The organism is Cellulomonas sp. C5510, assembly GCF_019797765.1.
Taxonomy (GTDB): domain Bacteria; phylum Actinomycetota; class Actinomycetes; order Actinomycetales; family Cellulomonadaceae; genus Cellulomonas.
This window is the reverse complement of record NZ_CP081862.1, coordinates 3031824-3089494: the sequence shown is the minus strand read 5'-3', so window position 1 is coordinate 3089494 and position 57671 is coordinate 3031824. Positions and strand designations below refer to the sequence as shown.

At 72.1% G+C, this 57671-nt stretch carries 49 protein-coding genes and 1 tRNA gene (1 of these 50 only partly in view); 14 read left to right on the top strand and 36 right to left on the bottom strand.

The window, feature by feature from the left end:
* A protein-coding gene (locus K5O09_RS14205; RefSeq protein ID WP_222170132.1) for an ATP-dependent DNA helicase crosses the window boundary here: on the top strand, positions 1–303 show its final stretch. The gene continues 3180 nt to the left of window position 1, outside the view; the window shows 303 of its 3483 coding nt (coding positions 3181–3483); the start codon falls outside the window, past its left edge; it ends in the stop codon at positions 301–303.
* Between the two features lie 70 nt (positions 304–373).
* On the opposite strand, the gene K5O09_RS14200 is transcribed toward K5O09_RS14205, so the two are convergent.
* Positions 374–1309, bottom strand: coding sequence for a phosphotransferase (locus tag K5O09_RS14200; protein WP_222170131.1), 936 nt, complete (start codon positions 1307–1309; stop codon positions 374–376).
* Positions 1310–1470: 161 nt separating this feature from the next.
* On the opposite strand from K5O09_RS14200, the gene nudC reads away from it, so the two are divergent.
* Positions 1471–2616 (top strand): NAD(+) diphosphatase, encoded by a 1146-nt coding sequence (gene nudC, locus K5O09_RS14195; protein ID WP_222170130.1) that lies wholly within the window; start codon positions 1471–1473, stop codon positions 2614–2616.
* 45 nt (positions 2617–2661) lie between these two features.
* On the opposite strand, the gene K5O09_RS14190 is transcribed toward nudC, so the two are convergent.
* Complete coding sequence (locus K5O09_RS14190; protein ID WP_222170129.1) at positions 2662–2928, bottom strand: mycoredoxin; 267 nt, start codon at positions 2926–2928, stop codon at positions 2662–2664.
* A 120-nt stretch (positions 2929–3048) separates the two neighbouring features.
* Here K5O09_RS14190 and K5O09_RS14185 point away from each other — a divergent pair, with 120 nt between their 5' ends.
* From K5O09_RS14185 to K5O09_RS14175, 3 genes are all read left to right on the top strand, one after another.
* A complete protein-coding gene (locus K5O09_RS14185; protein WP_222170128.1) occupies positions 3049–5118 on the top strand; it encodes an ATP-dependent helicase in 2070 nt (689 codons plus the stop codon).
* Positions 5119–5272: 154 nt separating this feature from the next.
* Positions 5273–5476: a hypothetical protein gene (locus K5O09_RS14180; RefSeq protein ID WP_222170127.1), complete on the top strand. Its 204-nt coding sequence runs from the start codon at positions 5273–5275 to the stop codon at positions 5474–5476.
* Between the two features lie 134 nt (positions 5477–5610).
* Positions 5611–5958, top strand: a complete 348-nt coding sequence (locus tag K5O09_RS14175; protein ID WP_222170126.1) for a WhiB family transcriptional regulator — start codon at positions 5611–5613, stop codon at positions 5956–5958.
* Between the two features lie 19 nt (positions 5959–5977).
* Here the strand turns inward: K5O09_RS14175 and K5O09_RS14170 are convergent, their stop codons facing one another.
* A complete protein-coding gene (locus K5O09_RS14170; protein ID WP_222170125.1) occupies positions 5978–6958 on the bottom strand; it encodes a ThiF family adenylyltransferase in 981 nt (326 codons plus the stop codon).
* An 83-nt stretch (positions 6959–7041) separates the two neighbouring features.
* A complete protein-coding gene (locus tag K5O09_RS14165; protein WP_147794224.1) occupies positions 7042–7200 on the bottom strand; it encodes a DUF5679 domain-containing protein in 159 nt (52 codons plus the stop codon).
* Positions 7201–7438: 238 nt separating this feature from the next.
* Between K5O09_RS14165 and K5O09_RS14160 the strand changes: the two genes are divergently transcribed.
* Positions 7439–8017, top strand: a complete 579-nt coding sequence (locus tag K5O09_RS14160) for a YgjP-like metallopeptidase domain-containing protein (RefSeq protein ID WP_222172813.1) — start codon at positions 7439–7441, stop codon at positions 8015–8017.
* A 40-nt stretch (positions 8018–8057) separates the two neighbouring features.
* On the opposite strand, the gene K5O09_RS14155 is transcribed toward K5O09_RS14160, so the two are convergent.
* Positions 8058–9533, bottom strand: a complete 1476-nt coding sequence (locus tag K5O09_RS14155) for a zinc-dependent metalloprotease (RefSeq protein WP_222170124.1) — start codon at positions 9531–9533, stop codon at positions 8058–8060.
* Positions 9534–9671: 138 nt separating this feature from the next.
* Between K5O09_RS14155 and K5O09_RS14150 the strand changes: the two genes are divergently transcribed.
* Positions 9672–10841 carry a PDZ domain-containing protein gene (locus tag K5O09_RS14150; protein ID WP_222170123.1) on the top strand — a complete coding sequence of 390 codons (1170 nt, stop codon included), beginning with the start codon at positions 9672–9674 and terminating at the stop codon, positions 10839–10841.
* Between the two features lie 13 nt (positions 10842–10854).
* Here K5O09_RS14150 and K5O09_RS14145 read toward each other — a convergent pair whose 3' ends face one another.
* Positions 10855–11475: a PPA1309 family protein gene (locus K5O09_RS14145; protein ID WP_370635458.1), complete on the bottom strand. Its 621-nt coding sequence runs from the start codon at positions 11473–11475 to the stop codon at positions 10855–10857.
* A 236-nt stretch (positions 11476–11711) separates the two neighbouring features.
* Between K5O09_RS14145 and K5O09_RS14140 the strand changes: the two genes are divergently transcribed.
* Both K5O09_RS14140 and K5O09_RS14135 read left to right on the top strand, forming a co-directional pair.
* Positions 11712–14744 carry a UPF0182 family protein gene (locus K5O09_RS14140; protein WP_222170122.1) on the top strand — a complete coding sequence of 1011 codons (3033 nt, stop codon included), beginning with the start codon at positions 11712–11714 and terminating at the stop codon, positions 14742–14744.
* A 159-nt stretch (positions 14745–14903) separates the two neighbouring features.
* A tRNA-Met gene (locus K5O09_RS14135) sits at positions 14904–14977 on the top strand.
* A 262-nt stretch (positions 14978–15239) separates the two neighbouring features.
* On the opposite strand, the gene K5O09_RS14130 is transcribed toward K5O09_RS14135, so the two are convergent.
* The 3 genes from K5O09_RS14130 to K5O09_RS14120 form a co-directional block, all read right to left on the bottom strand.
* Positions 15240–20576 carry a sacsin N-terminal ATP-binding-like domain-containing protein gene (locus K5O09_RS14130; protein WP_222170121.1) on the bottom strand — a complete coding sequence of 1779 codons (5337 nt, stop codon included), beginning with the start codon at positions 20574–20576 and terminating at the stop codon, positions 15240–15242.
* A 216-nt stretch (positions 20577–20792) separates the two neighbouring features.
* Positions 20793–22148, bottom strand: a complete 1356-nt coding sequence (locus tag K5O09_RS14125) for a hypothetical protein (protein ID WP_222170120.1) — start codon at positions 22146–22148, stop codon at positions 20793–20795.
* Complete coding sequence (locus K5O09_RS14120) at positions 22145–22567, bottom strand: hypothetical protein (RefSeq protein WP_222170119.1); 423 nt, start codon at positions 22565–22567, stop codon at positions 22145–22147. The genes K5O09_RS14125 and K5O09_RS14120 overlap by 4 nt, the downstream gene beginning before the upstream one ends.
* Before the next feature lie 160 nt (positions 22568–22727).
* Here K5O09_RS14120 and K5O09_RS14115 point away from each other — a divergent pair, with 160 nt between their 5' ends.
* On the top strand, positions 22728–23051 hold the full coding sequence (locus K5O09_RS14115; protein WP_222170118.1) for a hypothetical protein: 324 nt from the start codon (positions 22728–22730) through the stop codon (positions 23049–23051).
* Between the two features lie 76 nt (positions 23052–23127).
* On the opposite strand, the gene K5O09_RS19585 is transcribed toward K5O09_RS14115, so the two are convergent.
* The gene (locus K5O09_RS19585) at positions 23128–23772 is read right to left on the bottom strand and encodes an HNH endonuclease (protein ID WP_370635457.1); all 645 of its coding nucleotides are present in this window, start codon (positions 23770–23772) and stop codon (positions 23128–23130) included.
* 392 nt (positions 23773–24164) lie between these two features.
* On the opposite strand from K5O09_RS19585, the gene mobF reads away from it, so the two are divergent.
* Positions 24165–27665 (top strand): MobF family relaxase, encoded by a 3501-nt coding sequence (gene mobF, locus K5O09_RS14105; RefSeq protein ID WP_255596379.1) that lies wholly within the window; start codon positions 24165–24167, stop codon positions 27663–27665.
* Positions 27662–28075 carry a hypothetical protein gene (locus tag K5O09_RS14100; protein ID WP_222170115.1) on the top strand — a complete coding sequence of 138 codons (414 nt, stop codon included), beginning with the start codon at positions 27662–27664 and terminating at the stop codon, positions 28073–28075. Before mobF ends, K5O09_RS14100 begins: the two co-directional genes overlap by 4 nt.
* A 30-nt stretch (positions 28076–28105) precedes the next feature.
* On the opposite strand, the gene K5O09_RS14095 is transcribed toward K5O09_RS14100, so the two are convergent.
* A complete protein-coding gene (locus tag K5O09_RS14095) occupies positions 28106–28291 on the bottom strand; it encodes a hypothetical protein (protein WP_222170114.1) in 186 nt (61 codons plus the stop codon).
* A gap of 107 nt (positions 28292–28398) precedes the next feature.
* Here K5O09_RS14095 and K5O09_RS14090 point away from each other — a divergent pair, with 107 nt between their 5' ends.
* Positions 28399–29127: a hypothetical protein gene (locus tag K5O09_RS14090; protein WP_222170113.1), complete on the top strand. Its 729-nt coding sequence runs from the start codon at positions 28399–28401 to the stop codon at positions 29125–29127.
* 162 nt (positions 29128–29289) lie between these two features.
* Here K5O09_RS14090 and K5O09_RS14085 read toward each other — a convergent pair whose 3' ends face one another.
* The 8 genes from K5O09_RS14085 to K5O09_RS14050 all read right to left on the bottom strand — a co-directional run bounded on the left by K5O09_RS14085 (position 29290) and on the right by K5O09_RS14050 (position 39015).
* On the bottom strand, positions 29290–30276 hold the full coding sequence (locus K5O09_RS14085) for an ArdC-like ssDNA-binding domain-containing protein (protein WP_255596378.1): 987 nt from the start codon (positions 30274–30276) through the stop codon (positions 29290–29292).
* Positions 30276–31517, bottom strand: coding sequence for a lytic transglycosylase domain-containing protein (locus K5O09_RS14080; RefSeq protein WP_222170111.1), 1242 nt, complete (start codon positions 31515–31517; stop codon positions 30276–30278). Before K5O09_RS14080 ends, K5O09_RS14085 begins: the two co-directional genes overlap by 1 nt.
* Positions 31514–33286, bottom strand: a complete 1773-nt coding sequence (locus K5O09_RS14075; protein WP_255595566.1) for a type IV secretory system conjugative DNA transfer family protein — start codon at positions 33284–33286, stop codon at positions 31514–31516. The genes K5O09_RS14080 and K5O09_RS14075 overlap by 4 nt, the downstream gene beginning before the upstream one ends.
* A 44-nt stretch (positions 33287–33330) precedes the next feature.
* Positions 33331–34449, bottom strand: a complete 1119-nt coding sequence (locus K5O09_RS14070; protein WP_222170109.1) for a DnaB-like helicase N-terminal domain-containing protein — start codon at positions 34447–34449, stop codon at positions 33331–33333.
* Positions 34450–34897: 448 nt separating this feature from the next.
* Positions 34898–35983 (bottom strand): ATP-binding protein, encoded by a 1086-nt coding sequence (locus tag K5O09_RS14065; RefSeq protein WP_255595564.1) that lies wholly within the window; start codon positions 35981–35983, stop codon positions 34898–34900.
* Between the two features lie 164 nt (positions 35984–36147).
* Positions 36148–37566 (bottom strand): SCO6880 family protein, encoded by a 1419-nt coding sequence (locus K5O09_RS14060; RefSeq protein WP_222170108.1) that lies wholly within the window; start codon positions 37564–37566, stop codon positions 36148–36150.
* Positions 37563–38702, bottom strand: coding sequence for a type IV secretion system protein (locus tag K5O09_RS14055; RefSeq protein ID WP_222170107.1), 1140 nt, complete (start codon positions 38700–38702; stop codon positions 37563–37565). The genes K5O09_RS14060 and K5O09_RS14055 overlap by 4 nt, the downstream gene beginning before the upstream one ends.
* A 1-nt stretch (position 38703) precedes the next feature.
* On the bottom strand, positions 38704–39015 hold the full coding sequence (locus K5O09_RS14050) for a DUF6112 family protein (protein WP_222170106.1): 312 nt from the start codon (positions 39013–39015) through the stop codon (positions 38704–38706).
* A 420-nt stretch (positions 39016–39435) separates the two neighbouring features.
* Between K5O09_RS14050 and K5O09_RS14045 the strand changes: the two genes are divergently transcribed.
* Entirely contained in the window at positions 39436–40578 is a 1143-nt protein-coding gene (locus K5O09_RS14045; protein ID WP_222170105.1) for a site-specific DNA-methyltransferase, read from the top strand.
* Here K5O09_RS14045 and K5O09_RS14040 read toward each other — a convergent pair.
* From K5O09_RS14040 to K5O09_RS13960, 17 genes are all read right to left on the bottom strand, one after another.
* Positions 40557–41948 (bottom strand): McrC family protein, encoded by a 1392-nt coding sequence (locus K5O09_RS14040; RefSeq protein WP_222170104.1) that lies wholly within the window; start codon positions 41946–41948, stop codon positions 40557–40559. The genes K5O09_RS14045 and K5O09_RS14040 overlap by 22 nt on opposite strands.
* A 2-nt stretch (positions 41949–41950) precedes the next feature.
* Positions 41951–42913 carry an McrB family protein gene (locus tag K5O09_RS14035; protein ID WP_222170103.1) on the bottom strand — a complete coding sequence of 321 codons (963 nt, stop codon included), beginning with the start codon at positions 42911–42913 and terminating at the stop codon, positions 41951–41953.
* On the bottom strand, positions 42906–43571 hold the full coding sequence (locus K5O09_RS14030; protein WP_222170102.1) for a hypothetical protein: 666 nt from the start codon (positions 43569–43571) through the stop codon (positions 42906–42908). The genes K5O09_RS14035 and K5O09_RS14030 overlap by 8 nt, the downstream gene beginning before the upstream one ends.
* A gap of 174 nt (positions 43572–43745) precedes the next feature.
* Positions 43746–46817, bottom strand: a complete 3072-nt coding sequence (locus K5O09_RS14025) for a LysM peptidoglycan-binding domain-containing protein (RefSeq protein ID WP_222170101.1) — start codon at positions 46815–46817, stop codon at positions 43746–43748.
* Entirely contained in the window at positions 46814–47266 is a 453-nt protein-coding gene (locus tag K5O09_RS14020; protein ID WP_222170100.1) for a pilus assembly protein, read from the bottom strand. The genes K5O09_RS14025 and K5O09_RS14020 overlap by 4 nt, the downstream gene beginning before the upstream one ends.
* On the bottom strand, positions 47263–47694 hold the full coding sequence (locus K5O09_RS14015) for a TadE/TadG family type IV pilus assembly protein (protein ID WP_222170099.1): 432 nt from the start codon (positions 47692–47694) through the stop codon (positions 47263–47265). The genes K5O09_RS14020 and K5O09_RS14015 overlap by 4 nt, the downstream gene beginning before the upstream one ends.
* Positions 47691–48137, bottom strand: a complete 447-nt coding sequence (locus K5O09_RS14010) for a TadE/TadG family type IV pilus assembly protein (protein WP_222170098.1) — start codon at positions 48135–48137, stop codon at positions 47691–47693. Before K5O09_RS14010 ends, K5O09_RS14015 begins: the two co-directional genes overlap by 4 nt.
* A gap of 7 nt (positions 48138–48144) precedes the next feature.
* Positions 48145–48381, bottom strand: coding sequence for a hypothetical protein (locus K5O09_RS14005; protein WP_222170097.1), 237 nt, complete (start codon positions 48379–48381; stop codon positions 48145–48147).
* Positions 48378–49265 (bottom strand): hypothetical protein, encoded by an 888-nt coding sequence (locus K5O09_RS14000; RefSeq protein ID WP_222170096.1) that lies wholly within the window; start codon positions 49263–49265, stop codon positions 48378–48380. Before K5O09_RS14000 ends, K5O09_RS14005 begins: the two co-directional genes overlap by 4 nt.
* Positions 49262–50143 carry a type II secretion system F family protein gene (locus K5O09_RS13995; protein ID WP_222170095.1) on the bottom strand — a complete coding sequence of 294 codons (882 nt, stop codon included), beginning with the start codon at positions 50141–50143 and terminating at the stop codon, positions 49262–49264. Before K5O09_RS13995 ends, K5O09_RS14000 begins: the two co-directional genes overlap by 4 nt.
* Positions 50140–51570 carry a CpaF family protein gene (locus K5O09_RS13990; protein WP_222170094.1) on the bottom strand — a complete coding sequence of 477 codons (1431 nt, stop codon included), beginning with the start codon at positions 51568–51570 and terminating at the stop codon, positions 50140–50142. The genes K5O09_RS13995 and K5O09_RS13990 overlap by 4 nt, the downstream gene beginning before the upstream one ends.
* Positions 51567–52340 (bottom strand): hypothetical protein, encoded by a 774-nt coding sequence (locus tag K5O09_RS13985; RefSeq protein WP_222170093.1) that lies wholly within the window; start codon positions 52338–52340, stop codon positions 51567–51569. Before K5O09_RS13985 ends, K5O09_RS13990 begins: the two co-directional genes overlap by 4 nt.
* Positions 52340–52867, bottom strand: a complete 528-nt coding sequence (locus K5O09_RS13980) for an SAF domain-containing protein (protein WP_222170092.1) — start codon at positions 52865–52867, stop codon at positions 52340–52342. Before K5O09_RS13980 ends, K5O09_RS13985 begins: the two co-directional genes overlap by 1 nt.
* A gap of 176 nt (positions 52868–53043) precedes the next feature.
* Positions 53044–53952 carry a hypothetical protein gene (locus tag K5O09_RS13975; protein WP_222170091.1) on the bottom strand — a complete coding sequence of 303 codons (909 nt, stop codon included), beginning with the start codon at positions 53950–53952 and terminating at the stop codon, positions 53044–53046.
* Entirely contained in the window at positions 53946–54602 is a 657-nt protein-coding gene (locus K5O09_RS13970) for a hypothetical protein (protein ID WP_222170090.1), read from the bottom strand. The genes K5O09_RS13975 and K5O09_RS13970 overlap by 7 nt, the downstream gene beginning before the upstream one ends.
* A gap of 161 nt (positions 54603–54763) precedes the next feature.
* Positions 54764–55645 carry a hypothetical protein gene (locus K5O09_RS13965; protein WP_222170089.1) on the bottom strand — a complete coding sequence of 294 codons (882 nt, stop codon included), beginning with the start codon at positions 55643–55645 and terminating at the stop codon, positions 54764–54766.
* 237 nt (positions 55646–55882) lie between these two features.
* Complete coding sequence (locus K5O09_RS13960; protein ID WP_222170088.1) at positions 55883–56941, bottom strand: TnsA endonuclease N-terminal domain-containing protein; 1059 nt, start codon at positions 56939–56941, stop codon at positions 55883–55885.
* Positions 56942–57671 lie beyond the last annotated feature (730 nt).

Genomic DNA, 57671 nt, shown 5'->3' with positions numbered 1-57671 from the left:
GTGCTGCGCTCCCGGATCGACGCGGTGTTCCCCGACCCGGACCGGCCCGGCGTCCCCGGGGCGGTCGTCGTCGTGGACTGGAAGACCGGCGCGCCGCCGACCGACCCCGCCGCGACCGCCGTCCGCGAGCTGCAGCTCGCGGTGTACCGGCTCGCGTGGTCCCGCTGGACGGGCACGCCGCTCGACCGGGTGGACGCGGCGTTCTGCTACGTCGGCGCGCGGCGGACCGTGCGCCCGGAGCGGTTGCTGGGCGCGGACGAGATCGAGGGCCTGCTGCTGGCCGCGACGGCCCCGCCCGCCTGAGCAGGCCCCGCCCGCCGCGGCCGGACCTGCGGCTGCAGCCTGCCCGAGCCGCTGCCGTCCGCCCGTCGGCTCAGCTCGAGGCGGTGCCCGGCTCGGCCACGTCGCGGGTCTGCTCGTCGAGCTCGTCGAGCATCTGCACGGCGTCCGCGACCACCTCGTCGTCGCCGGACCGCACGCCGTACAGCAGCCACCGTGCCAGCGCCAGCTCCCCGGCGAGCAGCGCGCGCTCCGCGAGGTGCGGGTCCTTCAGCTCGGTGCGCCGCAGCTGGTAGGCCTCCATGACGGAGTCCACCGCCTCCTGTGGGGCGGCGACGAGCAGCCACGCCAGGTCGTCCGCGGGGTCCGCCACCTTCGCCTCGCCCCACGCGACCACGCCGGTGACGGCACCGTCCGCCACCAGCACGTGGTCCGCCGACAGGTCGCCGTGCACGACGGTCGGGATGAACTTCCACAGGGAGACGTCCTCGAGGCGCTCCTCCCACCGGCGCAGCAGCGTGGCGGGCACCCGCCCGGTGCGGGCGGCCTCGTCGACCTCGGCCTGGCGGCGCTCGCGGTAGGCGGCCGCGTCGTACACCGGCAGCCCGGCGTCCTCGACGACCGAGACGGGCAGCTCGTGGAGCGCGGCGATCGACCGGCCGAGGGACGCGGCGACGCCCGGCCCCGGCTGCAGCCGCTCGAGCGCGATCTCACGGCCGGGCAGCTCGCGGTGCACGACCACGCGGCCGCCCTCCTCGAGGGGGGCCGCGCCCACCACCCGCGGCACGTCGAACGGCAGGCGACCGGCGTCGACCTGCTCGGCGAGCGCGCCCAGCAGCACCAGCTCGGCCTCGAGCGCCGCCCCGGCCGCCGCCGAGCGGGGTGCACGGACGACCCAGTGCCGTCGCTGGGTGTCGGTCACGAGCGCGACGTCGTCGTCCCCGGAGCCGCCTCCGGGTCGCACCTCGCGCGCGTCGAAGCCGGGGACGGCGACGGTCGCGAGGGCGGCGAGGGCGAGGGGTGAACGCACCGTCCCAGGGTAGGACCCGCGCCCGCCCGCGGCCGCCCGGCTCGGATCCTGGGCGTGTCCTGCGGTGTCGTCGGCGTGCCCCGCGGTCGTCGGCCGGGCGCCGCCCGGGAGCGGCGCGGGCGCGCTGCGCAGCCCCCGCGCGCGACGCGTACGGTGGCGGCGTGTTCGCCTCCGACCTCCCCCTGTCCCGCACGGTCACGGACCGCGCGGCCGACCTCCGCGGCGACGAGGACCTGCTGGGCCGGCTGCTCGACGACCCGTCGACCCGGGTGCTGCTCGTCTCCGGGGGCCGTGTCGTGACCAGGTCGCGGCCCGGTCGCCGCCGCGCGCTCGCCCTGTACCCGCCGCAGGAGGCGGCCCTGCGCGCGCCCAGCGGGTCGCTGGCGGAGCGCTGGGCGTTCCTCGGCTACGACGACGCGGACCAGGTGCCCGGCGTGGCGCCCGGCGAGCGCCGGCCCACCGGGCCGGCGTACCTCGCGCACCACGTCCCCGAGGGGGTCGCGGCGGCGCTGCCCGCCGGCGACGGGTGGACCGCCCTCCGTGAGGTCGGCGGCGAGCTGTCGGCGCGGGACGCCGGCCTCGCGACCGCGGCTGTCGCGCTGTACGAGTGGCACGTGCGGCACCCGCGCTGCCCGCGGTGCGGCGCGGTGACGTACACGGTGCAGAGCGGGTGGGTCCGGCGCTGCGTCGCGGACGGCTCCGACCACTACCCGCGCACGGACCCCGCGGTGATCATGGCGGTGGTCGACGACGACGACCGCCTGCTGCTCGCGAACTCGGCGGCGTGGCCCACGCACCGGTTCTCGACGCTGGCGGGGTTCGTGGAACCGGGCGAGTCCGTCGAGCACGCGATCCGGCGCGAGGTGCGCGAGGAGTCGGCGGTGGTGGTCGGGGAGGTCGAGTACCGGGGCAGCCAGCCCTGGCCGTTCCCCGCGTCGCTGATGCTCGGCTTCCGGGCGCGTGCGCTGACCACGCAGATCACGGTGGACGGCGACGAGCTGCGGGCCGCGCGCTGGTTCGACCGGGACACGCTGCGGGCCGAGGTCGGGCGGGGCACGGTGGTGCTGCCGCCGGGGACGTCGATCGCCCGGGCCCTCATCGAGGACTGGTTCGGCGGCCCGCTGCCGGGCGACCCCCTGCGGGACGGGTGGAACCGCGGCGCCGTGCCGCCCGAGGGCGCAGGCGCGGCGGCGGGTGGCCCGCCCGCGACCGCCGACGAGTCCGCGGTCCCGGGCGGCGGGACGTCCCGGGACCCGGCCGCCCCGGCGCCGGCCGTCGGGCGGCGGGCCCGGGGTGCGGCGCGCTGAGCCGCTCGCCCCGGCCGGGACCCCGGACGGGCCCGCGCGGCGGCGTCACGCGCCGAGGCGCTCCTTGACCTGCACCAGGGACGGGTTCGTCGCCGCGCTGCCGTCCGGGAACAGCACGGTGGGCACGGTCTGGTTGCCGCCGTTGACCTGCTCGACGAACGCCGCGGCGTCCGGCTGCTGCTCGATGTCGACCTCGCTGTACGCGATGCCCGCGGAGTCGAGCTGCGTCTTGAGCCGGCGGCAGTAGCCGCACCAGGTCGTCGAGTACATCGTCACGGTGCCCGCGGCGGGCAGGTCCTGCGTGGTGGTCATCGTCAGCCTTCGTCGCTCGGTCGGTCGTGCCACCCGGGGCAACGCCGGGGGACCGCCCCATCTTCCCGGGCCTGGGGACGACGACGCGACCTGTCGGTGCGGGGTGCGAGGATCGGTGCGATGCCTGCCGACGACCTGCTCGACGCCCTCGACCCCGACCAGCGCGAGGTCGCCCGTGCGCTGACAGGGCCGGTGTGCGTGCTCGCGGGTGCCGGGACGGGCAAGACGCGCGCCATCACCCACCGCATCGCGTACGGCGTGCGGACGGGTGCGTACGCGCCGACGAGCGTGCTCGCGGTGACGTTCACCGCCCGCGCGGCGGGCGAGATGCGCACCCGGCTGCGGGACCTCGGCGTGGCGGGCGTCCAGGCGCGGACGTTCCACTCCGCCGCGCTGCGCCAGCTCCGGTACTTCTGGCCGAAGGTCGTCGGCGGGGCGGTGCCGTCGGTGCTCGCGCAGAAGGCGCCCGTGGTCGCCGACGCCTGCCACCGGCTGGGCCTGGCGGTGGACCGCGTGTCGGTGCGGGACCTCGCGTCGGAGATCGAGTGGGCGAAGGTCTCGCGCATCACGGCCGAGGACTACGTGCGCGCGGCCGCCGCCGCGGACCGTCCGGCGCCGGCGGGGCACGACCACCACGCCGTCGCGCGGCTCATCACGGCGTACGAGGACGCCAAGGACGCGCGCGGCGTCATGGACATGGAGGACATCCTCTGGCTGCTCGCCGGGATGCTCGTCGAGAACGGGGCCGTCGCCGACGAGGTGCGGCGCCAGTACCGCCGGTTCGTCGTCGACGAGTACCAGGACATCTCCCCGCTGCAGAAGTTCCTGCTCGAGCAGTGGCTCGGCGGGCGTGACGAGCTGTGCGTGGTCGGCGACCCGAGCCAGACGATCTACTCGTTCGCCGGCGCGACGCCGCACTACCTGACGCGCTTCACCGCCGAGCACCCGCAGGCGCAGGTCGTGCGCCTCGTGCGCGACTACCGGTCGACGCCGCAGGTGGTCGGGCTCGCGAACGAGGTGCTGCGCCGGGCCCCGAAGGACCGTTCGGCGCGCTGGGAGCCGCTCGAGCTCGTCGCGCAGCGGCCGTCGGCGGGGCCGGTCCGGTTCGCCGTGTACGACGACGACGAGGCGGAGGCCGCCGGCGTCGCGACGCGCATCGGCCGGCTGGTCGCCGCCGGGACGCGACCGAGCGAGATCGCGGTGCTGTACCGCACCAACGCGCAGTCCGAGGCGTTCGAGCAGGCGCTCGCCGCGGTGGGCATCGGGTACGTGCTGCGCGGCGGCGAGCGGTTCTTCGCCCGGCAGGAGGTCCGCGACGCGATCGTGCGGCTGCGCGGCGCGGCGCTCGCGGCGGACCCGGAGACCCCGATGCCGGAGACCGTCCGCGACGCGCTGCGGTCCGCCGGCTGGACCGACGAGCCGCCCGCGGCGCGCGGTGCCGCGCGGGAGCGGTGGGACACGCTGCACGCGCTGGTGGCGCTCGCGGACGACCTCGCGGCGGCGGCCGGTCGCACCGGTGGCACCGCGACCGTCGCCGACCTCGTCGCGGACCTCGACGAGCGCGCCGCCGCGCAGCACGCCCCCACCGTCGAGGGCGTGACGCTCGCCTCGCTGCACGCCGCCAAGGGACTCGAGTGGGACGCGGTGTTCCTCACGGGCCTGTCCGAGGGCCTGGTGCCGTGGGCGTCGGCCGACACGGCGGGCGACGTCGCGGAGGAGCGGCGGCTGCTCTACGTCGGGATCACCCGCGCCCGCGCGCACCTGGAGCTCTCGTACGCGCGGTCGCGCACGCCGGGCGGCCGGGCCACGCGCCGCCGTTCCCGGTTCCTCGACGGGCTGTGGCCGCAGGAGGGCCGCGCGAGGTTCGGTGACGGACGCGCCCGGTCGGCCCCGCGCCTCACCGGGGACGCGGACCCCGAGCTGCTCGCCGCGCTGCACGCGTGGCGCGCCGACCTCGCCCGCCGCACGTCGAAGCCGTCGTACACGGTGCTCGGGGACGCGACCCTCGCGGCGATCGCGGAGCTGCGCCCGTCGAGCGTGCCCGAGCTCGCGCGCGTGCAGGGCATCGGACCGGCGAAGATCGACCGGTACGGGCCGGAGCTGCTCGCGCTCGTCGCCGGGCGCGGTCGCGGGGCGGGCGCCGCCGGGGCGACCGGCACCCCGGCGGACGGCGTGACGACGCCCCGGTGAGAGGGGCCGGACGGGGGACCTGCGGGACCCGTCGGAAGTTTCTCCGGTAATTCGGTTGTGCGCCCCGGGCGGGCCCCTCTACGGTGATCGAGTCCTGATGGAAGGCCGTGCTGTGCGAGCAGCCGGCCCGCGAACCCGGAGGAGGTGAGGTGCGGTGAAGATCATGATCAACGAGATCGGCGTGGGCGCGTTCGCGCTGCCGTACCTGGCACCGACCCCCGGCACGCACCAGGGGACCACTGTGTCCGCCGCCGTCCGCGGCACCGGCTTCGGCCCGGCGCTCGGCGGCGCTCCCCGGCTGCGCAAGCGCGATCTGTCGCTCGCCCCCGACTCCCTCCCTGGAGGTCCGGTCATCTGAGTCGATGACCGAACCGACCAGGCCGTGGAGTCCACCGGATTCCACGGCCTTCGTCCTTCTCCCGCTGCGGGAGGGGCGAGACGCGGGATCCACCCGCTCCCTCGTCTCACCTCGTCAGTCATCAGGAGGACACCGTGCGGCTCACCACGCTGCTCGACACGGTCAACCAGGGCGGTTCCGGACCCTGGCCCCCCGCCGAGAACGCCAGCGCCGCCGACGTGCAGTTCGACGCCCTCGTCGCCGGGCTCATCCCGTGCCGGTCGAACGACCCGGAGCTCTGGTTCGCCGAGCGCACCGCCGAGGTCGAGCAGGCGAAGGCGCTCTGCCGGACCTGCCCGCTGCTGGAGGGCTGCCTCGCCGGCGCCGTCGAGCGCCAGGAGCCGTGGGGCGTCTGGGGCGGGGAGGTCTTCGTCGGGGGGCAGGTCGTCGCCGTGAAGCGCGGTCGTGGCCGGCCCCGCAAGGACGCCAGCCCGGCTGCCTGACCCGCAGGCACCGACCGTGTCACGGCACGAGGGCGGCGCACCCGCAGTCCGGGTGCGCCGCCCACCGGCGCACCCGGGGTTCCACCGCGGGCAGGGCGATCTCGTAGCGTCCGCCCGCGGTGCGCGGGGTCCCGCCGTCGAGGCGCGTCAGCACCTCCGCCGCGGCGAGCCCGGCGGCGACGGTCGCCAGCGCGGCCGGCACTCCCGTGCGGTCGGGCCGCTCCCGGTGGGCGAGCTGCGCGAGCACCACCGGCCACGCGGGGTCCGCGCGGGCCTGGTGCAGGTCGAGGCAGCGCAGGCAGGGCAGGCCGGGCGCGCCGGGCTGCACGAACGGTCCGACGAGCGCGTCGGCCTCCCGCAGCACGACCGGCAGGTGCGGCACGCCCGCGGTCAGCAGGCCCAGCGCCGTGCCGGGGTCGGCGACGTCCGCCGACACGGTGACGGCGACGTCGGGCACCGCCCGACCGGGCGTCCGCAGCCGCACGTGCGGGGCGAGCGCGTGCAGCACCTCGGCGGCGGTCTCGGCGCGTGGCCGGCCGACGTGCGCCGGGGACGCCCCCGTGCCGACGTCGGACGGCCGCACCGGGCTGTCGTCGGCGAGCTCGAGCGCGCCGACCCCTGCCGTCGCCAGCGCGCTCACCAGCGCGAGGCCCGTGCGCCCCAGCCCCGTGACGGCGACCGTCGCCCGGGCGCGAGCCCGCAGCACGTCCGTGCCGTCGTCGGCCGCGCGGGTGAGGGCGTACGCGTACGCGTCCGGCGCGGCGGCCGGGGGTACGCGCGGTGGGCGCCGGCGGCTGGGCCGGAGGACGCCCGCCGTGGCGAGGTCGTCGATCAGAGAGGCCGGCAGCCACGGGTCGAGCGGCCGGTCACCGGTGCGGACCAGCCGGTCGGCCTGCTCCGGGGTGAGCCCGCGCACGCGCACCGCCCAGCGGCTGTCCGTGCCGAGCTGCACCTCGTCGGGCGCCCGTCGGACCACGCGGAGCCCCGCTCTGAGCTGCACGGCGTCCCACCCCCGTCCCGTCGGCCACCACCACGGTGGCACGCCGGACGAGGGCGGGAGCCGTCGTCCACAGGTCGGGTCGGTCAGGCCTTGCCGAGGATGCGGTTCAGCTTGGTGCTGCACACCGGGCAGGTCGCCTTGGCCATGCGGCGCCCGGACTCGGACACGACGACCTCGCCCTCCGCCTGGCGCTTCTCCTTGCACTTCACGCAGTAGAACTCGCCGGCGTAGGTCTCGGCCATGTCGCACTCCTCGTGTCGTGGTGGCACGCCGGGACCCCGGCGCCCGGGCCAGTATCCACGCACGAGGGGTGGTCCGGCAGGTGTTCGGAGCCGCCGGCGTCCGGGACGTCGCTCGATCGCCGGACCGCGACCGGCTACCGTGCTGGTCGTGCAGCCGTCGAGGGAGCACCACCCGGCGCCGGGCGTCCCGGCTGCCTCGGCTGCGCCCGGGGTCGTCCCGGTGACAGCTCCAGCGGCGGTGCCCGCGGACGACCCGGACCCCCGGCTCGGCCCCGTCGAGGTGCGCCGCTCGCGCCGGCGCTCGCGGACGGTGACCGCCTACCGCGAGGGCGGCCGGACGGTCGTCGCGATCCCCGCCCGGTTCACCCGGGCGCAGGAGCGCGAGTGGGTGCGCCGCATGCTCGACCGGCTCGCCACCCAGGAGCAGCGCCGCCGGCCGTCCGACGACCAGCTGGTGCGGCGCGCGTCCGAGCTGTCCGCCCGTTACCTGGGCGGGCGCGCGGTCCCCTCGAGCGTCCGGTGGTCCGGGAACCAGGGCCGGCGCTGGGGGTCCTGCACCGTGGCGGACGGCAGCATCCGGCTGTCCGACCGGCTGCGCGGGATGCCGTCGTGGGTGACCGACTACGTGCTGCTGCACGAGCTCGCGCACCTGCTGCACGCGGGGCACGGGCCGGAGTTCTGGGCGGAGCTGACGACGTACCCGCGCACCGAGCGGGCGCGGGGGTTCCTCGAGGGCTACTCGTTCGCCGAGCGCGCGCCCGGCGACCCGGTCGACGGCGCGGGCACCGACCCCGAACCGGCCCCCGAGGCGGACTGAGCCTCGGCGTGCGGCCGGGGCCGCGCGGCCACGTCGCGGTTCAGCGCGTGGTGCCGTCCCCGTCCCCGTCCGCGCCGGTCTCGCCGCCTGTCGCCTCACCGCCGCCCGGCCCGCCCGTGCCGGTCGTGTCCTCGTCGAGGATCTCCGCCAGCGCCCGGTCCAGGTCGGCGTGCTCGTCCTGGGCGGCGGACCGGCGCTCGGCGTAGCCGGTGGGGTCGTCCAGGTCCTCGGCCGTCGGCAGCAGGTCCGGGTGGTCCCACACGGCGTCGCGCGCGCCCGGGCCCTGCTCGCGGGCGATGTGCGCCCACAGCGCGGCGGCGTCGCGCGAGCGGCGGGGGCGCAGCTCGAGGCCGACGAGCGTGGCGAACGTCTGCTCGGCGGGCCCTCCGGCGGCGCGGCGGCGGCGGATCATCTCCCGGAGCGCGACGCTGTGCGGCAGGTGCGGGAGCGCCGCGGTCGCGACGACCTCGTCCACCCAGCCCTCGACGAGGGCCAGCGCGGTCTCCAGCCGGGCCAGCACGGCCTGCTGCTCGGGCGTGGTCTGCGGTGCGAACACACCGGACGACAGCGCGCCCTGCAGCGCGGCCGGGTCCGTGGGGTCGATCGAGCGGACCGACTCCTCGAGGCTCTCCAGGTCGATGCTGATGCCGCGCGCGTAGGCGTCGACCGCGGCCAGCAGGTGCCCGCGCAGCCAGGTGACGTGCGTGAACAGCCGGGCGTGCGCGGCCTCGCGCAGCGCGAGGAAGAGCCGGACCTCCTCGAGCGGCACGTCCAGCCCGTCGGCGAACTCCGCGACGTTGCGCGGCACCAGGGCGGTCGCGGGCTCGGCGACCAGCGGCAGACCGACGTCGGTGAGGCCGAACACCTCGCGGGACAGCGAGCCGGCCGCCTGCCCGACCTGCATGCCGAACACCAGCGCACCGAGCTGCCGCATCATCGCGGCGGGGTCGAGGGCGCCGCCGCCCGGGCCCGCCGGCAGCGCGAGGCCCTCGGGGAGCTGGCCCGGGAGCTGGTCGGCGAGCGTGGTGGCCAGGGCGGTGGACATCGACGTCGCGACCGGCTCGGTGAGGGTGCGCCACGTCGGCAGCGTCTGCTCGACCCACTCGGAGCGGGAGAGGGCGTGCACCCGGCCGCCCGCGGGCGGCAGGTCGGTCGCGGCGTCCAGCCACAGCTCGGCGACGCCCAGCGCGTCCGCCGCCTGCCGGGCCTCGGCGGGGGTCACGGTCGGGTCGCCGCCCTGCACCGCGACCTGCCGCGCCAGGTCGTGCGCGACGTCCCAGTTCACCGGGTCGTCACCGCTGCCCGCGAGCATCCGCTGCACCTGGGCGACCACCTGGTCCACCAGCGCCGGGTCGTCCGGCAGGCCGGAGGCCCGTGCCATCTCGGCAGGATCGAGGCCCTGCTCCCGCATCTGGCGCAGCGCCTCGTCCGCGTCGGGGCCGAACATCTGGCGCAGCATCTGCTCCCAGGCGGATCCGCCGGTGGGCTCGGGCTGGCGCGGGTCGTCGGAGGTCATGCGGTGCTCCCGGGGCTCGTGGTGGTGCCACCGTAACCACCGCCTCCCGCGCCGTGACCAGGAGGCCGCCGCGGTTCGCTCAGGGCGCACGGCCCCCGCCGCCGACCCCCGCACAGCGGGGTGGGGCATGATCGTCCGGTGCACGCCCAGCCCGACCTGCCGCCGGAGCCGCCCGCCGCGGGGGACGACGCCCTGACCGCCCCCGGCACGGACCCCGCCGCCGACGCGCTCGCGGTGCCGCCGGTGACACGGCGCGCGGTGCTGCTGTCCGGGGGCTCGCTGGCTGCGGCTGTGCTGCTCGTGGTCCTGCTGCTCATGCCGGTGCCCTACGCGGTCAACTCGCCGGGCCCGACGCTCGACACGCTCGGCTCGCACGACGGCACCGAGCTCATCACGATCGACGGGGCGCCGACGTACGACGCGACCGGGGAGCTGCGGCTCACGACGGTCTCGACGACCGGCGGCCCGGGGTACCCCTCGAGCGTGCTCGGGGTGCTCGCGGGCTGGGTCAGCCCGTCGCAGCTCGTGGTGCCGGTCGAGTCGGTGTTCCCGCAGGACGCCACGCAGGAGCAGCTCGACCAGCAGAACGAGGCGCAGATGGTGTCCTCGCAGGAGAACGCGACGGTGGCCGCGCTGGAGGAGCTCGGGTACGACGTGCCCGTCACCCTGACCGTGCACGACGCCGTCCCGGGATCGGGCGCCGAGGGCGTCGTCGAACCCGGCGACGTGCTGCTCGACTACGACGGCACGGCGCTCACGTCGTACGGCCAGCTCATCGACCTGCTCGCCGCCACCGCGCCCGGGGCCACCGTGACGCTCGGCGTCCGGCGCGACGGCGCGGACGTCGACCTGGACGTCGTGACCGGCGAGCGCGAGGACGGCGACGGCAGCCAGCTGGGCGTCTACATCGACCCGGAGTTCGACCCGCCGGTGGACGTCACCATCCAGATCGACCGGATCGGGGGGTCCAGCGCGGGCACCATGTTCGCCCTCGGGATCATCGACCGCCTGACGCCCGAGGACGAGGCGGCGGGGCAGGTCATCGCCGGCACCGGGACGATGGACCTCAACGGCGACGTCGGCCCGATCGGCGGGATCCGGCAGAAGATGGCCGGCGCGCTGCGGGACGGGGCGCGCTGGTTCCTCGCGCCGGCGGACAACTGCGACGAGGTCGTCGGGCACGTGCCGGACGGGCTGGACGTCGTGCGCATCAGCACCCTGCACGAGGCACGGGAGGCCGTCGCGGCGATCGGCGCCGGGGAGACCGGCGACCTGCCGTCCTGCACGACCGGCGACGCCGAGGGCTGACCCCCGGCCCCCGTCAGGCGAACGTCGCCCGCAGCGCCTCGACCAGCCCGGGCACCACGTCGGCTCCCTGACCCACGGCGTCGTCCCGGTCGGCGGCCCGCTGCCGCACCGCGCACCACGACGGCCCGTCGCGCAGCACGCCGACGGCCAGCCGCACGTCCTGCCGCTGCGGGTGCGCGAGGAGGGCGGACAGCGCCTGGTCCGGGTCGGGGGGCAGGTCCTGCTCGGCCTCGGGCGGCAGCACGATCCGCTCGACCGTCAGCGCCGCGCCGTCCACGCCGGCGGGCCACGCGATCGCGCCGAGCAGCCCCTCCAGGTCGTCGCTCGCCGGCAGGCCCTCCTGCTCGATCGACGTCAGGTGGTGGGCGTCCGACGCGGCGGCGGACAGCACCGCCGGCGGGAGCTGCGACGCGAGCGCGGGCTCGGCGTCGAGCGCGGCCTGCGTGCGCACCAGGGCGAACACCCGCACCGGCCCGTCCCAGCCGCCGGTCGCCACGTGCCGCTCGACCTCGGCCACCGCCTCGGCGAGCGCGCGCTGCGCCGCGCCCTCGGGACCCGCGGCGGGTCCCGGTGCGGGTGTCGCGTCGTGCTGCGGGGCGTCGGGGGTCTGCGGTGCGTCGCTCACGGCCGCCATCCTCCCACCCCGCGGGTCCCGCGCCCGGCCGGCGGGGCGCGGAGGGGCGAGGGGGACGGCCACAGGGCCGCCCGTGCCGACGGCCGTGCCCCGGGGCGGGCCGGGGACCACCGGCGCGGGCCGTCCTGCGTGTGGGAACCTGGGTGACACCTGGCGCGTTGTGCTCAGCGTGTGCGCCGGGTGTGCCCGGTGCGTGCGCGCTCCACCCCGTACCCGACGACGAGGACCTCAAGGCCGTGACCTTCGCCAACCCGTCCGCCCGACCACCGCGGGGACCGCGCCCGCCCCGGCCGCCCCGAGGGGCCGGCCGCCGCCGCCCGAGCCCCATCGCCATCACGGTCGTCGTGCTCGCCCTCGTGGTGCTCGCGGTGCTCGTCCTCGCCCAGGTGTGGACCGAGGTGCTGTGGTTCGACCAGCTCGGGTTCGCCGAGGTGCTGTGGACCCAGTGGCTGACCCGCGCCGCACTGTTCGTCGCCGGCTTCCTCGTCATGGGTGGGGCGGTGTTCGCGAGCCTCGCGGTCGGCTACCGCACGCGGCCCGTCTACGCGCCGTCCAACCAGGAGCAGATCAGCCTCGACTCCTACCGCGAGGCGATCGAGCCGCTGCGTCGGGTGGTGCTGGTCGCCGGGCCGGCCGTCCTCGGGCTGTTCGCCGGCATCGCCGCGTCCCAGCAGTGGAGCACCATCCAGCTCTGGCTGCACAGCACCGAGGTCGGCACGGACGACCCCCAGTGGGGGATGGACCTCTCGTTCTACATGTTCGAGCTGCCCGGCATGCGGTTCGTCGTCAGCTTCCTCATGGCCGTCACCGTCCTCGCCGGGATCGCCGGCGTCGCGACGCAGTACCTGTACGGCGGCTTCCGGGTCGGCGGCTCCAGCGCGGCGCCCCGCATGACGCGCGCCGCCCGGGTGCACCTGTCGTCCGTCGCGGCGGTGCTCATGGTGCTCATCGCGGCCAACTACTTCCTCGACCGGTACTCGATCCTCACGCGCGAGGGCGACCGGTTCGAGGGTGCGTCCTACACCGACGTGAACGCCGTGATCCCGTCCAAGGGCATCCTGGCGGTCGTGGCGCTGCTCGTGGCCGTCATGTTCGTGATCACGGCGGTGCGCGGCACGTGGCGGATCCCCGCGCTGGGCGTGGGCGTCATGGTGGTGTCGGCCATCGCGATCGGCGGCATCTACCCGGCGGTCGTCCAGCGGTTCCAGGTGAACCCGAACCAGCAGGACGCCGAGGCGCCGTACATCCAGCGCAACATCGACGCGACCCTCGCGGCGTACGACCTCGAGGACGTGGAGACCACCGACTACGACGCGAGCGTCACCGCCGAGCCGGGCGCGCTGCGCGAGGACGCCGAGACCACCGCGTCGATCCGGCTGCTGGACCCGCAGGTCGTCTCCGACTCGTTCCGGCAGCTCGAGCAGATCCGCGGGTTCTACTCGTTCCCCGACACGCTGTCGGTCGACCGGTACGACATCGAGGACGAGAGCCGCGACACGGTCATCGCGGTGCGCGAGCTCGACCTGGACGGCCTGGACCAGCAGCGCCGCAACTGGACCAACGACACCACCGTGTACACGCACGGCTTCGGCGTCGTCGCCGCCTACGGCAACACCACGACCTCGACCGGGGCGCCCGAGTTCTGGGAGGGCGGCATCCCGTCGTCCGGTCAGATGGGGGAGTACGAGCCGCGCATCTACTTCGGCCAGAGCTCGCCCACGTACTCGATCGTCGGCGCGCCCGACGGCCAGGAGTGGGAGCTCGACTACCCGGACGACGAGTCCGGTGGCGCCGTGAACACCTCGTTCCCGACGGACGAGGTCTCGGCCGGCCCGTCCATCGGCTCCCTGTGGAACAAGCTGCTCTACGCGATCAAGTTCGGCTCGGAGCAGATCCTGTTCTCCGAGCGCGTCACGCCCGAGTCGCAGATCCTCTACGACCGCACCCCGGTGGACCGCGTGCAGAAGGTGGCGCCGTACCTGACGCTCGACGGCCGCGTGTACCCCGCGGTGGTCGACGGCCGGGTCAAGTGGATCGTGGACGGGTACACCACGTCGGACCAGTACCCGTACGCCGCCGCGCAGTCCCTCGAGGACGCGACGACCGACTCCCTCACGCAGGCGTCCGCGACCATCGAGGCCCTGCAGCCCGAGACGGTGAACTACATCCGCAACTCGGTGAAGGCCACGGTCGACGCCTACGACGGCTCGGTCACCCTCTACGCGTGGGACGCCGAGGACCCGGTGCTCCAGGCGTGGAGCAAGGTGTTCGACACGTCGCTCTCCCCGGTGTCGGAGATCAGCTCCGAGCTCATGAACCACATCCGGTACCCCGAGGACCTGTTCAAGGTGCAGCGCACGCTGCTCGGCACGTACCACGTGACCGACCCCGGTCAGTTCTTCTCCGGCAACGACGCGTGGCGCACGCCGAACGACCCGACCGCCGGGGACCAGAACGTCGCGCAGCCGCCGTACTACCTGACGCTCGAGATGCCCGGGCAGGACGCCGCGGCGTTCTCGCTCATGTCGTCGTACGTGCCGGCCGGTGCGAACGCCCGCGACGTGCTCACCGGGTACGTCGCGGTCGACGCCGAGGCGGGGTCCGCAGCCGGGGAACCCGCGGAGGGCTACGGGAAGATCCGGCTGCTCGAGCTGCCGCGTGACTCCACGGTGCCCGGGCCCAACCAGATGAACAACAACTTCACGTCGAACCCCGAGGTCTCCCAGCAGCTCAACCTGCTGCGGCAGGGCGACTCCGAGGTCATCCAGGGCAACCTGCTCACGCTGCCCGTCGGCGGCGGCCTGCTGTACGTGCAGCCCGTGTACGTCCAGGCGGCCACCGGCACGCAGTTCCCGCTGCTGCAGCGCGTGCTCGTGGCGTTCGGCGACGAGATCGGGTTCGCCAGCACCCTCGACGAGGCGCTGGACCAGGTGTTCGGCGGGGACGACGGCACCCAGGCGGGCGACGCCGGCAACGAGATCGCCCCGCCGCCCACCGACGGCGACACCGGTGGGGACGCGGGCGGCGACACGGGTGACGGCAGCGCCACCCCGGCGCCGACGCCGACCGCACCGGCGGACGGCGGCGACAGCGCGGACGCGCAGACCCGGCTCAGCCAGGCGCTCGAGGACGCCAACCAGGCGATCCTCGACGGCCAGCGGGCGCTCGCGGACGGCGACTTCGCCGCCTACGGCGAGGCCCAGGACCGGCTGCAGGCGGCGCTGGACGCGGCCGTGGCCGCCGACAACGACCTGAACGCCGGGGGCTGACCGGCGGCAGGCGCACGACGTCGGGCCGGCTCCTGCGGGGGCCGGCCCGACGTCGTCCCGCCCGGTGGTGGGACGGCCGGCCACGGGGGAGCTGTGACCGAGCGCACCACGCCCCGATTTGGCCCTGGCGACACGCTGGCGTAACGTAGACATCACCGACGCGGGGTGGAGCAGCTCGGTAGCTCGCTGGGCTCATAACCCAGAGGTCGCAGGTTCAAATCCTGCCCCCGCTACAAGTGAAGTACCAGGTCAGAGGCCCTCCCGATCGAGAGATCGGGAGGGCCTCTGGCGTTGATGTGGGCAAGATGTGGGCGGCGGCCTCAGGCGAACAGCCGCGCACGTAGGCGCACGGAGGCGGCAGGTGCTGCCTTGGGCCGCGGCCACCGCTGCGCCTGGCCTGTCTGGCGACCTCGATAGCCCGCCGGTCTCCCGCAGCCGTGGGCGGTTCGTCCTTACCGCAGGGCCGTCGAGCCGTCGCATCGCCGACCTGTCGGGTCACTCGCCGAGGTCCAGCGCAAACCGAAGACGAAGAGCTCGGCCGAGTACTCGGTACCGCTGGAGCCCGCCGGCGGCGAAGGGGTTCGGGAGTGGAATCAGCCGCGCAAGAGTCGGTTCTCCAGCGAACGGTACGAAGACGATGCGGTACTCCTCGCCCGGCTGAAGGTCCTGCGCACGTCGGACCTCGGACTCGCCCAACTGGAACTGCGAGTCGTCGGAGAGGCTTGCCTTGACCTCGATGAGCAGAGTCTTGTCCGGTGTTACGACCCGGAAGTCGTAGCCATACGAGTCGGAGCCCTTCCCGTCGCCGAGGACGAGCGTCCTGTACGACGACTGCCACGTCTCCGTCATGCTCTGACCGAAGTGGTGCTCGATCCATCGGCCAACAAGGACCTCGCCGATGAGGCCGACGTTCTTGGTCTTCTCCTGGGACGCACCAGTGCCCCCCGCGCCGCCGCCGCTTCCGTGGGGCGCAGCCCTGCGGGGGTCACCGACGTCTTGGTAGGGCAGTGCGGCAGGCTCAGGATCCGCCTCTAGGAGATCACCAAGGGGGAGCGAGCGCACCGACTCGTAGAGCCGGACGAGTTCGTCGTCGCCGCCGGTGAAGTCCTCACCGGCGAAGTGGACAGCGTCCTTCGCTGCCTTCTCTTCCGTCTCCTGGATGCGCAGGCGCTCACGCGCCATCGCGACGTCCCCCTGGCTGAGTCCAAGCGCCGTCAATCCAGTCGCAAGCGGCATGACCTCGGGCCACGCCCCGTCGCTCTGGAGGGAAGCAAGCAGCTCATCCGGCGTTGGGGCCCCGAAGTCCAGTCGGCCGGAGGACGTCAGAGCCGCGATGAGGCCGGCGGGTTCGATGCTGCGCGTGGGGGCCTCAGCTCCGTTCGCCCGTATCCATGCGTTGATGATGGCGGGCAAGCGACCCAGGACAGAGCGCAAGCTCTTCTGTGCTTGTGCGACCGTCTCATCTACAGGCGGCAGTCCGGAGGTGACCGACGGACGGGGTGGTGCCTCACTGTCGAGCCATTCCTGGACCCTTGCCTCCATCGCCGTTGCCGCCAGTGCCCAGTGCCGCTCAGCCCACTCGGGGTCGGGGCTGATGAGCGTCACCCTGTCGCGGAGTTCGACATACCCCGCCAGGAAGTCGGGCGTGAGATCGGCGCGGCGGAAGCGTTCACGCAGTTCAGTACGGATTCGCGGTGCATGCCCCTGGAGATAGGCCCGGAACGCGCGGTCCTGGCCATCGGCATTGCGGAACGGCCTAAAGCCTAGGGCGCGAAGTCCCTGGTTCACGGTGGGGAGTGAGGGCGCGCATCGTTCAACGATCGATTCGTCCGTTCCGCGTTCCGCCAGCTCCCGGACGTCCGACGCGCTGAGAGTTCCATCGGGCAGGTGGTCCTCAAGCCAGCTCGTCAGATGTGGGTCGGTCGTGATTCCCGGCGCCTCGAGGAGGGTAGCGGCGAGTTCGGCATCGAGACACATGACGACGCGAACATACGGCGAAAGGTCCAGGTGTCCGCCTGACACAAGATCGAGCGACGCGCGCACATCGTCCTCTCCGACGTTCAGTGCGGTCGCAATGGCGGTGGGGTCGCCCCGACCGCCCAAGTCGAGCAGGTCGCGGCAGGCAAGGCGCAGGGTGTCGGCCAGCTGCGGGGCGGAGATCATGAGCGCGAGCGAGGTCGACATGGCATCGAGGACTGCACGACGGTTCTCCCGATCCACGCCGCCGACGACCATCAGGTCGCCCTCGTCAGTCGGGACGATCATCGAAGACGGTTGATCGTCCGTCATCTCGTGATCGTCCACGATTACCTGGACGCGCCGCCCAACGACGAGGCGGGTGTGCTCGATGCGGTCCAAGGCTGCTCGTAGTGAGGCCGTCGACAGTCGACCGACTGCTCGGGTGCGCAAGTCAGCGGCCGCTGCGAGGAGGTTCGGGAGCCACTCCCAAGGTTCTCTGATGAGAGGGACGGCGTCGGCGGCCTCCACAGGTATGCCGTCGACGCGCGCCCGCAAGTGCACCTCCGACACACCCATGGCCTCGCAGCCAGCTGTGCGCAGGGCAGCAAGCAACCGAGCTCCGCGTCTACCGTCTCGGACCGGAAGCACGCTCAGCGGAGATGCGGCGAGCAGGCTCTCTTGGCGGGTCCCATCGACGTCGATGATGTACAGCGTGGGTCGCGTCGTCTGAGCAAGCGGGAGTGTCGCGAGGGACCCAGCGCTCATGACGAGGACGCGCTCGGGGACCACTTGCGGGCCACCGGCATCGGCAACCTCAATCCAGGCTGTCTCGGCCGCTCTGCGCACCGCAGCTGCGTCCCGCCCGATCGGAGCCATATGCCCCAACGCGACCCGCTCCGCGAGGAAGTCGAGCCGGGCGGTGGCTGTCCCTCTCGAGTCCCAGAGGCGGACTCCGAGTTGCTGGAGGCGCTCCACCACGCGGGGTGATGACGTGGCTCGGAGCGCCCCGGGCTGGGCGGGTAGGAAGTCAGGGGTCTCCGCCTCGGCGAGCCACCAGGCTTCGCTCGGCCGTTGCAGGTCCACGGTGGCGCGATCATTCGGGCGGGTCTGCGGGACCCAGGGGGCGCTGGCCAAGAAGGCGTGCAGCGGCGTCGGCCAGCTTGCCCCACGCGGGTCCGAGTGCGCCCTTGTGAACTGCATCCGCAGCGCAGCCTCAGGCCAGCTGTCTAGGCCGGCGATGATGAGTTCGGCGTAGAGCCGTCGTTCCGGGAGGGGCCAAGACTCGAACGCGCTCTGCCCGGGCAGGACTGGAATCGGTTGCTGCGAGGTGTATCGGACGCTCTCGTAGGCGGGCGTGCGTCCGGGCCACGTCATTGCGCACGCGATCCAGTCGGCCTTCGTCGCGGCGTCGAGGCCGGGTACGTACAGACTCGACCTTCCGGGGTGCGAAAGCTCGCTACCGGTCAGTGCAAGTGTTCCTCTCGAGGCATCGACGGGCCAGAGCCCGTGGCGGACTCCGATGGACTCAAGGAAGACGCGCCACTCGGCCACATCGGCCTCACTTCTGAGGGCCAGCTCGTCAGGCTCCCGGACCAGGCGATCCCGCACATCTGCGAGGGCTTCGGACTGATCTGGCAGTGTCGAGAGGAGACGGCTGAGTCGGTCGTCCACCCGGTTGTGCGGCCCGCCCCAGCCGAGGCCGAAGACCGCATCCTCGGCGACGCGCCAGCCCGCGGCGCAGGGGACGAGAAGGCGTGCCGACCTGAGAGCCTTCTCGCTGACGTCACGGGATGCGCGAGAGACCAGGGACGCTGCGAACGACAAGCAGGACCACAGTTCGCCGTTGTGGTTGTCCTTCTCGGCGATCGCGGCCATGGCAACGCCGACTGCCTGGAGGACGGTGTCCGTTCGATACTCGCGGACAAGGCCATGCCGTTCCAGCCACTCTCTCCCGGGACGAAGGCCTCGGCCATGCTTCCCGAGCCTTGTCGGCACATCCGACGACGCAAAGCGGAAGCGTGTCGCGAGCGCGTTCGGGATCGGGACGGCTGGACCGTTGTCGTCTGTCTGCTGGGGGGAGAAGTAGAGGACAGGGCCGTCAGATCCATCACCGCCGACGGCAGTCAGCGCTCCGGCGTCGTCGATGACAATCCGTCGGCCCTTAAGGGGCTTGGCCGGGGCGTCAAGGGCGGCGAGGTCGTCGTAGAAGTTGGCCCACGTGGCCGGCGTCGCGGACCGATCCATCAGGTGGCTCGCGACCGCCTCGACGCAGGCCCCCACGGTGTCGTCGTCCGGCTCCAGCGGCCACCCGTGAGACTCCAGCATCCTGTCTAGATGCGCGAGGCGCGTATCGCCAATGTTGGGATCGACGAAGTGCTCAGTCGCTGCCCGGGCGACTGTGGCAGCGTTCATCACCTTGCCATCGAAGGACCAGTGGTACGCCTCGGCCAGTGACGTGCGGTCCCGCTTGAAGCCCAGCCGTGGAAGGAATTGCAGCTCCCAAAGGTCAGCCCCTTCTTCCTTGAGAGCCGCCTCGATCCGCTTGAGGTGGGCGGGCGCCCAGGTCGCGAGGTCCACGAGGACGGTTGCCGGGATGGCGGCTTCGCCGGTGGTTCCTGCGACGAGTAGCCGGGCACAGAGCGTTGCGAGCGCGTCGAGCAAGGCTGAGTTGACGGCTACGGCCTCCGAGAGCGAGCGGCGATCCGCTCGTGGAGCAAAGGGTGCGTTCACGAACGCAGGAAGCGGTGCGGTGGCTTGGGGTCCCATCGGTAGGAACGTGTAGAGAAGTCCTTGATCAAGTGCGTGGTCGAGGGGCACGGCAACGTCGACCGCCGCGTTCCCTCGCCACTCGCGCCAGGACTCGTTCAGTTCGCCTGCGTCGCAACTGCGCTGTACCGCATCCAAGAATGTGCGCTCTGGGATCTCAAGAGTCGCCAGGAGGTACCGCGATCGGTCAGCAAGGCGAAGCTCGGTGGCGTGCACACCGCGTCGGCGGAGAGCCCTGGACCAGCGGGGATTCTTCGTAGATCGGAGAAGTCCGGCCTCGGTGACGGTCTTGTCACCGTCGACCACCGCGAGCCCGATCGTGGAGACCCGACGAAGGAAGAGGTTGAACGGTGCCGCGCTCCCGGAGATCTCATTGATCTGCTGGAGGGCGTCGCTCTGAGCTGCGGCGGATCTGAGGGGCAGGCGCACGACGGTCGAGACGCCGCGCTCGGCGTAGCGGGCGACCGCAGGCGGCACGGCATCGGAGAGCGGCACTGGCACGCGCAGCGCTGCGAGATTGCTTCTGAGCTCGTCGGCAAGCCCTGGCTGGTCAGGTCCAACGCGGTCGGCAATTGCGTCGAAGTCGCCGGGGGTGGCGAAGCGAAATCTGTAGCCGTCAAGGCCAGGAACGCCCTCGGCCCGCGCGCTGTATACCTCCGGCGCTTCGGTGAACTGCAGGACGCTCTTGAACCCGATTCCTTTGTTGCCAATGCCTTGGTCCGGCCGTTTCGGGCTGAGCCCCGTGCCGCAGATCCGGGCGAAGTTGGTGTCGCCAACCGGGATGCCGCCGTTCACGGCGTAGAGAGTCCCGTGCTCGCCTTCGCTCAGGTCGAGCACCACCTCCAGATAGCCGTCAGTGCGCCCCGAGTCGTGCGCGTCGTGGCCGTTCTGAAGAAGCTCGAGCACCGTCCGCCCCGCGTACTCCGGTGCGAGTACACCCTCGATGAGGTCCTTCTGCTCCCGGGTCATCGGGTTGTCGTACGCCTGGCCCGCCAGGTACATGCGGGCCTCGGAGTCGGCCCGGTCCTGCACGCGCGCCTTGAAGTGGTCAGCGTCCAGTTGAGCGGTTGCTGCGACGATGCGCGTCTCGACGCCTATGCCTGGCACAGTCTGGATGATGGTGCATGGCCGACGTCCGTGCCCAGGCCGCGCCCAGAGCGGCCTGATCGGCGCTGCCAGTTCGCTTGTCGACGGCCTCCCGGGCCCCGGGCAGCATTGATCATGTCCCCGTGCTGAGGATGCCGGGCTCCTCAACAGGCGCCTCGTTACCGAGTGCCAGCGCACGCCCCCGCTGGCCCCACGGCTTCGCCTAGCGCCGCGAGGTCAGACGGCGGGCATGGGCACGACGGGCGAACGCGCTACCCGGGGGTCCGGGGGCTGCAGCGTTGGTACTCCGATCGGGTGGGCCGCGACCTCGGTGTACATCCCGGCTAGCGCCTGGAGGAGTTCCGCGGGTGCCGGCACCGTTCGGCCACCGAGCCGTGCCGCAGCGACGTCGGGATGGTCGGTGACGAGGCCGCGCGGAAGTGCGCGCGCGGGGATGTGGAGCAGGCCGGAGCGTGAGATCCGGTCGAAGGCGGCGCCTTCGTGGACGGCAATGTCGGCCATGACCTGGACGGCGCCGTTGAGCACCGCACCGACGTGGCGATCCGCGGCCGCGGGGACATGACCCCGCGGGGCGTCGAGTGGCACGAGTTCGCCGAGCAGACGGGCGGCCGCGACGGCGTCGTCGCGGACGCTCGCGATTGGGGGCACCAATACCGCGAACTGGGAGAGCGCCTGGTGCAGGCGCTGCCAGGAGCGGCCGTGGGCGACGAGGACACCTGGCCCAGTCGGTGTGCTCGCGTCGGGTGCGGCGAGGTCGGCGCCATGGAATACGGCGGCGTGTGCGTGGACCGCCACGCCGAGGCCGGCAGTGAGCCGCAGGGACGGCAGGACGTCGGTGTGGTCGGCGATGAGGCTCCAGACTCCTTGGCGGAGGCGCACCATGCGGTCGCTGAGTTCCGTCGCCGGGTCGTCGGTGCGGACGCGGATCTGGGTCTGGCCGAGAGAGTCGAGGAGGGTCGCGGGGCGGCCCGCGCCCTGGGTGGAGAGCTCGCGCGCGGCGTCGGCGAGGGACTCGAGACCTGGGAGCTGCTTGGCGACGGTGCCGCGGGGCGAACCTGCCTGGATGGCCCTGAGGGCGAGGGGGTCTTCGTGTGCGAGGGCGGCCACGGCAAAGTGGCCGAGGTCGATGAGGCCGGCGTCGAAGGTCGCGGTCGTGGCCGCGGCTGCGTCCGGGCTCCGGGGCCGTCCGTCAATCGAGAAGTGCGTTCCGACGAGGTCGGCGGCAGCGCGCAGTGCAAGAGCCGATCGGGCCCACGGTGTCGTCCCGTGTCCGACTTGCGACGGGTGCGGCCGGGCTTCCCCGGTGACGGTTTCGAGTCGCGTGATGAGGTCGATCGACGCCCGCTCCACGGGTGGGAGGCCATCGCGGTGTCGGGTCAGGCCGAGCCGGCCCAGTTGCGCCGGGCGCAGGAGGCGACGGCCGTGCGAGGCAATGGCGTCGAGGAGCCCGTGGAAGTCGCCGATGGCGTCGAGCGCCTCGTCCGCCGTCCAGAACCGGTCTCCTCGGAGCGTCGTAGAGCCCTCGCGCAGGTGGGCTGTCGCCTGCGCGAGGAGCTCGGCGTAGGTGGTCATGCCCACCGCCCGCTGACCTTCGCGCGACCGGTGATGAGCCGGGCCATCACGCGGGACAGGGCCGCCTGGGCGCCCAGGTCCGTCTCGATCTCCGCGAGGCCCGCCGCACGGTTCAGGGCGGACGCGGCGAGCCGGTCGAGGACCTCTCGGGCCTCGGGCACGTCGTCGGGCCGGAGCGCTCCGAACCGCACCTGTGCGGCAGAGCCCCGGATGTCCGGCCTGGCCCACTCGAGCTCGTCCTGAGCCTCGCGGAAGTCCATCGCGGCGTAGGAGATGGATACGCCCACGCCCAGGGGCACCGTCATCGCCATGTTGAGGGCGCCCATCGCCGCGGCGTGGGTGAGTGCCCAGATGCCGGACCAGCTCTGGTCGGCCTCGCTCAGCAGCGTCTCCGCGGAGCGGGTCCACGTCGCGGTCATCGCTTCCTCCTCAGTGGCCCAGCGACGTCGCCGTCGCTCATGCCAAGAGGTGTGCCCGTCAAGGTGCCAACCTCCGGATAGAGGTCACGCGGGGCGGGAGCCGAAGCGCGGGTGGTGGACACCTGTCCTTGCCGTGGCCGCTCGCCTACCGTTGGGTGCCATGGGAGACGTCGTGCACCTAGGCCGCAGCCAGCGGCCGCACGCCACGACGATCGGAGAACCCATGCTGACCGAGCACAACGCCCGCCTCGAGTTCGACCGTACGGAGATCGGGGGCTTCGGTGATGAGCTCATCGAGGCGCTGCGGGCGTATCAGCCGGCCGTGTCGCTGTCACCGCTCGGCCGCGCGCAGGCCGACGTGACGTTCCTCGCCCACGACATCCCGCACGCCGCCGACATGGCCATCGCCATCGCAGCCGAGCTCAGCGGCGTCTCCCTCGTCGCGCTGGAAGTCATGAGCACCGAGGACTTCGACCGGCTCTAGGCGTCCTCGGCCATCACGTTGGTGACAGTCGGGTGATGGGTGGGGCACCGAGGGCGGTCGTTACCGATGGCTCGGGTCAGCTCCACTGTCTTCGCGCGATGACACGTCGTCCGTACCAGTCTCGGCGTACCACTGCTGCCTTGCGAGCTCCTCGCAGTCGTCCGGAGGGCACTCGAACTCGCGCGTGCCTCGCTAACGCCCGGTCGCCCTTGGCGATGTTGCAGACGAGGTGCGCGGGCGCGAGATTGCTGACGACGTGCACTCCTCCCGCCGCTCGTGGGCGCACATGGTCCACCGTTAGGGCAAGCGGGTGCCCTGCTGGCGTGTCGGCGTTCAGAGGCCCTCCGCAGAGATGGCATTGCCCGTCCCACAGGAGGGCGAGGAGCGTCGCGAGGAGCCGGTTCGGATACCCGTCGCGGTACACGGGCGCCAGCGCCTGTCCCGCGCGACCGTGGTGCCACTTCCTCTCCCGCCACCGATGTAGAGCCCGAAGTAGGCGGGAGCCGACGAGCTCCTCCTCGATCTGTTCGTCCGTGCGGGGCGGCAGATGGCGGCGGTATTGAGCCCGGGTGTGTACGTGACAGCGGAGGCCGGAGAAGACCGTTCGGCCGCACGAGGCTTCACAGGCCGGGAGCGTTGCCGCATGAGCGAGGGCAGCGTGATAAGCGCAGAGGCCCCAGAGGAGCGAGCGGTCGGGGCAGTCGTCGGCTTGGCAGCTCATCCTGCGCGCGACAGTCTCGGAGAGAGGTGCCCCACAGGCTGCACAGCGGAGGCGCGGGCGGCCGCGCAGTTGTGGCTGTACGGGCGCCCCGCAGTCAGCACACGCCTCCCCGTAGGGCACAGGACCTCCAGCGAGCCGCGCAACAACTGCTCTCGATCAGCGCCAAGTCTCTCAATAGCGTCCACCGCCGTCGGGCTGCTCGGGGAGGGAAGTGGACTTCGCGGTCCGAGGTTGGAGCGCTGACTCGTCTGGCACTTCCGGTTGCGCCGGCCCCAGGTTGGTACGCCCGCGGGCACACATCTTGGCGTGGAGACGACGCGACAGCGGATCCTGGCGGGCCGACCATCTCGGACGCCAGGAGTGGCCGTGGTTGGCGGTGCATCGCCGTGGTGATGACGATGCACCGCCTGACCGCGGGCAGTGGCTACCAGTACCTGATGCGCACAACCGCGTCGGGGGACTGCGACCGTCCGGCGGCGTCGGACCTGACGACGTACTACACGGCTTCGGGGAACCCGGCCGGTCGCTGGTACGGGCGTGGGCTCGTGGGGCTCGCCGGCGGCGGTCCGGGCGAGGGTGCCCAGGTCACGGAGGAGCAGATGGCGAACCTGTATGGGGAGGGCAAGGACCCGCAGACCGGCACTTCGCTCGGCCGCCCGTACCCGAGGCGCACTCCCGCGGCGGAGCGGATCGCCAAGCAGGTCGCCGCCCTTCCGGCCGACCTCACCGGGGAAGCCCGCGAGGCCGCGGTAGCGACCATCACGCGCGTCGAGCTCGCCAAGCGCACGGCCACCGCGGTCGCGGGCTTCGACCTGACCTTCACCGCGACGAAGTCCGTCTCCACCCTTTGGGCGGTGGCCGACGACGGCACGCGCGCCGCGCTCCTCGCGGCGCACCGGGCCGCCGTGGGGCAGGCGCTCGCGTTCCTGGAGGACACCGCCGCGTTCACGCGCACGGGCACCGCCGGCTGCCGCCAGCACCAGGTTGCCGGGCTCATCGCGGCCGGCTTCGACCATTGGGACTCCCGCGCCGGGGACCCGAACCTGCACACGCATCTCGTCGTGGCGAACAAGGTCCAGGGCCCGGGCGGCGCCTGGTTGTCGGTGGACTCACGGGCCCTGCATCACGCCGTCGTGATGGTCTCCGAGCTGTATGACGACCTGCTGGCCGACGAGGTCGCCCGTCGCCTGCCGGTTCGGTTCGGGTGGCGTCATCGCGGCCCGCGCCGCTCGCCGGCGTTCGAGCTCGACGGCGTCGATGACGCGCTGATGACGGAGTTCTCCAGTCGCGCGACGCAGATAGACGAGGCGATGACGGGCGTGCTCGCCGAGTTCTACGCGACCCACGGGCGCGGCCCGAACCGCATCGAGATCGTCCGGCTGCGCCAGCAGGTGACCCGTTCGGTCCGGCCGAAGAAGCACGTCACGCCCCTGGCCGACCTGATGACGCTATGGCGCGCCCGCGCCACGGAACGCTCCGGCAAGACGCCCGCAGAGCTCACCGCCGCGGTGCTCAGGGTGTCCCGGGCCGCGCCGCTGGGATGTGATCGCATTCCCGCGTCCGTCATCGGCCGGCTCGCCGAGCACACGCTCGAGCAGGTGATGACGCGGCGTTCGACTTGGACCCGGTGGAACGTCATGGCCGAGGCAGCCCGCGCCACCCGGGCGATCCGCATGACCGGCCCAGCCGACCGCGTCGCGCTGCTCGAGCGCGTCACCGACGCCGCGCTGCGCTCCTGCACGAGCCTGCAGGCACCCGACCCGCTCGTCGTCCCCGCCCGCTACACCCGACCCGACGGCACCTCGCAGTTCACCAGGGTCGACGAGGGCCGCTACACCCACCACAAGGTGCTCGACGCCGAAGCCCGCCTCCTGAATGCCGCCACCCGCGATGCTGACGCGCCTACGACCGCCCCGTGGCTCGCCAAGGCCGTCACCTCCCGGCCGATCCACCGCACCGACGGCCGCACCGTCACCCTCGCGCCGGACCAGGCGACCGCCGTCGAGCACATCACCGGCTCGACCCGACTCCTCAACGTCCTCGTCGGACCCGCGGGCACCGGCAAGACCACAACCCTCGCCGCCCTCAAGGCCGTGTGGGAGCAGGGCCACGGACGTGGCAGCGTCGTCGGACTCGCCCCGTCCGCCACTGCGGCTGCCGAGCTCGGCCACGCCCTCGGGATCGCGTGCGAGAACACGGCCAAGTGGCTCTACGAGTCCACCGGCCCCGGCGCCCAGCGGCGCACCGAACTGCTGGCCCGCCTCCACATCGAGCGCATCAGCGCCACCGGGATCGACCACCGGACGCGGCTGCGCACCATCGACACCGCCATTACCACCCTGACCGCTCAGAGCGACCGGTTCAGGCTCCGGACGGGCCAGCTCCTGATCGTCGACGAGGCATCACTCGCCGGCACCTTCGCACTCGACGCCCTCACATCCCAGGCGAGCGAAGCCGGCGCGAAGGTGCTGCTCGTCGGTGACCACAAGCAGCTCTCCGCCGTCGACGCCGGCGGCGCGTTCCACCTCCTGGCCGAGCGCGGACGCCCAGCCACGCTGACCTCGCTGTGGCGCTTCACCCATCCGTGGGAGGCCGCCGCGACCCTGCGCCTGCGTGCAGGCGACGCCCGCGCGATCGACGACTACGCCGACCACGGCCGGATCAGCGCCGGCCCCGCCGAAGCCATGTGCGAGGACGCCTACACCGCCTGGCAGACCGACACCGAACGCGGGGCCAGTGCCATCCTCATCGCCTCCGACTCACGCACAGTCGACGTCCTGAACACCCGCGCCCACAACGACCGCGTCACCGACGGCCTCGTCACGGCCACGGGGGTCACCACCAGCACCGGCACCGAGGTCGGCGTCGGGGACCACGTCATCACGCGAGCCAACGACCGGCGCCTGCGCACACCCAACGGGCACGTCCGCAACGGCGACCTGTGGCAGGTCACGGCGATCGCACCCGACGGTGCCCTGACCGTCGTGCCGCTCTCCCGCCGGGATCGCGCAGCGAGCGCGCAGGCGGACGATGTCGTCCTCCCCGCTGCCTACGCCGCCAATCACGTCGACCTCGGCTACGCGACCACCACACACCGCGCCCAGGGGGTCACGGTCGACCGTGCCCATGTGCTCGCCGCTCCCGGCATGTTCCGAGAGAACCTCTACGTCGCCATGACCCGAGGACGCCACGACAACCACGCCTACGTCGCCCTCGACACCATCGACGCCGCCTGCGACTACCCGCCCGAGCACCAGATCTCCCAGGGTGGCCGCGATGCGCTCGAAGCCATCCTCACGGCGACGGGTAGTGAGCTTTCCGCGACGGAGACGATCGCGGCCTCGCAGGACGAAGCGGCCTCGCCCAGGCGCTTGCTGCCCATCCGGCACACACTCCTCGCCGACGCGGCAGCCGAGCACTGGGGCGCCGTGTTCCCAACCGTCGGGCTGACGGCGGAGCAGTGCGACCAGATCGCGACATCGCCCGCCCGCGGGCCGCTCCTCACGGCCCTTGAGCGGGGCCGCGCGCTCGGCCACCCGATGAACGAGGTCCTCGCGGGTCTCGTCGCAGCCCGGCCCCTCGACGGACCACACCCGGCGGCCGAGACCGCAGCGGCGCTCCACCACCGCGTGCACGAGTGGCTACGGACGCACACGGAAGACCCGGCTGACGTGGCGATCACCGCCGACGCCGATGACATCTCGACGGACATCGGCGCACTGCTCGACCAGGTTGACGAGCTCCTCGCCGAGCGTGCCGACGCCCTGGGTTCGGCGTCGTTCGGCAGCCGCAGCAACGTCGACCCGGCGCGGGAGGGCTACGTGCCCGCCTACCGGCCGACGACGGTTGATCCGGTGTGCGGAGCGGCAAGCGAGAGGAGCGTGACCCTGTGAGCGGCACGAGCGGTGGAACCGACCGAGGCTTCCTTCCCGAGGTGGTGAACACCCAGCCGAGCTTCCCGCCCCAACCGATCATGTGGTCCGCATACACCCGCGAAGAGCAACGCCACCTCCTGGAGGGCCTCGACGCATGGGTCAGGTGGCTCGTCGACCACTACGCCCTCGATCGCCGCTACGTCCCCGAGTGCTGGCCCAAGCACTGGGAGCTCATCGAGGAGCTCTCGGCCCTGCAGCTCGCCTGGGAGGCTGCCTACGCAACGACCTCTCACGGCGACGCACCTCTGGCCTGGCACGAGCGCTTCGGGCTGGCCCGGACGAGGCTCGCAGAGTGGGTGGCGCGAACAGGGTGCCGCTCTGGTGACCACCGGTCGTCGGCCATTCGCACCCGCTCAGATGCGGTGTAGGCAGCTCGTCATGGACGGCGAGACGCATCATCACGCGGTCTTGTCCCGAAGGGCGCCGTCCATCGCCGCGGCGCTGGAAGGAGCCGGCTGGCGGGCGACGTCGACGGTCAGCACTACCTGACTTCGGCCCAACTGCTGCCTGTGGAAATCCAGGCCGCGCTCGCCGATGCGACGACGAGCGGCGATCAGCACCGCTGAGGGGCCCGTCAGGGCCATCGGGGTCCCGGGGGAGCCATCGAGCGCCAACTCGACCCTGATCGCCCTCCGAGCCGCCTAGCCTGAGCGGTACGGATTCTGACGCGACGAGCGAGAGGCGCAGGACGATGAGCGAACCGCCGAGCCGGCTAACGATGGATGGTGGCCGGATAACCGTTCACGCCGCCGACCGATCGACGCTGCTCGGGCGGCACGCTCCGCCGTTCCTGCTGTCCGTGACACCAACGCCTTCGCCGGTGTTCGGAGCGAACCCGGTAGGCGTGAGCCTCTCGATCGCTGATGCCAGGGCGCTGCGCGACATGCTCGACCTGCTTCTCGCTGCTCATGACGAATCCGGTTCCGTCCGCGAGGAAACCTTTGATTGGCGCAAGGCGCTGGTCTCCGAGATTCGGAAGGCAGACGTCAGGGTTCTCACGGGCGGTTACAAGATGACCGGGGCCCCGATGCCTCTTGTTGAGGAGGTCGAAGGGCAGGGCAGCATCTCACTCGACAATGGGATCAACGTCATCTTCGACACTGTGCGCGACTACGTGATACTCGCGACCTTCCCGCTGGTGAGCGGGCCGCAGGCCAATAGCGAGGCCGAGCGCGCGGCGGTGGAAGCCCGGCTCGGGGCCGCGGCCGAAAGGAATGGACTCGTAATGTCTACCGTCCAGGTGAAGGCGACCGGGGCTCGTGATCGCGCCTACTTTCGGATCCTATCCATGTCCGAGCGCGATTTCTTCAGGAGTGTCGACGCTATTCCGCCGTTTACCGCTGAGGGCATGAAGCGAATCCGAGACTTCTCGCAGTCGGTCCTACGGGCAGCCCGCGCACGTTTCCCCGAATTGCGTTGACGGCTCCTCGATCGACACCGCCCGCCAGCGCTGGGTGAGGTGTCCCTCGGGCAGCCGTTCCCCCTTGTGGACAAGGTCGGACCAGCCGAAGTAGCCGGTGCTGGCTACGACGAGCCAACTGGGCTCTGAGTCGCTCCATCCGCCCCGGGCTTGCAGAAGTGCTCACGCGAGTGCAACCGCCGGGACGCTCTCCGGTTCGATGCGTTCCGAGACTAGTGCTTGCGCTGGATCGGATTGGATCGTCGAGCGATAGTCGGACGCCGGGTGGAAGGTCTCGCGTGCGACGGCGAGAACCAGGGTCATCGACTCGCGCAACACCTCGGACGCGCCGCCGGACCAGCCCGCGAGGTACGGGACCGAGTAGGCGGTGGAGTCGGCACCTGCTTGTGCGGTGATGAGGTAGGCGATCGACTCTGCCTCAACTTCGGCCCGCCCGCGGCAGGCCCGAGAGGCGGCATAGTCGGGGAAGCGGTGCTCGTGGTCGGCGCGGATGTGTCCGAGTTCATGGGCGAGGGTCTTGACCGCTTGGGCACCATCGACGTCGTCCCGTACGCGGACGGTCCTCGCCGTGAAGTCGGTGTAACCCATCGTGCCCTTGCGGCATGGGCCTCGTTCGATCCGGTAGCCATCGGCCCCCGCGAGAGAAGTGAGGTGCTCCCAGAGCCCCTCCGGTGCGGCGCCCGCGAGTTGAACCGGCGGGACCTCCGCGAGAGGCTCGCCCTCCGTCTGAGTAACGTCGAAGACATGCACGACCCGGAAACCGCGGAGATGCCTGGCCGGCCCGGCCGACCCCGAAGGCTCGGCAGGCGGCATCGCTCCGGCTTCGACCGCTGACTCCTCGCTCGAGGCACCGGGGGGAGCGGGGTAGACGCACGGGGCCAGGATGGCGATGCCGTGCTGCCCCCGCTTGACGCGCCGGCCGAGGGAGTTCCAGGTGCGGATGCCGGCCACGCGGGTGGCGTCGGGTCGCTGTGCGCTGATCAGGAGGACGTTCGACGGGGAGTAGTCGTGGAAGCGGGCCGCGGCTTGGAGCATCCGTGCCCACCCTTCGGAGGTGGAGAGCTTCTCGACCGCATCGATGAGTTGCCGGTGGAGAGCTTCGAGCCGGTCCTCCCTCGTACCGACGTCGGGCTGCCTGGACACGACCATCACCACCCCGACGGTGCCGGATGGACCGTGTCGTCAGGGAGTCGTGCGCCCTTGCAGACGGGGTTGGACCAGCCGAGGTAGCCGGTACCGCTGACGTAGCCGGCGTTGAGCTGGGCGAAGGAGAGCAAGTACACCCCGCCGTGGTTGCCGGTGGCGGAGTCGAAGACGCCGTTGGAGGTGACCATGATCTTCTGCGGGTCGCAGCCGGGGTCGGCTTGGACGACGACGGAGACGTGGCCGGCGGGTCTGCCGGTGCGCCAGAAGACGAACGACCCCAGAGGCGGGCAGGCGTCGCCGGGGTGGGCGTTGCCGGTGGCGACCATCTGCCGCCAGTGTTCGGCGGCGGTGGGGTAGCCGGATCCGACGTAGCCGTAGGCGCGGCAGGCGAGTCGGTCGCAGAGCTGGTGCCAGCCCGACGTGACGCCGACGTAGGACATGGCGGTGCGGACGGCGGTGGCGACGTCGTGTGGGGTGCCGGGCGGGACGACGACATCGCCGGTGCCGAGGCCTGGTAGGCACCCGACACCCGAGGCGTCCAGGGGGCCAGACGTCTCGGGCGTCGGGGCGCTCGCGGGGCCGGTCGCGGCGTCATCGGCGAAGTCGCTGCGGATCCCGGCGTCGGTGACGGTACTCCATTCGCCGACGCGCCGGTCCACGTTCTCGATGAACCGCTCGGTGGTCGCCGGGATGTCGGGGTAGGTGCGCAGGCGGGACTCGCCGGCGTTGTGGGCGATAATCAGCGCGTCGAGCAGCGGCAGTTCCGACGACGCCCACCCGGGGTGGTCGGCACGGATCTGGCGGACGCCTACGAGCCGGTTGCACAGGTACTTGCCGCCGTAGCGGGCGTGGGTCATAGGGTCGGCGATGTCGCGGACGCCGTTGGCGTCGAGGTCGGCGTCGAACCCGTGGCCGTAGACGCCGGTCCAGATCGATTCGTTGATCTGGAACAGGCCCCAGGTGCCGCCGTTGGAGTCGTCGGCGTAGGCGTCGGAGCGGAAGCCGGACTCCTGTGCCATGACTGCGGCGATCCAGGCCTCGGGCAGGTCGGGGCAGGTGGCCTTGGCTTCCCTGATCCATGCTCTTGCTTCGGCGGGCACGGGGGCGTCGGCCGCCAGCACCCCGCCGGCGGAGGTCTCGATGCAGGCGGTGGCGCCGGCGCCGATGCCGATGGCGGCGAGCACCGCGATGGCGGGTACGGCGGCGCATCCCGCTCCGCCGAGCAGCAGGAGCTTCTTGATCACGGTGTTCCCCTTCCGGTCTCGTCGCGTGCGGCGGCTTCGACCCCCTTCTGGTCCGTGCGCAGAGCGGCGGCGTCGCGGCGCACCGTCCACGGGTCGAGGTCGATGACGACGGGTCGTGTGTGGCGCAGCAAGAGGACGCCGGTGCCGAAGGGCAGGGTCCGCAGCACGGACGGCGGCATCACCGGCACCATGCGTACGGACGTCGACGTGGAGCGTTCGCCCGCGCGGCCCTGGGAGCGGGTCTCGGTGAGCTCGTCGATCTCGCCGAGGAGGCGGGAGACATCGTCGAGGTCGCGGTACTTGGCGAGACCGCCGAGGACGAGCTTGACGGTCGCGGCGTCCCAGATGGCGTCGGCCGCGTGTTCGCCCCAACGGTTCCGGGCCTGGGCCAACGACTGCAGAACGGCGAGGGTGGTGATGCCGGATCCGCCGCCTTCGGCCATCAGCTGGGGCAGCGACGGCAGTGGGGTGAGGTTGGCGATCTCGTCGAGCGCCAGGAGCAGGGGTGGGTCCAGGCGTGCACCGGGGGAGCGGGCCGCGAGGCTCCGCGCGGTCTCGGTGATGTCCTCGACGAACGCTGCGACCAGTGGGGCGCAGGAGCCGGAGCTGACGGCGGAGGCAAGCAGGTAGAGGGTGCCGGACTCGCGCAGGAACGTCGCGGGGTTGAACTCCTCGCCGGGTGCGGGGTCGACGGCGGCCAGGACGTCTGGGTCGGCGAGGGCGGCCAGGGACTGTCGGACGCCGAGCCATACCGAGTCGCGCGTGCGGGGGTCGGCGTGGATCGCCGCCTCCAGCGCGTCGGCCCAGCCGGACGCCGCCGACGGGTGGCGGTTGAGCGTGGTCACCGCGTCCTCGGCGAGCACCGGGTTCAGCGACCAGCGGTAAAGGTCGACCGCGCGTCGGCCATCGAGCGCGGCGGCGTGGAGCAGGCACCGCAAGGCGGTCTCGGTCTGCCCGGCCCAGAAGTCGGAGTCGGAGACCGTGCGGCCGAAGCCTGCGCCAGCGGCGAGACCACGAGCACGGACCAGGGCAGTTCGAGGGGTCTCGCAGCCGCGCACCGGTGACCAGCGAAGCCCGCCGGGGAGCCCGGCGAGTCGTTGCGGGTCGAAGATCGCCACAGGGCCGCGTCGGGCGCGGGCGCGCATCGTCACCGCGAGGGTGTCCGGCCTGGTGGAGGTGGCGAGGACCGGCCCGGGCGCCTCGAGCACCCACGGGATCACGACGTGCAGACCCTTGCCCATGCGGGGTGGGCCGACGAGGAGCGCCGAGTCCTCGACGGAGCACCAGAGCTCGCGGCCGCGGACGCGACCGACCCGCAGTCCGACCTGCTCGGGGGTGGGGCGCGGGCCCGTCGATGGGCGGACGACGGCGCCCTTGCGCACCAGGGCGCGTCGACCCGCGGCAGCTGAGGCCTCGGCCGCTGTGGCGAGCCCGGGAAGGCTGCGCAGCGACCGCTCGCGGTCGGCTCCGGCCGAGCCGGCCACCAGCCGCCACGCCACGACGACGGCGCCGGCCACCACCGCGACGACGACCGCTGTGATCGTCCAGTACACCCAGGGGGCGGGGAGCGCCTCCGGCTCGGGCCAAGCACTGGCGGGCTCAGCGGGCGAGCCGAGCGCGCGCAGGGCGTCGAGCGGACCGCCGGCGGGCGCGGGTCGACCGGTGAGGAGGCAGGCCAGCGCGGCTCCGCACCACAGGATCGCGCCGAGCCCGAGAGCAGCCGCAGCGGCCCAGAGCACCCACGAGGTGACGTCCAGGCCACTGCCCATCCGCGGATCGCGACTGATCGGGCGTCGTGCAGGCGGGCGGCGCGTCATCCCGCCACCGGACCCTCGCGGTCGGCGACGGGAGTCGCGGCCGCACCGACGAGCCGCAACGGTGAAGCCCCGGCTTCGCGGCGGTCGTCAAGCATCCCTGCGCCGTCCAGGAGGGCTCTGGTGATGAGGTGGCCGGTGTCGACGAGGTCCTCGACGTGCAACCCCGGGTTCGCCGCGCCGGTCATCAGCTGCTCGGCGCCGTGGTCGGCGATGCGCCGGAGCTGGTCGATCCAGACGGTTCGCTCGACCTCTCGCACCGGGGCGTGTCGGCCCGCATCGACGGCTTGCTGCAGCTCCGTCATGGTGGGTGCGGGTTGGCCGTGGTGGCACAGGCGAGCAGTCGCGGCCGCGACGGTCACGACGTCGACCGGCTGCCGGAGTTCGGCGAGTTCGAGCATCGCCCCGTAGGCGGTGCGCCAGGAGGGCGATGAGATCCGTTGCGGTGGCAGGTGCGCGCCGACCGCTGTGACCTCGCGCGGGTGGGTGATGAGGGCTCCGACGAGCAGCGCCTCGTGCGCCCGCTCGATCGCGGTGTCTCGGTCGGGATGGTTCTGCAAGAGCTTGTCCGCGCCGAGGCGCAGGCCTGGGTTCCGGAGCGCAGGTCGAAGCTGGATCGGCGTCCGATCCTGTGCAGACTCACGGGCACCCGTGGCGGCCGCCCAACGACACGCAACGGAGTCGAGGGCGGCGTCGACCAGCGCGCACGTGGACGACATCGGCACGGACTCGCGGGAGAGCGCCGACTGAAGTGCACCAGCCCGCAGGAGGATGCCGACTCCGGCGACCTCGCGGCGCAGGCCGGCCTCCACGACGATGCGCCCGTAGGTACCCGCGTTCGGGGCAGCAGGCACAGCCTGCAGCAGGTCGTGGACGACGACGCCCGGTGAGGCGCCCGGGAGGCGTCCGACCAAGGCGCCCGCGACGGTCATCGGATCGATCGGCTCACCGGCGGTGTCGCGTTCGCACAGCAGCGAGAAGGCGGTGCCGTGGCGCGGGTCGGTGAAGTCGCCTGGGCGGAGCCAGCGGCGTACAGAGGCGAGCGGCTGTGGGTCGAGTATCAGCGACCCGAGCAGCGCCTGCTCGGCGAGGTGGACTGCTTCGTCCGGGCGGATCATGGTGCGTCCCGCGATGGAACGCCGCATCGCCGCCGTGGCGGGCGGCCTACCGCTCTCGAGAACTGAGTGCTACACAGTGCCCATGACGCCCGAAGTTGCGCTGCTGATCCTTGCGGTCGTGCTGGTTCTTCTAGCCGTAGGTGCCCTGGTCCGGAGACGGAGGGGTGATGCCGCACGGCGTCGAAGCCAGTCAGTGGAGGCGCGAGCCTGGGCCCAAAGCCGGATCGACGACCTGGAGGCGCGGAAGGGCGTACCCCTTCCAGGGCCGGACGCGAATCACGATCCCGACTTGGCTGCTCTCCGCGAGAGGTTCGTGAAGTCCATCGAGGATGGCGACGAGAACCCCAACTTCTGGGGGACTCAACGGTAGATACCCCACTCGCGGAGTCGAGCATCAGCGACCCGAGCAGCGCCTGCTCGGCGAGGCGGGTCGCTTCGTCCGGTCGGATCATGGCGTGTCTCGCATGGCGGCGTCGGTGTCGAAGAGCGCCAGCTCGGCGGCCGTCAGGTGGTGGTGCACCACGTGGGTGCGGCGGGGCATCTTCCAGAGCCCCGTTCCGCGGGGGAGTGCGGTGAGCACGTCACGCTCGGCGGTGGACAGACCCAAGGCGGTTCTCGTGGCCTCGAGTTGGTCGCTCTCCTGCCGGTAGACGATGCGCGTGGAGCAGTCGGCGAGCAGCCCCTCAGCCAGCGCCCGCGCTTCGCTGCCGGCACGCCCGACCGCGTCGAGGTCGGACAGGCGGTGCAGGACGAGAAGGTTGGCGATGCCGGAGGCGCGTGAGAGCTTCCACTGGGCCTGCATCCGCCTGACCAGGGGGACCGAGCGCATGAGTCGCCATGCCTCGTCGTAGATGACCCATCGCTTGGCGGTGCCGCTCGCGATGGAGTGCTCCAACCACGACGAGGCACAGGCCGTCGCCACGGCCAGGGCGTCGTCGTCCGAACCGAGGCCCGAGAGGTCCAACACGGTCATCGGGGCGTCATGGTCCAGCACCTGCGTCGAGGGGCCGTCGAACATGCCGGCGAGGTCGCCCCGGACGAGCCGACGCAGAGCGAAGTAGAGGTCCCGACCGTCGTCGTTGGTGCCTGGCGCGAGCGCCTCGACGGCGTCGCTGAGGGTCGGCTCGGGACCGGCCTCGATGCTCGTGATGGCGGCCTCGAGGCCTTCGCGCTCGGCGGGTCGGAGTTCGCGTCGGAGCGTCAGCTCGGCCAGCGCTGCGAGGAGGCGGAGTCGCGGGCCGTGCGCCATGTCGCGCGTCGCGCCGTGCGCATCGAGGGGGTTCAGCCGTGTGGGCAGGCCAGGTCCGAGGCGGACGACGACGCCGCCGACAGACTCGGCTACCAGACCCCACTCGCCCTTCGGATCGCCCGGGACGTAGACGCGGCGGCCGCTGGCGATCGCGCGCACCGCCAGCGACTTCGCGAGGGCGGACTTCCCCTGGCCGATGACGCCGGCGAGGACGGCGTTGGGGTTGGTGAGCTCACCGGAGGTGTACAGCGCCCAGGGGTCGAAGCAGAACGGGCCGCCGGTCATCGCGTCGACGCCGACGAGGGCGCCGGTCGTGCACGGGGAGCCGGCGAGGAACGGGTAGGCGCCCGCGAGTGTGGCCGAGGACGCGCGGTGCGCCGGCAGCCGCAGTGAACCGGCCGGGCGGAGTCGGCCACGAGCAGGGCCCGGTGCGGGGGCGGCGGCACGGTTCACAGCACACCTCGCGCGAGCGGCACTGTGGCGGCCAGGTGAGCTGACGCCTGCTGCCCGACGAGGCGGCGGAGCTCGCACAGCGCCTGGGCTGCTGCCGCCTCCGTCGCGGCGCACGCCGCGTCGAGGTCTTCGGTGGAGCGAGCCGTGACGGTGACGAGCCCGGTGAAGCGCAGGTCGCCGTGGCCCGCGACGAGCTCCTGTTCCCGGCGGAGCAGGTCGTCGAGCTCGGCGCGGATGGACTCGTCCTCCACCTGTCCGATCCGGGCGCGCTGTGCGGAGTCGGCGGCGTGCTCGGCCTTGGCCCGGCGGATCTCGCGAAGGGAGGAGGCGATGGGGAGCGGCTCGGCGATCAGGGTGACGGTGCGCACGGCGTCGGGGGACAGCAGGAGGGGTTGCAGGAAACCGGGGTGGACGTCGGACCGCGGCCACTCGGCGATCCAGTACGTCGAGTGCACGCCACCGTCGGTGGTCACGTGGGTCCACGACTCTGCGATGCCCATGGCGGGAGGTGCCGCGGAGCTCGGGACGTGCTCGGGGGCGGGGCGTGTCGTCGGGTCGTAGGCGGTGCGCAGCACCGAGTAAACCTCGGCCGCGCTCACCCAGCCGGTGATGTCGATGTCGGCGCCCGCGAGGGCATCGGCGACGGCGCCGAGCTCTTGCTCGAGCGTGCGCACGTCGGGTTCGTTCAGCTGTCGGAGGCCGCCGCGGGGCGGGCGCAGGGCGATCGCCAGGAGCGTCTCCGCACGGCGACCGACGTAGGCGGCGTCGTGCATCAGCTCCGCCAGGACGGTCCCCGCCCACGAACCCGTGGCGACCGCGTTCTCTCGCCACCAACGGTGCGCAGCGGTGTCTCCCGCCGGAGTGGTCCGCAGGACCAGCTGGACTCGCCGGACCGTCCGGCGACGGCCGATGGTGGCCAGCGCGCGTCCCCACCCGTCGACCTTCCGACCCTGGGTGCCGGGGTCGTCCAGGACGAAGCCCCGACCGGAGACGCGCGCGATCGCGGTCACCGCACCGCCCGGGCGGTCGACGAGCAGTGCGGCACCGACGACAGGCGTCGCGACGAGGGGGATCGTGCCGACGCCAGGCAGCTCAAGGCTGCGGCGCGGCACCGGCAGCGCGACCTCGCGAGCGCCGGTGAGACGGCGGGCGCCCCAAGCCGTGGACAGGGGCACCCACTCGACGAGCGGTCGTCCGCCGACGGACGCCAGCGCCAGGACCAGCAGCGGCCCCCAGATCACCGCGGAGGCGGCAAGCCCGCCCCCGCCGTTCGTGTACACGCCGGCGACCGCTACGAACGTCGCGACGCCAAGGATGACGAGCTGGGCGGCGCCGAGCCCGAGCAGGATGCCGCGGCGCTCGCGTCGGCCGAACCGGACGGAGAGGCCCCCGGGAACGCCCGTCGCGGCGCTCACGACCCGGCCGCCTTCCCAGTGGCTGCCCGCGTGGCCGGCGCCGCCGCCTTGGGCGGGGCTGCGGCCATCGGCTTGGCTGCCGCGACGGCCCGACTGCCGCGAGCTGCCGTCGCGGCCGACCCGGCACCGCTGGTGACCATCGTGAGCGCGGCGTGCTGCGCCGCCACGCGCGTCGTGCGCCCAGCCGCCTGGCCCGCACGCGAGATCGGGTTTGCCGCGACGTTCTGGTGCATGAGGCTCGCGGCCTCCATGCCTGACCAGTGCACGAACCGCCACGTCAGCCACGGCGCGAACAGGGCGATGACCATGAGGAGCAGCCCGACGAGCAGGTCGGAGAACGACCGCGCGTCGGGCGTGACCTCGGTGGTGCCCGCCAGGTCCGGGCCGGTACCACTGAAGGCGGAGGCGCCGACGACGAAGACCACGACGATGACGAGCTTCGAGAACACGAGCGCGGCGACGATCTCGAGCCATCGACGGGTCCACACCCGCGTTTGGTCCCACGCCGACCCTGCGAACGCGACGGGAGCGAACACGGCGATGAGGATGAGGGCGGCCTTGCGGAACAGCAGCACTCCCCATAGCAGGAGGAAGGCGAGGCAGAGCAGGAACGCGATGAGCAGCTGCAGTCCGGGGGACTGGGAGGTGGCCAGCGCAGTGAAGTTGAAGAACTGCGAAGCAGCCGCGCCCACCGTGGTGCCTGCAGCGCCGGCGATCGCTTCGCACATCTCGTCGACGGCTGTTAGCGCGAGCTGTGTCGCTCCGAGCGCGAGAGCGCCGCCGAGCAGCGCCTTGCCGACTCCCACGACGGCGCGTGCCAGGCCGGCGCCCTCCCGCCGGAGGACGGAGCCGATCACCTGGGCGGCGAACAGTCCGACGACGAGGGGCAGCGTGACCGCCGTCACGACGCCGACGTTGGCCCTGAGCCAGTCGGCGGAGAGATCCACGGCGGTCGACGAGTCGAGGAGGCGCAGCGCCATCTCGCCCAGGTGGGCCGCAGCGTTGGTGAAGGCACTCGCGATGCCGCCGAGGACGTAGTCAGAGGCCGCGGCCTGGGCCGAGCCCGCGGCGTTCGAGACCAGGTCGCAGACGAAGACGATGGGCCCGACGCACGGGTCGAGCTCGGTGGCAACCACGTCAGACACCCGACCCGAGTCCGGCGAAGAACCCGACGATCGCGTTCGCCGCCCCGATCAGCAGCGCCCCGCCGGCCGAGACCACCACGCCCGACTTCCCACCCGACGCGTACTGGTAGTTGCCCTGCTGGTGGGCCAGCGCCCACACGATCACCGAAACCACGAGGCCCGCGACACAGGCCACCAGGCCCCACGTCAGCAGGGCGCCGACGATCGACCGGATGACGGGCAGACCGGGCAGCCCGTCCTCGTTCGGGCTGATCCCCGGGTCGGCCGCCGCGAGCGACCACCGTGCGAGTCCAGACGCGACCATGACTGACCTCCCGTCGACGTGCGCGCCGGACGACGCGCTCACGTAGAGGTGTGCCGCGAGGACGACCAACCTGCCGATCGGAGGGCGCAAGAGTTCGGTTGCACAGACCGGGGATGAAGGTTGCCGATCGGCGTCACCAGGCGCTTTTCCCTTCGGCGCGTCTCATGGCATGACCAAAGGTCAGATCCCCCGTTCCGAGGTCAGCAGCCTTCAGCGTCCCCCGGGGCGGTTCATGGCCGATCCACGTCTCAAGCGGACTTCCCGACGCACCGCGTGGGGACTCGACGACCACCCCTCGCGCTTGGTAGAACAGGAGCGATGAGGCGTTGACCTGGGCGAACGGTCCTCTGTCGGTCTTGCCGACTAGTGTTCGGCACCGGGACAACGCGAACGACATCCGAAGCTAGGAAGCCACTCCACATGACACGAGCCGGGAAGCGCGCTGCCGAGGTCCGCGCAGATTCGGAGCCTGCGGCACCCCGAGCAGCGCTGGGCACGGCCACAATCAGCCAACTGGCCGACTGGGAGCCGGACCTCCTCGATCCGCAACTGAGCTTCACCCCCGGGGACGCGCGCGAGACCGGACTTCCCGACAAGTCGGTGGACCTGATCGTGACCTCGCCTCCGTACTGGAACAAGCGGGACTACGGCCACAGCGACCAGATCGGCCTAGAGCCGACGCCTGACGGCTACGTCGCGTCGATCATGGAATGCCTTGCCGAGTGGAAGCGCGTCCTTCGGCCGCACGGCTCGGTATTCCTCAACGTCGGCGACACGTACTTCCACAAGTCCCTGCTTGGCATCCCCGGTCAGATCGAGTGGCAGGCGGCCAAGGGCGACTGGCTGATCCGGAACCGGATCATCTGGGCGAAGGAGTCGGGCATGCCCGACCCGGTCAAGAACCGCCTCGCCAATCGGCACGAGTACGTCATTCACCTCACGTACAGGCCGAGCTACTACTACGACCTCGTCGGCTACTCCGAGGAGTATGGCAACGGCGCGAACCCGGGCGACGTGTGGATGATCAACCCGGAGCGCAACATGGGCCAGCACCTGGCTCCCTACCCGCGCGAGCTTGTCCGCCGGGCGATTGCGCTGGCCGCTCCCCAGCAGGTCTGCGCGACCTGCGAGGTGCCCCGCCGCCGGGTCATCGAGCGCACCGCCGAACTCGATCCGTCCCGGCCGCAGGCCAAACGGGCGATGGAGCTAGCCAAGGAGAGGGGTCTGACGCCCGAGCACATCCGCGCGATTCAGGCGTTCGGGGTGTCCGATGTCGGCAAGGCGACCAAGTTTCAGAACGGCACGGGCCGCAACAGCCTCGAGGTGCAGCGCCTGGCCGCCGAGGCGAAGGCGGCCCTCGGCGGCTACTTCCGCGAGTTCACGTTCGCGAAGAAGCGCACGGTCGGCTGGACCGACTGCGGCCACGGCACGCCGGCCCGCGGCGTGGTCCTGGACCCGTTCGCCGGCACCGGAACGACGCTGAAGACCGCCATCGAGGAAGGCCGCGACGGCGTCGGAGTCGACCTCGTGAACTGGATGGATCAGATCAAAGCCATCGACTGAGCGGACGCAATCCCAGCGAGTCGGGCCACCGTGACGGCCATGTCCTCGAGTGCTTGGTCGAGGCCCGCCTCGCTCGACATGTCGAGCCGGTAGTCGTAGACGTCGATCGAGCGGACGCGTCCGACGTAAGTCAGGCCCTTGCTGCCTCGGCTCCAGGGGTGGATCAGCAGCGCGAAGTCGAGTCCGTAGCGAATCGCGTACGTGACGGCCTGCTCGACGTGTCCGCGGTCTGGCAGCGACTCGTCGGAGGTGGGGGTGTTCTTGATCTCCGCGATGAGCGGCACTACGCCGTCGGCGGTGCGCAGGACGACGTCGGGCTGTGCCGCACCAGCATCGCGGCTCGCCATCGCCGCCAACTGGCGGCCGAGCGGCGCGGGCAGGGGATCCGGGACGTCGTACAGCGCGACCTTGCCCTCGGTATTGCCGTCGAGCACGTTGACCGGCCAGCCGTGGGCCCGGGCGTACTTGGCCAGGCTCATCCGCACGAACTTCTCGAACAGCTTGTTCGTGTCGACCAGGAGCGAGCCCAATTGGACGTCGCTGCCGCCGATGTCCAGGGCGATGCCGATCCCGCGCACGATCAGCATTGAGAGGTCGAGCACCGGTCGGTAGTAGGACCGCGAGTCGGGCAGCGGCGAGACGCCGAGCACCTGGGGGTCTCCAAGGAAGCGATAGTCGGCGTCCCAGGAGACCTCATCGAACGCCGCGAAGTGGCCAGCGAGGCGCCTCAGACGCGACATATCTCCCTTCCGGGGATTCGGCCGCGCCCCGTTCAGGTGGTTGTAGACCACCTCCATGGCGGCCTTGATGCAGCGGTTGGCCGGCGTGTCGACCGTACGCTCGAACCAGGAGAACGCCGCCTTGTTTGGGACGCCCTTCGCCGCGAAGCGCTGGACCGTCCGGGTCATTTCGATCCGGCCGTGCGGGAAGTGCCCCTCCCCCTCACGGCGCTCGTAGGTGCGCATGAGTCCGGTGTCGAGGAGCTTGTCGAGGAAGTCGAGCAGCGCGTCGGTGTAGCGCTCCATGGCCCAGTCGTCAGCCGGGCCACGACCGGCGTAGTCTCGAAGCGCCGACAGCGCCATGACGCCGTGACCGGTCTCGATCACCATGCGCGTGAGGCTCTTCATCGGAACGCGCGGCCTGACACGGACGACCAGTCGCTCGTTGATTGGGATGACGCCCACGAACGAGGTGGCCTGGAGTCTGAGGACCCCGCCCGAGAAGTTGACCCGCAGGACGTCCTTGCCGTCGATCTCGGAGTTGAAGATCGTCCGGTTGCCGTCGCCGAACCACAGTGCCGGGTGGACGTCGATCTGCGCGTACTCGACGCACTCCGCCACGTGGACAGCGTCAGAGCCCACCTTGATCACGGTCAGTCCCCGGTCGCGGGAGCCGGCTCGGTTTCGGTCCCGTGCTCAGGGGGATCCGGCGTAGCAAAGATGTGCTGCCAGCCGGTCTCAAGTGCCGCACGGGTGTTCTGGTCGCGTCGGAAGGCGCGCTCGACGAGGTACTTGAGCTGATACCTCCAGATGTCGGCGAGCGAGCTCTCGTCGCTGGCCGTGGAGAAGTAGGCATGGCCGACAGCGGCCGCCGGGTTGCTGCTCGCGTAGTTGTTGATCCGCTCGAACCAGATCATCACCCTGCGCTGCAAGTCGGGATCCATGCCGTTCGACTCGAGGATGGCCTCCAGGAGCTCCCGGTCGGGGTCCATGGCCATCTTGGCGAAGCGCCGCTCGAAGGCGGCGTCCACCTCGTCGACGCCTCGGTCGAACGGGTTCATGGTCGCGAGGATCACCAGGTTCTCGGGGACCTTGATCTCCTCGCCGTTGGCGATGGTGAAGGGGAGCTCGCGCTTGGTGTTCTCAACGTAGGTGAGTGCCTCGCCGAACACACGGCCGACGTCGGCGCGGGACAGTTCGTCGATGACGAGGACGTAGGTGTCATCCGGATGGCCGGCGGCAGCCTTCGCCAGCTCGAGGAAGGGGCCCTCCTTGGGCTTGAAGCTTGTCTCGGTAGGGGTGAATCCCAGCATGAAGTCCTCGTACTGGTAGCTCGCGTGGAACTGCACGAACTTCACGCGGTTCTTGGACCCCGCGATGATCTCGGCCGCAGCGCTGGCGTAGAACGACTTCGAGGTCCCCGGAGGGCCGGACAGGATCACCCCGCCGTAGATGCTGGCGAGGCGGGCGATCTCCTGCACGTACGGATCGTCGCTCGTGATCACAGGAGCGTCCGGGGCACTGGACGCGTGGCTGGTCCGTGCCTGTTCCTTGACGCCGATGCCCAGGTCATCGGCCCCGAGCGTGCGTACGGCCGGCACGAGCTCCTCAAACATCAGCGGGCTCCTCGTCGGCGCCGGAGTCGTCTGAGGTATCGGGCTCTGGGGCCTCGTAGTCCTCGAACCACGCGAACTCCACGTCCGGAACGTCCGTGGTGAAGAGCTTGTTGAACTCCGCGTCGGCCGCGGACGGGTAGTCGAACTTGGCTCGGAAGGCACTGATCACGTCATCTGCGCTCGGCTCCCCGGAGAGGAGGAAACCGTCGTTGCGGAGGAAGTAGGCACCCATCGCCAGCGCCGGGACCTGCTTGCCGAAGAGCATCTCCTTGAGGGCAAGGTCAACGTGGTTCGGAGGCCAGGCGTACGCGCCTCTCGAAGCCTGCAGCCACGACATTTGCCGACCTATGGAACCGGGGGACCAGGAGCCCGGGATGTTCTCAGCCCGCCAGAAGGTCGGCAGTGGCTTGCCGGTGCGCTGCCCTCGGGCGATCAGAGGCCAGTAGTACGGCTTCGCCCGGTTACCGGGCATCCGGATCAGTGAGAGCAGTTCCTCGGACGACGCCGATGCCTGCCCGAGCTTCCCCGCGCGCTCCTGGGTCCGTAGGTACAGATACATCGGGAAGGTGGGGTGCAAGACCTGGGCTCCGAGCGTGTCGATGCCCCAGCGGACGGCATCGGTGCTCAAGACATGGGTTGGCGCGGCTTCGACAGGCACCTCGCCAGACTATTGGGACCGACGGGCGAAGTCAGCGCAGACTCGGGACGGAAGCGGGCAGGCTGACGGCCCCCGGGTGCGCGCCTCGGCGGGCGGCTTCAAGTAAGCGAAGGGGACCGAAGCTCTGGCGGAGGGCCTGCACGTGCCGAACGACGATTCGGTCCCCGAAGTATGTCAGGGGCGCCTCTGGGGGATCAGCACGTCTTGTTGCCCCATATCGTCGAGCAGCCTTCTGCGGAGCCGATCCGTTGTTGCATCGTCAGAACCCGCCTCGGCCGCTTCGAGAGCGTCGTCGAGAAGGAGCGAGGAGCACGCGTCGACCATGAGCCCCCTCGTCGCAGCTTCCAGGCTGCCACGGACATCGCCCGATCCGAGCAGGAGGCGGCTGAGAACGTGGGCGATGTCGACGACGGTGCTGATCATGTGTTGGACGTCATGTTCGGCCCATGAGTAGTCGGCGTCCCGCACGCCGAGGAGGGGTCGGTCGCGCACGAGGTTCATCGCCACCCGCAGTTCGTCCATCCCTTCGATGCCAGCCGCGAGGCCCTGGCGAGCGTGTTTCTGGAAGTCGGCCCAGTCGGTCGTGACCATGTCTCCGAGTCGGTAGATGCCGTCTGCGCCGACGACAGGGAGGACGTCCGCACCGACGCGCTGCCGCGTCCGGTAGACGAGGCTGTTGCGGGTCTGGCTGTCGATGCGCTCGCCGTACCAGAGCGCCTCGTCGAGCTCGGGTCCCGTCGCACGCCCGCGGAGGGCGAGGTACACAAGCAGCTCGGTTGATCGCCGACTCAGGTGGCCGGCCTGGTCGGGGAGTCCCGTGATCAGCACCGGTCCGAGGAGTTCGACCCGGACAGTGGGTCGCGGAGCCTCGGAGGTCTCGTCCGCTTCCTCGGTCGGGGGGAGTGCCGCCGCCGCGTCGAGGATCTCCACCGTCAACGGGGTGGGGCGCTGCAACTGGGCGTCGTCGACCGGTGGGGCGAGTGCCAATAGCCCGACCAGCCTGCGCAGCCCTTCTGCGTTCAGGCGCTGGGGGCGGACGTGGAGACCGAGCGGCTCGATGCGGGCGCCGGCCTCATCAGCCGTCACCGTCCATCCGGTCTCGGACGTGGCGTCCAGCCTTACGACGACGGTGCCCGTCCAGGGCCCCGGGTGCCACTTCGGGGCGTCGGGAGAGTCGAAGACGACGGGCAGCCAGACGTCCTCCATGAGCCGGTCCGATCGGGCCTGCAGCGTGTCGTCCAGACCGGCTGCCTCCAGAGCGTCGCGCACATCGCTGAGCCGACGATCGGCGGTGCGGGTGATCGCTGATGCCGCCGCGGTCTGTAGTCGGGCGGGGTCGCACGCTCGGGCGAGTGGCTCGAAGTCCGGGCCGGCCACCAGGCCGATGCGGCCGGTGAGATCGGAGGTGACCAGTTCGGCGACGAGCGCCCGGCGGATGTCGGCCGCAACGGCCGGGTCCCCACCGATGGTCAGCGTCCCTGCCGCCTCGAGGTTCAGTAGAAGCGTCCCGTCGGTGGAATGGCCGAGTGTCACGAGTGCCGGGAAGGGCTCCGGGCGGCCCGGGTCGTCCGCGATCTGCATCGAGGCGAGTGCCCTGTGCGGTGTTGACCATGTCCGAGCGCCTGTTGCGGTGAAGGGGGTGACAGGCGCGTCGTCGTCGTCGCTCAGGTGCAGTGTGACCTCGTCCGGTGTCACGACGACGGCGGCGACGCGCGGAAGGTCCCGCTCAGATTCGTAGCAGCGTGTGGCGAGGTGCGAGAACGCCAGCTTGAGTGCGGCGATCGTCAGTGGAGGTTCCGCGGTCCGAAGGGTGCGCTCGGCTCGGTGCGCAGGCGAGCCCTCTTCAGGGAGCGTGATCCGCCGTCCGACCTGACGTGCGCGTTGCTGGAGGCGGCGGCGCCTCGCCAGTTCACCGACAACTCCGGCTGCGGCCAGAGACGTGAGTCCGAGGACGAACCTCTGCCCGAGGTCGGCGTCATCGTCGTGGGCATCGAGAACCTCGGCCGGGTTGCCGTCCTCGGCGGGAACCTGCTCCTCGGGCGGTTCGGCGACGTGACGGCCGCCCGTTGCGTCATCTGCTGCCCGGCTTCCGTCATCGTCGAGACGCGCTGCGTCATGGGGGTTCGCGGGGGTGTCATCGCTGGGGGTCTCCGGTAGAGCGGTTCCGAGCTCTGCGTCATCGGCCAGCGGCGGCGCGTCATCCGGACCGACCTGCGCGTCATCGCGCTTCTCGGGCGACGGACCGGCGCTGCTTGCGACGGCGTCCGGGAGCCGGAGCGTCCAGCCGGGGCGGATGAGGTCCGGGTCCTGGAGCGTGCCTCCGTCCGGCTGCGGTCGGCCGCGGTTGAGTTCGACGATCTCGGGGTAGCGCAGTGGATCGCCGAGCTGTTCGGCGGAGATGTCCCAGAGCGTGTCGCCCGGCGCGACCGTGTAGTCGGCGGCGGCGCGCTCAGGCGCCTCGCTGGGTGCCGGAGGCAGCACCGGCTGCGCGGCGACGTCGACCGCGTCCGCAGGAAGGAGGAGGTGCCATCCCGGGTAGATCCAGTGGGCATCGGTGAGTGCGCGGCCGTCGAGCTGAGCGCGCCCGAGGTTGAGGTCCCGGATCTCGGTGTACCGGTGCCCGGAGCCGAGGTGACGCTCGGCCAGATCCCAGAGGGTGTCGCCCCGCACGACGGTGACGGCGGGGAGCGTCGTCGTAGCGGTCACCGAGGCAGGCTGAGCCGGGTCTACCCCTTCCGCGTCTGACGAGGAGCTTCCCGGCGCCTGGGCGCGGTCGGCGTCCTGGAGGTGCACGCGGGTCATCGCCGAGACGGCCGTCGCGTCACCCGCCGAGGCGGCGGATGCCGATGCAACAGGGGCAGTCATCAGGAGGCCCGCGGTGGCGACGAGCCCGGCCGCGATTCGTTGCGCGGGGCCGAGCAGCGGCAGGCGCGGGGTGCGGACGCCCCGGAGCGATGCGATCAGCTCGACGACGAGGGGCACGGCGAAGGCGGCCCAGGCGAGCCAAGCGATGACGGTGAGGGTGCCGATCAGCAGGTCTCCGTCATCGGGCCGGCTCAGCGCGTCGATGATGCCGCCGAATGACGGGACCGATGACGGAACGCGGATCGGGGCCACCGCGGCGAGGGCGATGGGCACGCCGATGACGAAGCCGGCGATGCCCACCGTCGCGAGCAGTCCGCGGATGACGTCGATGCCCCTGCGACGCGCCGCATCGTGGACCCGGTTCTCGACCGCCTGCTTCATGTCCCACCTCCGGTGACGCCGTGGACGAGGACCGCCCGGCCGTGGCCTGTGACGCTGAACGACTCGATGCCGACGAGTCCGAGGAACACGCTCGGCGCGGTGACCACCACGTCGACCTCGATGGCGGTGCCATCGGGCGAGAGCGCCACGGTGCCCGTGACGCCTGCCGCCGCGAGGTACGCCTGGGCGGATTGGACGGCCGCGGCCCGGTCCACCGTGACGTCGCCGGCCACCAGGGCGGCGGGGTCCACAGCCTGCCCGGCGGCGCGGGCAGCTTCGGCCGCGATGCGGTCGGCCCGTTGTGTGGCGCGCAGCTTGGCCCCGCCGTCGACCACGAGTCCGCAGAGCACCAGGAGGCCGAGCATCGTCACGGCGACGAACACGGTCGCCGACCCCGCGTCCCGCTCCTCGTGGCGCATCCGGTGTCGTAGCCAGGTGAGCGCCTTCATCGTGTCCGGAACCTGTCGACGGCGGAGGTCGCCTCCGCGGTGATGGTCCGAGTGCCCGGGAGCCCCGGGACCGCGAGGTCCGCCATCGTCACCGTGCAGCTCGCGCGCACGGTCACGGTCGCGGACGTGCCGAGGGGCGCCGTCAGACCGGACGCATCGACCTCGACCGTCGTCGTCACGCACCGTATGTCGCGGGCAGCCGTCTCCCGGTCCACGGCCGACTCTGCGGCGATCTGCGCCGCCGCGACGCTCCGCTCCAGGGAGGCCGCGCGCGCCGCCGCGGCCGTCGCCTGCTCGACCGCAGACGCGGCCACCTCGACCCGTCCGCCGAGGACGAGCAGGCCGAGTACGAGGATCAGGGCCGGGGCGAGGATCGCGAGCTCGAGCGTCACGCTGCCGCGCTCGCGGTCCTGCGTTCGCGCTCTCATGGCGCACCTGCGACGGTGAAGCGCTCGACGGGTGCCGCGGCGGACTGCGCGACCACCGGCCCGGGCATGCCCGGAACCAGGGAGACCGACCGTCCTGAGACTTCGACCACGACAGTCCCGGCGCCCTGTGCCGTCTGGGCGGCCGACGCGTCCAGCAACGTCTGGGAACCGTGGGCCGCCACGAACGCCGTGGCGCTGTCGACGCCCGCTCCCGCCGGCGCCTGGTAGGCCGCTGCTGCGGCTGCGCCCTGTTGCGCCGCAGCGAGCGCGACCGACCGTGCGTGGAACCAGAGGCCGTACTGGACGAGCAGCGTGACGAGCAGCAGCAGTGCCGGGAACAGGATCGACAGCTCAACGGTGACCGACCCGTCGTCGCGCGGGCGCGTCGACGCGGCCCGCGTCGTTCGGCTGCGCGGGAGCGTGTGACGGTCGGAGCCCGGCACGGTGACCTCAGGTGATCTGGTCGACGCGGCGCTGCACGGCGGCGGTGATGGCGACGACGAGCAGCGTGGCGACCGCGATGAGTCCGAGGACGATGATGACGAGCTCGAGCGTCGAGGCGCCGACGTCGTCGTCGCCGAGGCGCCGGCGGACAGCCCGTCGCGCGGACGTGATGTAGCCCTGCAGAACGGCGAGGGCGGCCAGGGTGTGCAGCATGTCGGGCTCCTTCGGGGCGGGTCGGGTCATCCGGTGAAGATGCGGGCGAAGGCCGGGAATGCGATCAGGGCCATGAACGCGACGCCCAGCAGGGCGACGGGGATGGTCATGTGTTCCGATGCGGCGTTGGCGTCGGCGGCCGCGCCGGCGAGCAGCTGGGTGCGCAGCGACGTGGCCCGGGCGCGCAAGGTGCCGTAGACGGCGGCGCCGTCGGTGCCGGAGAGCCGCATGATGTCGGCCAGGTCGGAGAGCTCGAGGACTCCGGTCTGCTCGGCGAGTCGGTACAGGCCGTCCCAGGCCGGGCGGCCCGTCACCTGCGCGGTGAGTAGGGCCTCGCGGATCCGCTGGAACTCGCGTGACCGGCCGACCGTGGCGGCGCGTTCGAGGGCCTCGGTGGCGCCGGCGTCGGCCGCCCGTTCCAGCGCGACGAGCTCGAGGTACACGCAGGCGGCCCGGCGCATGGCGGCTCGCGCCTTCGCCGCCCGATGTCGCAGCTCGGCGTCCGGCACGAGGGAGAGCGCGCCCGCGGCCAACACGCCCACACCCACCGGAAGGATGGGCGCCGCCGTCACGCCGAGGAGGGCAAGCGGGGCGGCCATCACGATGGGGAAGGCGAGACCGAGAACGGCGTAGCCGACCTTGCGTGCCGCCAACGACTCGACCGTCTGCTCGGTCACCGCCAACTCCGCCGCGAAGCGTCGCAGCCCCAGAGCCTCGATGACCGTCGGCAGCGCGCGACCGCGCATCCTTGCGATGGCCCCGGCCTCTCGACCCGAGGGCTCCTGGGCCGCCGAGCGATCGAGACGGGCGAGGACGGCGGCGAGGTCCGGTTGGGTGGGCACCAGTCCCGCGGCGATGACGGCGAGGCCGGCCCCGACGAGCGCACCCGCGAGCAGTACCTCCCAGCCGGTCATCGGGACCACCTCGCGGTGAGGGGGTCGTCCCCGGGACCGGTGAGGAATCGCGGTTCCCGCGGCGACAGCGTCAGCCGGTGGATCCACACCAGACACGCGACGAATCCTGCGGCGACCGCCGCGAGCACCAGCTGCCCGAGGCCGCTCCGGTACGGGGCGACGTAGGTCGTGTTGAGTGCCCCCAACGCCACGACGCCAACCGTGATGAGGGTGACCGCCCTGGCGGTCGCGCGCGGCTTGGCGCGCTCCGCCTCCACCCTGCGCCGCGCGGCGACCTCGTCGGCCACGGAGTCGGCAACGGACACCAGCACCCGGGAGAGGCCCGGGCCGCGGCGGCGGGTCGCCAGGACCAGGGCGCTCACGACCAGGTCGGCCGAGGCGTCGTCCAGGTCGTCGGCGAACGCGCGGAGTGCCTGCTCCGGTGGCCAGCGTGCGGCCAAGCGCGCCCCGAGCGCCGCGATCTCCGACCGGATCGCCTCCGGCGCCGTGGCCGCCGACGCTGCCACGGCCTGCTCGAGCCCGGCGCCGGCGACGAGGACATCCGACAGCCGCCGGGTCCATTCCTCGATCGCCTCGAGCCGGTCGATCCGGCGCTGCTCCGCGGTGCCCGCACCCAGGAGGACGGGCAGGCCGATGACGGTTCCTGTGGCCAGCACACCGGCGATCGGCCACGCGAACACCGCCCAGACGGCCAACCCGACGGCGAGCGCGATCACCAGCCGGAGGCGCCGCGACGCGACGTACCCGCGCAGGGACGCCGCGCCCGTACGGGGCCTCGGGCGCCGCGGCGCCGCGCTCCGGCGGGCACCGGCGATCGTCATGACGAATCCGGCGGGCAGCAGCACGCCGGCGAGCAGGGCCAGCAAGGTGGACGTCATCGGGCACCACCGCCGTCGAGCCATCCACCGCCGTCGAGCAGGCGCGGGTCGAAGCCGGCCCGGACGAGATCGGGAAGGAAGGTTGGCCGGTGGAGCGGGACCGCCCGACCGTCGGGACCCGGACCGAAAACCGCCGTGGTCGCAGGACGGGAGGATTCGCCGAGGCCCTCGATGGCGACGACGTCGCTCACGAACCTGCGCTTCGGCCCGCCGGTCGCGGACTCGTCCTCGAGCGTGAGGTGGACGACGAGGTCGACGGAGCCGGCGAGAAGGCGGTAGGCGAAGGACTCCGTCATGGAGATGCCGGCCGAGAGGCATAGCGTCACGATGCGGTCGATGCCGTGCTGGGCGGTCCTGGCGTGGAGCGTGCACATGGAACCGTCGCCGGTGGACATCGCCTCGAGCATGGGCAGCACCTCGGCGCCGCGGACCTCGCCGACGATGATGCGGCGGAGGTTCATCCGGAGCGCGTCGGTCACGAGGTCGGTGAGCGTCACCTCCCCGGCGCGCCGTCCGTGCGCGTCGCGCTCCGTCGACCCCTCACGCGCCTCCATCGCGACGACACGCGGATGCCGCTCGGGAAGGTCGTGCAGGTGGAGCTCGTACTCCTTCTCGATGGTGGCGAAGCGCTCCAGGGGCGGGAACTCGTTGGCCAGAGCTCGCACGAGGGTCGTCTTGCCGGCGTTCTGCAGACCCGTCACGACCACGTTCTTCCCTGCGTGCACCGCAGCCCGAAGGAAGGCGGCGACCGTGTGGTCGAAGGTGCCGAGGCGGACGAGGTCGTCGAGGTCGACGTCCTTGACCCGGTGCCGCCGGATGACGACGTGCGGCCTCGGCGTCGTCCACGCCATCGCCGCCAGACGCGAGCCGTCCTCGAGGCGCAGGTGCAGGGACGGGTGGGCGGAGGTGAACGTGCGCTCGTCGGCGCCGGTTCGGGCCGCAAGAAGCTGCAGAAGTTCGATGAGTTCGGCGTCGGACTCAGCGACAGGGTCGCCCTTCCGGTCGTGACCGTCCGCGTACGAGATCCAGACGGAGTCGCACCCGTCGACCTCGATGTTCTCGACCAGCGGGTCGTCGACGAGCGGCTGCAGCCGACCGAGCCCGAAGAGCGCTGCCATGACGGCCGAGGCGACGGCCATCTCCGTCTCGACAGGCCATGGATCGAGTCCTGACGCGACGCGCGCGCGTGCCCGCGCGCTGAGCTCGGCTGCCAGCAAGGAACGGGCCAGCTCGCGACGGGCCGCCGGATCGGGAACGGCGTCCGCCTGCAGGCGGGTGGCGAGCGCCTCCGCGACTGCCCGCCGGACGTCCCGCACCGTGCCGGGGTCGACCGATCGCGCCGATACGCGCTCACCGTCGAGCAGGGCGGGAAGTGCGGCGGGGGAGAGGTGACCGTTCCGCCGTGGCGTGCGCAGGTCCTCGGTCATCGCACACCGACCTCTCCGGCACGGGTCGTGGTGGCGGCTCCGGCCAGGGCGGCGGCGGTCTGACGAGCGGCGCGGAAGAGGCCGGACCGACCCAACCGTCCGCTCGGTGCCTCGGCCAGCAGGAGGGCGTGCGCGCCGGCGGCATCATCCGGGATCTCCGGGAGCGCGTCCCCGTCCAGTGCGCGGGCGACCTCCCGCGACGAGTACGGGGCCGGTCGGCCGACGACAAGGAGTCGTACCGGCGTGCCGGCGGGGCGGCGCCTGGCGAGCTCGGCGAGGCCGGGCCGCGCGAGGGCCACCGAGGACAGGCTCGTCCGGGTCACCAGGACGGCGATGTCCGCCGCATCGATGAGCTGTTGCGGCTCCCAGCGGTGCCCGAGCCGCCCTGCGTCGGCCAGGACGTCGATCCCGAGGCCGTCGAGTTCGTGGGCAGCCTCGACGAGCGTCGTCCAGACGGCGCCGAGCGGACGCGCCTGCGCAGGTTCCGTGACACCCGTGAGCACGAGGCACTCGGCATCGTCATCCAGGGCCACGCTCCGACGGAGGATGTCGTCGGCAGACGATGCTCGCTCGGCGGCCACCGCCAGGATTCCGCCACCCGAGGGGATCCCGGCTCCAGCGAACGCGGGGATGAGCGCTGAGCCGACGGGGTCGGCGTCGACGAGCAGTGCGCTCCGCCCGGTGGCGAGGTGCCACACGTGTGCGATCGCGAAGGCACTGGTCGTCACACCGGGCGCACCGGAGGCGGAGCAGAGCGTGAAGACAGCCATCAGGGCTCCTCGTGCGAGAGGAGGACCAAGGCGAACCGGCCCGTCGCGGCACGCGCGGCGAGCGCCGGGCCGTCGTCGGCGGCCGCGACGACGTCGATGACGCTGACACCGTTCAAGTCAGGCGCGCCCACCCGGGCCACCACGACCTCGAAGGTCTCGGGCCGCTCCGTGGGTGGGTCGGCCGCCTGCGTCGGGGTGTCGACGACAAGCAGGCGATCACCCGGCCGTAGCCCGGTCGCCGGCAGGCGCTCTGCCGTCGCGGGAAGGGGGACGAGCGCCTCGCCCGGGCCGGGTGGTCCAGCTGGCGCAACGTCGCTCGGGGCGAGCAGCGTGCCGGCGGCGAGATCGGCGTTGGCGACCTGGCCGACAAGGCTGGAAGCCCCCTCGGCGCCCACGGTCGCAACGGACGCGTCGACGGCGACGGCTGTCGTCGTCAGGTCGTCGGCCGTGAGGGTGGTGCCATACGCGACGTCGCGCGCGAGCATCACCACGTCGGTCCGGTCACCGGCCGACGAGACGAGCCACACGGCCACGAGAGCGCCGAGGGCGGACAGCGCGACACCGGCGGTGATGAGTCCGGGACGGCGGCGACCGCGCGGCGGAACCACCGGCGCCAGGCGCTGGGGACCCGTCGGGGCAGGGGCCGCGGCTTCGCGGCGGGTGTCGGTACTCGTGGCCATGGTCGGCTCCGATCCGCAGGTGGTCAGCTCGTCGTGAGCACCTGCAGTTCTCCGATGCGGACGGACGCGGTGGAGGTCCGGGTGACCTGGAGGCTCCCGGAGGTGCCACCGCCGGACCACGTGATGTCCCACGTGGTCGTGCCGGTGACGGTGTAGGCGTCGTCAGGACGCCCGGCGGATGAAGCGGCGTAGACGTGGTCGCACGTTGGGGACTCGACCCGCCCGGGGATGTAGGGCGTCCCGGGACCGTCGCATCGCATCCGCGTGCCGTCGCCGAGGTCCCAGTCGATCCACCGCGCGCGTGCGGTGGCTGTGACGGCGAGACCAGGGACCGACGCCGTTGCGGTGTTCGGGCCCCAGGTCGTGGCCGTCTGGTCGGTCCAGAGCCAGAGCGGGATGCCGACGGTGCCGAACTCGCCCTCAGCGAGTGGGGTGCGGATCGCCGGTCCTTCGAGCGCCATCTGGTCGACGGCGCGGCGGGCGAGTTGCGCGGGGTCGCCGCCGTAGCCGGGCGGCGGCGTGGGGAGCCACGTCCAACCGCCGTTGGTGCCGGGCACCCTGAGCGGCTCGGCACAGGTGACGTCGTAGATCGCGCCGTCGGGGTAGTGGCCTTCCCAGACGGCGTCGGTCCCCGGAGGCGCCGGCTCGGTGAGCCGGTAGTAGCAGGAGTCCGAGGCGTTGAACCAGCCCCAGAGGTCGTCCCAGCAGGGCACGACGTTCCCGCGGAACGTGACGCACTGACCCGCGCCGACGTCGACCACCGGCGGGTCGGCTGGTGGCTGGGCCGGGTTGCCCGGGTCCTCGACCTCGACCTCGCAGATGATCAGCGGCGGGGGACAGGTGACGCCGCCGGCGGCGGTGGCGGGCTGGGCTGGCGCTGCGCTCGCGAGCAGCACGGCGAGGCCGACGACGGCCGTCAGGCGCGTCAGCACGGCCGGTCCCTGTGGACTTCGACCTCCCTGATGACCCAGCGGTCGTCGAAGACGGTCGCCCAGGCCTCGACCTCGACGACGGCGTTCTGCCCTTCGGAGGCAGCGGGGTCGCCGGTGTCGCGGAAGGTGGGGATCCAGTTGGTGGAGTCGACGCAGTCGATGACGTGGGCTTCGGACTGCTCGCCGAGCGTCACGGAGTCGACCTCGGGGTCGATGACGGGCTCGCCCGTCATCACGAGGCCTTGCTGGTCGAGCCGGATGACGGACTCGGCGAGCGACGCGCGCGCCTTGTCGACGATCAGGCGATCGAAGTCGGCCGGCAGGCCCGCGCTCGGGTCGGCGAGCGCGGCGACCGAGACGGACCAGTAGGTGCGGTAGGCGTCGAGGATGGCCGCCGTGGCCTCCTCGACGGCCGGGTCGACCGTGGGCGTGGGGTTCGACGTCGGACTCGGCGACGCGGACGCCGTCGTCGTGGCCGATGGCGTCGGCTCGGGATCGGTCGAGGTGCAGGAGGTGAGCAGAAGCCCCCCGCACGTCAGTAGCACGAGGCGGTGCAGAAGCGGTCGGCTCACCATCGGGCCGCCACCGTCCCCCCTGAAACGGCGCCCAGAATGCCCTGACCTGCCCTGATCAGGGCGCAGGTCACCCATTGGACACCCGTTGCGGCGGGATGTGAACCCTCGCGCCCGTCTTGCGGACGATCCGAATCGTGTCGCCATGCCATTACGTGTGCCCGCACACCGACCAACGTGGGGTGCTCGGCCGAGACGCCTGTGCAATGGAGGTGCGTTCGCTGCCCTGTGGATACGCCTCATGACGCCGCTCGCTCGACGCGCGCGTCGTGCCGACGGCCGGCGGTTGCGGGGGAGAGTGGCGGCGTCGGGGAGGGTAGGCAGCGGTCACGGGTGCTCCGCAGCGCAGCCTGAGTCCCTGCGCCGTTCACGGCGGCCGCCCCCTCAAGAGCGATCCGCGCGAGGAGTCCAGGGGAGCCGGACGACCCGCGGAGGATCCAGACCAGGCGTCGTGCCTGCCATGGGGCGACACCGAGCTTCTTCGCGAGAGTGCGCCAGCCGACGATGGTGCTCGTCGCGCGTGCGGGCGCCTCGAAGCGCGCCACCTCCCAGGCGATAGACAGCGCGGTGTCCTCCGGCCAGCCGACGGAGCGGAGTGCGCTCGCTGTGAGGGCGAGGACCCGCGCCAGTGTGCCGTCGTCGGCGTCCGGCACAGCCTCGTCGCGTGCGGGCTGCCAGCCTTCGGCGAGGAGGGGTTCAAGCGCGATGGGCCTCAGCACGCGGCCGGCGCGCTCCGCGGCGTCCAGCTTCCAGGCCCGTCTCGGGGGAGCGCCCCAGCGTTGGGCGAGGATCTCGCCGAGCACCGCGCGTCGGGCCGTCTGCCAGAGGACGCCCCACGGCGACCGAGCGGTCCGTAGGGACGGCTCCTGAAGCTTGAGCCAGAGCACCTCCCAAGCCGTGGCTTCCGCCTCGGATGCGGCTCCGCCGCGAAGCCCGACGTCGACCACGAGAGGACGGACGAGGTGGCTGCGCACGAAGCGGAGCAGGTCCGTCGCCGTCGGTCCGTCCCAGCCTTCGACCGCGATGGCGTCGAGACGCTCGAGGAGGTCGTCGCGGCGCTTGGCGATCTCGGCGAGGTCTTCGGGCGTGCCGTCGCACGCTCTCCGGTAGTCCTTGTCCATTTCGTCACCTCCGGTAGTTCGGTGGTGACGACGTTGCTCAGGGCCTATGCACAGAGCGATGACGCGGGCGGCCGGCGGTGGAGCGTCATCGATGACGACAGTCCTGTGGACGCGGCGTCATCGGGGACAGCGCGGAACACAGGCCATCGTCATCAGCCCGGCAACGGGCCGCGGGTGAGGTTGGCCGCGCTAGGGGCGCCGTCCGGGTCCGGACGAGAGCCGGGCCGCGCCGCGCGGTCACACAGGTCGGCTCAACCGGTACGGCATGAGGTCGAGGCGTGCACCCGACTGCAGAGCGAACGCTGCCACGTCCCAGTTGTCGACGGGAGCAACGCGGCGTAGTTCGTTCACATCACGCCATCTGAGCACCGCCCCGTTGGCGAGGGCCCCCGACAACGTCTCGTAGGCGGCCGCGCTGACGACACGCTCAGCGAGGTCCCTGTCTGTGCGCGTACCGGCGATGGTCACCCAGCCCCAGCCCCGCTCATGAGCGAGCTGACGAGCCGCATCCGCCTTGGCGCGGTTCACGCTTAGTGCCACCTGCCACAGCGGCTTGATCTCCGCGAGCAGTCCGCGCCCGTCAGCCAACGCCACGAAGACGTCGGGAAAGTACCGACGGGCCTCGCCATCGAAGCGGTACGCGACCGCGAGCGGCTGTTCTTGGTACCACGCCACGAGATCGCTGCGCTCGAGCCGCAGCAAGATGCGCATCTCCAGGTGCGACTCGAAGCTGACGGCGCGGCCAAGCTTCGCCGACTCGAAGCTGCCGGAGCGTCCCGTCACCTGAACCTCGCGCACGCGCCCCATCTCTGCGCGAGAGGGCGGCGTCCCGAGGGTCGCCGGCCAGGTGGCGTCGGCCAACCACTTGCGCATGACTCGGTCGGGCCGTTCCCGCGATGCCAGGGCCTTCTGATGCAGTCGCTCCTCGCGTGCGCGTGACCGCGCGCGCTCTTCCGCGAGGAGAGCCAGCGCGCGGGCACGTGCCTTCGGTACGCCACCGGCGCGGAGCACCACTTCGATCACCAGTTGCGGGCGCGCCAGGAAGAGCCCGCCGAGGCGCGCCGACAGATGATCTGCCTGCGCCTCCAAGGTCAGCTCCGCGAGCTCTCTTGCATACATCTGCGAGAGCAGGGAGCGGAGCGCGCCTTGCCGGACTGAGCCGCGGGCGAGCTGCGCGAGCCCCTTCTCCTGGAGCTGGCGCACACGTTCGCGCGTTACGCCCAGCTTCTGACCCAGCGCTTCAAGTGTGAGCGGATCGGCGCCAACTCCGAGCCGGCCAGCCAGGACGAACGCCAAACGCTTGTCGCTCAGCGACTCGATGGCCTCTGAAACGAGCGCGCCTACGTCGGCCTCGTCGCCTCCTAGGGCTGCGGGTCCCGATGCGGTACTGCGCTCGTCGACGGCCTCCGCCGCGTGCTTGCCCCGCCTTGCGGGGCTCGGCCCCCGGGGCTGGCCCGATCCATGCTGCTCGACAGTCCCAGGGCGCCCACCGGGTAGTTCCGGAGTGTCGGACGCATGCCTGCCCTTGGGTGCAACCGGTGCCGCGGCCGGAACATCAGCACGGCCGGCCCATGCGGATTCGTCCCGTCGCCGGCTTGTCGGTCGCTTTCGCAGGTATGCGTCCCACCAGTCGTACTGGGGATCGTGCGCGAGTGTCACCGCTAGGGCGTCGAACGCGTCACCGCGGCTGGTCAGGATGGCGCTCCGCGGCAGCATTCGCCGCGCAGCCGCCGCGATTCCTGCAGGGGAGCGCTGATGCGCTCTCGCCAGCGCCTCGACTGAGTGCCCCCCGCGGACTCCAGCGGCGAGGTCGTGGAGTTCTCCGCGAGACCATGGCAGGCCCTGCCTGGCCGCCCCAGGGCTGGCTGTGGTCGTAGCGTCCCCGCCTTCGGCTGGTGCGCGCTCGTCACCGTCTCGTTGCAGCGGATTCACCCCCTCCGCCGGCAACCGTAACCGTGCTCGCCGACACAGTTGGCGCTTCTCTAGACGATGAGTCTCGCCACGATCAGGATCGCTTCGGCGACCT

Bases quoted from the DNA above. Each gene is read 5' to 3' on its own strand.
- K5O09_RS14005 (WP_222170097.1), bottom strand. From the start codon at position 48,381: ATGACCCGACCCGCCCCGAAGGAGCCCGACATGCTGCACACCCTGGCC.
- K5O09_RS14115 (WP_222170118.1), top strand. From the start codon at position 22,728: ATGGGAGACGTCGTGCACCTAGGCCGCAGCCAGCGGCCGCACGCCACG.
- K5O09_RS14020 (WP_222170100.1), bottom strand. From the start codon at position 47,266: ATGAAGGCGCTCACCTGGCTACGACACCGGATGCGCCACGAGGAGCGG.
- K5O09_RS13985 (WP_222170093.1), bottom strand. From the start codon at position 52,340: ATGGCTGTCTTCACGCTCTGCTCCGCCTCCGGTGCGCCCGGTGTGACG.
- K5O09_RS14155 (WP_222170124.1), bottom strand. From the start codon at position 9,533: ATGACCTCCGACGACCCGCGCCAGCCCGAGCCCACCGGCGGATCCGCC.
- K5O09_RS14065 (WP_255595564.1), bottom strand. From the start codon at position 35,983: ATGACCGGCGGCCCGTTCTGCTTCGACCCCTGGGCGCTGTACACCTCC.
- K5O09_RS14095 (WP_222170114.1), bottom strand. From the start codon at position 28,291: ATGGCCCTGACGGGCCCCTCAGCGGTGCTGATCGCCGCTCGTCGTCGC.
- K5O09_RS13995 (WP_222170095.1), bottom strand. From the start codon at position 50,143: ATGACGTCCACCTTGCTGGCCCTGCTCGCCGGCGTGCTGCTGCCCGCC.
- K5O09_RS14145 (WP_370635458.1), bottom strand. From the start codon at position 11,475: ATGGCGGCCGTGAGCGACGCACCGCAGACCCCCGACGCCCCGCAGCAC.
- K5O09_RS14185 (WP_222170128.1), top strand. From the start codon at position 3,049: ATGCCTGCCGACGACCTGCTCGACGCCCTCGACCCCGACCAGCGCGAG.
- K5O09_RS14165 (WP_147794224.1), bottom strand. From the start codon at position 7,200: ATGGCCGAGACCTACGCCGGCGAGTTCTACTGCGTGAAGTGCAAGGAG.
- K5O09_RS14025 (WP_222170101.1), bottom strand. From the start codon at position 46,817: ATGAAGCAGGCGGTCGAGAACCGGGTCCACGATGCGGCGCGTCGCAGG.
- K5O09_RS13970 (WP_222170090.1), bottom strand. From the start codon at position 54,602: ATGGGTGACCTGCGCCCTGATCAGGGCAGGTCAGGGCATTCTGGGCGC.
- mobF (WP_255596379.1), top strand. From the start codon at position 24,165: ATGACGATGCACCGCCTGACCGCGGGCAGTGGCTACCAGTACCTGATG.
- K5O09_RS14050 (WP_222170106.1), bottom strand. From the start codon at position 39,015: ATGGTCGCGTCTGGACTCGCACGGTGGTCGCTCGCGGCGGCCGACCCG.
- K5O09_RS14070 (WP_222170109.1), bottom strand. From the start codon at position 34,449: ATGATCCGCCCGGACGAAGCAGTCCACCTCGCCGAGCAGGCGCTGCTC.
- K5O09_RS14015 (WP_222170099.1), bottom strand. From the start codon at position 47,694: ATGAGAGCGCGAACGCAGGACCGCGAGCGCGGCAGCGTGACGCTCGAG.
- K5O09_RS14045 (WP_222170105.1), top strand. From the start codon at position 39,436: ATGACACGAGCCGGGAAGCGCGCTGCCGAGGTCCGCGCAGATTCGGAG.
- K5O09_RS14125 (WP_222170120.1), bottom strand. From the start codon at position 22,148: ATGACCACCTACGCCGAGCTCCTCGCGCAGGCGACAGCCCACCTGCGC.
- K5O09_RS13990 (WP_222170094.1), bottom strand. From the start codon at position 51,570: ATGACCGAGGACCTGCGCACGCCACGGCGGAACGGTCACCTCTCCCCC.
- K5O09_RS14090 (WP_222170113.1), top strand. From the start codon at position 28,399: ATGAGCGAACCGCCGAGCCGGCTAACGATGGATGGTGGCCGGATAACC.
- K5O09_RS14190 (WP_222170129.1), bottom strand. From the start codon at position 2,928: ATGACCACCACGCAGGACCTGCCCGCCGCGGGCACCGTGACGATGTAC.
- K5O09_RS14035 (WP_222170103.1), bottom strand. From the start codon at position 42,913: ATGTTTGAGGAGCTCGTGCCGGCCGTACGCACGCTCGGGGCCGATGAC.
- K5O09_RS14085 (WP_255596378.1), bottom strand. From the start codon at position 30,276: ATGGTCGTGTCCAGGCAGCCCGACGTCGGTACGAGGGAGGACCGGCTC.
- K5O09_RS14075 (WP_255595566.1), bottom strand. From the start codon at position 33,286: ATGGGCAGTGGCCTGGACGTCACCTCGTGGGTGCTCTGGGCCGCTGCG.
- K5O09_RS14120 (WP_222170119.1), bottom strand. From the start codon at position 22,567: ATGACCGCGACGTGGACCCGCTCCGCGGAGACGCTGCTGAGCGAGGCC.
- K5O09_RS14000 (WP_222170096.1), bottom strand. From the start codon at position 49,265: ATGACCGGCTGGGAGGTACTGCTCGCGGGTGCGCTCGTCGGGGCCGGC.
- K5O09_RS19585 (WP_370635457.1), bottom strand. From the start codon at position 23,772: ATGAGCTGCCAAGCCGACGACTGCCCCGACCGCTCGCTCCTCTGGGGC.
- K5O09_RS13965 (WP_222170089.1), bottom strand. From the start codon at position 55,645: ATGGACAAGGACTACCGGAGAGCGTGCGACGGCACGCCCGAAGACCTC.